General features: G+C 46.1%; 46 protein-coding genes and 2 pseudogenes (2 of these 48 cut by a window edge). 23 read left to right on the forward strand and 25 right to left on the reverse strand.

All coding sequences use genetic code 11. The annotated features are described in order from the left end of the window. From B5Z18_RS28950 to B5Z18_RS28960, 3 genes are all read left to right on the forward strand, one after another. On the forward strand, positions 1-305 hold the 3' end of the coding sequence (locus B5Z18_RS28950) for a type 1 glutamine amidotransferase domain-containing protein (protein ID WP_079473036.1). It extends 451 nt beyond the left edge of the window; the window shows 305 of its 756 coding nt (coding positions 452-756); the start codon falls outside the window, past its left edge; it ends in the stop codon at positions 303-305. A gap of 69 nt (positions 306-374) precedes the next feature. Beyond that, on the forward strand, positions 375-1,382 hold the full coding sequence (locus B5Z18_RS28955) for an LLM class flavin-dependent oxidoreductase (protein WP_079473037.1): 1,008 nt from the start codon (positions 375-377) through the stop codon (positions 1,380-1,382). A gap of 163 nt (positions 1,383-1,545) precedes the next feature. After that, positions 1,546-2,616: a 3-oxoacyl-ACP synthase III family protein gene (locus B5Z18_RS28960; RefSeq protein WP_079473038.1), complete on the forward strand. Its 1,071-nt coding sequence runs from the start codon at positions 1,546-1,548 to the stop codon at positions 2,614-2,616. Here B5Z18_RS28960 and B5Z18_RS28965 read toward each other — a convergent pair whose 3' ends face one another. Next, positions 2,617-4,563 carry a lectin-like domain-containing protein gene (locus tag B5Z18_RS28965; protein ID WP_079473039.1) on the reverse strand — a complete coding sequence of 649 codons (1,947 nt, stop codon included), beginning with the start codon at positions 4,561-4,563 and terminating at the stop codon, positions 2,617-2,619. A gap of 128 nt (positions 4,564-4,691) precedes the next feature. On the opposite strand from B5Z18_RS28965, the gene B5Z18_RS28970 reads away from it, so the two are divergent. From B5Z18_RS28970 to rluF, 4 genes are read left to right on the forward strand one after another with little or no spacing between them, the layout of a single operon-like run. Continuing rightward, positions 4,692-5,117 carry a hypothetical protein gene (locus B5Z18_RS28970; RefSeq protein ID WP_079473040.1) on the forward strand — a complete coding sequence of 142 codons (426 nt, stop codon included), beginning with the start codon at positions 4,692-4,694 and terminating at the stop codon, positions 5,115-5,117. Positions 5,118-5,161: 44 nt separating this feature from the next. Then, positions 5,162-10,195 (forward strand): DUF4132 domain-containing protein, encoded by a 5,034-nt coding sequence (locus tag B5Z18_RS28975; RefSeq protein WP_079473041.1) that lies wholly within the window; start codon positions 5,162-5,164, stop codon positions 10,193-10,195. 4 nt (positions 10,196-10,199) lie between these two features. Then, complete coding sequence (locus B5Z18_RS28980; RefSeq protein WP_079473042.1) at positions 10,200-11,111, forward strand: hypothetical protein; 912 nt, start codon at positions 10,200-10,202, stop codon at positions 11,109-11,111. A 13-nt stretch (positions 11,112-11,124) separates the two neighbouring features. After that, positions 11,125-11,865, forward strand: a complete 741-nt coding sequence (gene rluF, locus B5Z18_RS28985) for a 23S rRNA pseudouridine(2604) synthase RluF (protein WP_079473043.1) — start codon at positions 11,125-11,127, stop codon at positions 11,863-11,865. 71 nt (positions 11,866-11,936) lie between these two features. On the opposite strand, the gene B5Z18_RS28990 is transcribed toward rluF, so the two are convergent. The 17 genes and pseudogenes from B5Z18_RS28990 to B5Z18_RS29065 all read right to left on the reverse strand — a co-directional run bounded on the left by B5Z18_RS28990 (position 11,937) and on the right by B5Z18_RS29065 (position 28,965). Further along, positions 11,937-12,878, reverse strand: coding sequence for a helix-turn-helix domain-containing protein (locus B5Z18_RS28990; protein WP_079473044.1), 942 nt, complete (start codon positions 12,876-12,878; stop codon positions 11,937-11,939). A gap of 5 nt (positions 12,879-12,883) precedes the next feature. Then, a complete protein-coding gene (locus B5Z18_RS28995; RefSeq protein ID WP_079473045.1) occupies positions 12,884-13,747 on the reverse strand; it encodes an NmrA family NAD(P)-binding protein in 864 nt (287 codons plus the stop codon). A gap of 207 nt (positions 13,748-13,954) precedes the next feature. Beyond that, a complete protein-coding gene (locus B5Z18_RS29000) occupies positions 13,955-15,094 on the reverse strand; it encodes a TlpA disulfide reductase family protein (protein WP_079473046.1) in 1,140 nt (379 codons plus the stop codon). Positions 15,095-15,114: 20 nt separating this feature from the next. Further along, positions 15,115-16,743: a S41 family peptidase gene (locus B5Z18_RS29005; RefSeq protein ID WP_079473047.1), complete on the reverse strand. Its 1,629-nt coding sequence runs from the start codon at positions 16,741-16,743 to the stop codon at positions 15,115-15,117. A 3-nt stretch (positions 16,744-16,746) separates the two neighbouring features. Next, entirely contained in the window at positions 16,747-18,219 is a 1,473-nt protein-coding gene (locus tag B5Z18_RS29010) for a TlpA family protein disulfide reductase (RefSeq protein WP_079473048.1), read from the reverse strand. 10 nt (positions 18,220-18,229) lie between these two features. After that, positions 18,230-19,597, reverse strand: a complete 1,368-nt coding sequence (locus B5Z18_RS29015; RefSeq protein WP_159454465.1) for a RagB/SusD family nutrient uptake outer membrane protein — start codon at positions 19,595-19,597, stop codon at positions 18,230-18,232. Positions 19,598-19,616: 19 nt separating this feature from the next. Then, positions 19,617-23,189: a SusC/RagA family TonB-linked outer membrane protein gene (locus B5Z18_RS29020; RefSeq protein WP_079473050.1), complete on the reverse strand. Its 3,573-nt coding sequence runs from the start codon at positions 23,187-23,189 to the stop codon at positions 19,617-19,619. A gap of 4 nt (positions 23,190-23,193) precedes the next feature. Next, positions 23,194-24,231: a FecR family protein gene (locus B5Z18_RS29025; protein ID WP_079473051.1), complete on the reverse strand. Its 1,038-nt coding sequence runs from the start codon at positions 24,229-24,231 to the stop codon at positions 23,194-23,196. A gap of 124 nt (positions 24,232-24,355) precedes the next feature. After that, positions 24,356-24,946, reverse strand: coding sequence for an RNA polymerase sigma factor (locus tag B5Z18_RS29030; protein ID WP_079473052.1), 591 nt, complete (start codon positions 24,944-24,946; stop codon positions 24,356-24,358). Positions 24,947-25,120: 174 nt separating this feature from the next. Next, positions 25,121-25,552 carry an NAD(+)--rifampin ADP-ribosyltransferase gene (arr, locus tag B5Z18_RS29035; RefSeq protein ID WP_079473053.1) on the reverse strand — a complete coding sequence of 144 codons (432 nt, stop codon included), beginning with the start codon at positions 25,550-25,552 and terminating at the stop codon, positions 25,121-25,123. 4 nt (positions 25,553-25,556) lie between these two features. Next, the gene (locus B5Z18_RS29040; protein ID WP_079473054.1) at positions 25,557-26,018 is read right to left on the reverse strand and encodes a MarR family winged helix-turn-helix transcriptional regulator; all 462 of its coding nucleotides are present in this window, start codon (positions 26,016-26,018) and stop codon (positions 25,557-25,559) included. A gap of 49 nt (positions 26,019-26,067) precedes the next feature. Next, a complete protein-coding gene (locus B5Z18_RS29045; RefSeq protein ID WP_079473055.1) occupies positions 26,068-26,355 on the reverse strand; it encodes a hypothetical protein in 288 nt (95 codons plus the stop codon). 121 nt (positions 26,356-26,476) lie between these two features. Then, positions 26,477-27,673, reverse strand: a complete 1,197-nt coding sequence (locus tag B5Z18_RS29050) for an FAD-dependent monooxygenase (protein ID WP_079473056.1) — start codon at positions 27,671-27,673, stop codon at positions 26,477-26,479. Position 27,674: 1 nt separating this feature from the next. Continuing rightward, on the reverse strand, positions 27,675-28,184 hold the full coding sequence (locus B5Z18_RS29055; protein ID WP_235016060.1) for a MarR family winged helix-turn-helix transcriptional regulator: 510 nt from the start codon (positions 28,182-28,184) through the stop codon (positions 27,675-27,677). 29 nt (positions 28,185-28,213) lie between these two features. After that, positions 28,214-28,336, reverse strand: coding sequence for a hypothetical protein (locus B5Z18_RS32970; protein WP_262488123.1), 123 nt, complete (start codon positions 28,334-28,336; stop codon positions 28,214-28,216). Further along, a pseudogene (locus B5Z18_RS29060) lies at positions 28,333-28,710 on the reverse strand (SLAC1 family transporter); the annotation flags it as partial. The gene B5Z18_RS32970 and the pseudogene B5Z18_RS29060, both read right to left, overlap by 4 nt. 21 nt (positions 28,711-28,731) lie before the next feature. After that, positions 28,732-28,965 (reverse strand): SLAC1 family transporter, encoded by a 234-nt coding sequence (locus B5Z18_RS29065; protein WP_143313733.1) that lies wholly within the window; start codon positions 28,963-28,965, stop codon positions 28,732-28,734. 120 nt (positions 28,966-29,085) lie between these two features. Between B5Z18_RS29065 and B5Z18_RS29070 the strand changes: the two genes are divergently transcribed. The 3 genes from B5Z18_RS29070 to B5Z18_RS32640 all read left to right on the forward strand — a co-directional run bounded on the left by B5Z18_RS29070 (position 29,086) and on the right by B5Z18_RS32640 (position 30,844). Then, a complete protein-coding gene (locus B5Z18_RS29070; protein WP_079473060.1) occupies positions 29,086-29,775 on the forward strand; it encodes a hypothetical protein in 690 nt (229 codons plus the stop codon). Between the two features lie 519 nt (positions 29,776-30,294). Continuing rightward, the gene (locus B5Z18_RS29075; protein WP_079473061.1) at positions 30,295-30,654 is read left to right on the forward strand and encodes a nuclear transport factor 2 family protein; all 360 of its coding nucleotides are present in this window, start codon (positions 30,295-30,297) and stop codon (positions 30,652-30,654) included. Positions 30,655-30,694: 40 nt separating this feature from the next. Continuing rightward, positions 30,695-30,844 carry a hypothetical protein gene (locus tag B5Z18_RS32640; protein WP_159454467.1) on the forward strand — a complete coding sequence of 50 codons (150 nt, stop codon included), beginning with the start codon at positions 30,695-30,697 and terminating at the stop codon, positions 30,842-30,844. Positions 30,845-31,017: 173 nt separating this feature from the next. On the opposite strand, the gene B5Z18_RS29080 is transcribed toward B5Z18_RS32640, so the two are convergent. Together B5Z18_RS29080 and B5Z18_RS29085 are read right to left on the reverse strand one after the other, a co-directional pair. Next, positions 31,018-32,556 carry a glycoside hydrolase family 43 protein gene (locus tag B5Z18_RS29080; RefSeq protein WP_079473062.1) on the reverse strand — a complete coding sequence of 513 codons (1,539 nt, stop codon included), beginning with the start codon at positions 32,554-32,556 and terminating at the stop codon, positions 31,018-31,020. 210 nt (positions 32,557-32,766) lie between these two features. After that, positions 32,767-36,393, reverse strand: coding sequence for an HYR-like domain-containing protein (locus B5Z18_RS29085; RefSeq protein ID WP_143313734.1), 3,627 nt, complete (start codon positions 36,391-36,393; stop codon positions 32,767-32,769). Between the two features lie 631 nt (positions 36,394-37,024). On the opposite strand from B5Z18_RS29085, the gene B5Z18_RS29090 reads away from it, so the two are divergent. The 7 genes from B5Z18_RS29090 to B5Z18_RS29120 all read left to right on the forward strand — a co-directional run bounded on the left by B5Z18_RS29090 (position 37,025) and on the right by B5Z18_RS29120 (position 48,465). Beyond that, on the forward strand, positions 37,025-40,153 hold the full coding sequence (locus B5Z18_RS29090; RefSeq protein ID WP_079473064.1) for a SusC/RagA family TonB-linked outer membrane protein: 3,129 nt from the start codon (positions 37,025-37,027) through the stop codon (positions 40,151-40,153). A 31-nt stretch (positions 40,154-40,184) separates the two neighbouring features. Further along, positions 40,185-41,927 (forward strand): RagB/SusD family nutrient uptake outer membrane protein, encoded by a 1,743-nt coding sequence (locus B5Z18_RS29095; RefSeq protein WP_079473065.1) that lies wholly within the window; start codon positions 40,185-40,187, stop codon positions 41,925-41,927. Between the two features lie 204 nt (positions 41,928-42,131). Next, positions 42,132-44,342, forward strand: a complete 2,211-nt coding sequence (locus B5Z18_RS29100) for a hypothetical protein (protein WP_235016062.1) — start codon at positions 42,132-42,134, stop codon at positions 44,340-44,342. Between the two features lie 40 nt (positions 44,343-44,382). After that, complete coding sequence (locus B5Z18_RS29105; protein WP_079473067.1) at positions 44,383-45,264, forward strand: aldo/keto reductase; 882 nt, start codon at positions 44,383-44,385, stop codon at positions 45,262-45,264. An 11-nt stretch (positions 45,265-45,275) separates the two neighbouring features. After that, the gene (locus B5Z18_RS29110) at positions 45,276-46,448 is read left to right on the forward strand and encodes an enolase C-terminal domain-like protein (protein WP_079473068.1); all 1,173 of its coding nucleotides are present in this window, start codon (positions 45,276-45,278) and stop codon (positions 46,446-46,448) included. A gap of 16 nt (positions 46,449-46,464) precedes the next feature. Further along, a complete protein-coding gene (locus B5Z18_RS29115; protein ID WP_079473069.1) occupies positions 46,465-48,024 on the forward strand; it encodes an SLC5 family protein in 1,560 nt (519 codons plus the stop codon). Between the two features lie 6 nt (positions 48,025-48,030). Next, on the forward strand, positions 48,031-48,465 hold the full coding sequence (locus B5Z18_RS29120; RefSeq protein WP_079473070.1) for an L-rhamnose mutarotase: 435 nt from the start codon (positions 48,031-48,033) through the stop codon (positions 48,463-48,465). On the opposite strand, the gene B5Z18_RS29125 is transcribed toward B5Z18_RS29120, so the two are convergent. Beyond that, positions 48,466-49,359 (reverse strand): AraC family transcriptional regulator, encoded by an 894-nt coding sequence (locus B5Z18_RS29125; RefSeq protein ID WP_079473071.1) that lies wholly within the window; start codon positions 49,357-49,359, stop codon positions 48,466-48,468. Between the two features lie 189 nt (positions 49,360-49,548). Between B5Z18_RS29125 and B5Z18_RS29130 the strand changes: the two genes are divergently transcribed. The 5 genes and pseudogenes from B5Z18_RS29130 (at position 49,549) to B5Z18_RS29150 (ending at position 53,952) form a co-directional block, all read left to right on the forward strand. Continuing rightward, complete coding sequence (locus tag B5Z18_RS29130) at positions 49,549-51,861, forward strand: hypothetical protein (RefSeq protein WP_079473072.1); 2,313 nt, start codon at positions 49,549-49,551, stop codon at positions 51,859-51,861. 38 nt (positions 51,862-51,899) lie between these two features. Further along, a pseudogene (locus B5Z18_RS29135) lies at positions 51,900-52,163 on the forward strand (RHS repeat-associated core domain-containing protein); the annotation flags it as partial. A gap of 39 nt (positions 52,164-52,202) precedes the next feature. After that, complete coding sequence (locus B5Z18_RS29140; RefSeq protein WP_079473074.1) at positions 52,203-52,913, forward strand: zinc metalloprotease; 711 nt, start codon at positions 52,203-52,205, stop codon at positions 52,911-52,913. A gap of 20 nt (positions 52,914-52,933) precedes the next feature. After that, a complete protein-coding gene (locus tag B5Z18_RS29145) occupies positions 52,934-53,359 on the forward strand; it encodes a hypothetical protein (RefSeq protein WP_079473075.1) in 426 nt (141 codons plus the stop codon). A 173-nt stretch (positions 53,360-53,532) separates the two neighbouring features. Further along, positions 53,533-53,952, forward strand: coding sequence for a hypothetical protein (locus B5Z18_RS29150; RefSeq protein WP_079473076.1), 420 nt, complete (start codon positions 53,533-53,535; stop codon positions 53,950-53,952). A gap of 83 nt (positions 53,953-54,035) precedes the next feature. Here the strand turns inward: B5Z18_RS29150 and B5Z18_RS29155 are convergent, their stop codons facing one another. From B5Z18_RS29155 to B5Z18_RS29165, 3 genes are all read right to left on the reverse strand, one after another. Beyond that, complete coding sequence (locus B5Z18_RS29155) at positions 54,036-54,287, reverse strand: helix-turn-helix domain-containing protein (protein ID WP_262488124.1); 252 nt, start codon at positions 54,285-54,287, stop codon at positions 54,036-54,038. Positions 54,288-54,384: 97 nt separating this feature from the next. After that, on the reverse strand, positions 54,385-54,717 hold the full coding sequence (locus B5Z18_RS29160; RefSeq protein WP_079473077.1) for a YegP family protein: 333 nt from the start codon (positions 54,715-54,717) through the stop codon (positions 54,385-54,387). 79 nt (positions 54,718-54,796) lie between these two features. Then, on the reverse strand, positions 54,797-56,155 hold the full coding sequence (locus B5Z18_RS29165) for a glycoside hydrolase family 27 protein (protein WP_235016063.1): 1,359 nt from the start codon (positions 56,153-56,155) through the stop codon (positions 54,797-54,799). Between the two features lie 310 nt (positions 56,156-56,465). On the opposite strand from B5Z18_RS29165, the gene B5Z18_RS29170 reads away from it, so the two are divergent. Continuing rightward, positions 56,466-56,906 (forward strand): VOC family protein, encoded by a 441-nt coding sequence (locus tag B5Z18_RS29170; RefSeq protein ID WP_079473078.1) that lies wholly within the window; start codon positions 56,466-56,468, stop codon positions 56,904-56,906. Between the two features lie 12 nt (positions 56,907-56,918). Here B5Z18_RS29170 and B5Z18_RS29175 read toward each other — a convergent pair whose 3' ends face one another. Continuing rightward, positions 56,919-57,671 carry the 3' portion of a bestrophin family protein gene (locus tag B5Z18_RS29175; protein ID WP_079473079.1) on the reverse strand. Its footprint extends 165 nt past the window's final position, so only the last 753 of its 918 coding nucleotides appear in the window; the start codon falls outside the window, past its right edge — the gene reads right to left on this strand; its stop codon occupies positions 56,919-56,921.

Consider the following 57,671-nt stretch of genomic DNA (forward strand, 5'->3'; position numbering starts at 1 on the left):
CCGTTTTACATTCCTATAAAACCACTGCCTTGCTGGCCAGCCAGGAGCGCATGGCTTACCATCTTACCCGGTGGTGGTTAAAAGATTATTATCTCACGTATCCTGTTACCGTACAGGCCGAGGTGGCGGCGGCGCTGGGCGATCCTGCGCAGTTCCTTTCCGGGCCGCTGCCTTTGACCCGGGATGATGCCCAACATCCAGAGCGGGGATTTACGGTACGGGACCGGCACTATCTATCTGCCCGCTGGCCGGGCGATGCCTACCGTTTTTCCACGGAATTTATACATATGCTGGAGCATGCTTAACGGGGGTAAGTGCTTACCTAAAGTATATCACCCCGTTTCGGTGGGCCGCAATGACCTAAATTTGTAACCATGAGTAAGCATGGATTAAGACGGCCGCTGTCGGTTTTGGACCTGGCACCGGTAACAGAAGGAAGTACGCCTGCAGATGCATTCCGGAATAGCCTGCGGCTGGCACAACACGTAGAAAAGTTGGGATATAAGCGTTTCTGGATGGCTGAGCACCACAATATGGTGAGTGTGGCCAGTTCGGCTACAGCGGTATTACTGGGATATATAGCCGGTGGTACCAACACGATCCGGGTAGGTTCAGGCGGTATTATGCTGCCGAACCATGCGCCGCTGGTGGTGGCCGAGCAGTTTGGCACCCTTGCTTCACTGTATCCCGACCGGATTGACCTGGGCCTGGGAAGGGCGCCGGGTACCGACCAGGTAACTGCGCGGGCATTGCGCCGCGACCGGCTTGGGGCGGGGCATGATTTCCCGGAGCAGGTACAGGAATTACAACAATACTTATCGTACGATAACCATACCAGCGCTGTGAGGGCGATACCTGGTGAGGGCCTTGATATCCCGATATGGATACTGGGTTCCAGCACCGACAGCGCTTACCTGGCTGCGGCTATGGGTTTGCCCTATGCCTTTGCGAGTCATTTTGCACCCGCACAGTTGCATGCCGCGCTGAAAATATACCGGCAGCAATTCAAGCCTTCTGAATTTTTATCTGCTCCGTATACGATGGCCTGTGTAAACGTAATTGCGGCGGATACCGATGCAGAAGCCAACCGGTTGGCCACCTCGTTTTACCAGTTGTTCCTCGGTATCATCCGTGGTAATCTGCGGAGACTGGGCCCACCGATAGACAGTATGGAGGGAGTGTGGAATGAGTATGAGGCGGCGCATGCACAACAGATGCTGAGTTGTTCCTTTGTTGGCAGTTCCGCTACTGTGCAAACAGGCTTGCAGCGTTTCCTGGAAGAAACACAGGTAGATGAGCTGATGGCTACTGCGCACATTTACGACCAGGACACACGGCTTCGGTCGTACGAATTATTGAAAGGAATCGTTGATAATTTATAAGTTAAGTAAAGAACAATATTAATAATGGCGCTGTTTTTGACAGCGCCTTTTGTGTTTACGGGCTGGTGAAGGTTGGGAGGGTGTATACAGGGCAGCTTTTTATTGTATCTTTATGTAATGGGTTGTCAGGTGGCAGCTTAAAAAACGATCTATGGTTCAAACAATGCGAACAGTTATAACCGGTACTGGTAGCTTCATTCCTGCCAACAAAAAACTAAATAAAGATTTTTTGCAACAGGAATTCTACAGTGACCGGCAGGAAAGAATCCCATCTGAGGCGGCAGACATCATCCGCAAATTTGAGGAAGTAACGGGGATTTCTGAACGCAGGTATGCCGATATAGATATGAATGCCACGGAGATGGCAGTAGCGGCAGCAGTAGCAGCTATAAAAGATGCGGGAGTGGACCCGGAAACGCTGGATCAGATTATCCTGGCGCATAATTTCGGGAATGTATTAACTGATACGATTCAGTCGGACGCGGTACCATCGCTGGCTTCCAGGGTGAAGCAGGCATTGGGCATCCGCAATCCTTCCTGTATACCCTACGATATTTTGTTTGGCTGCCCGGGATGGATCCAGGGATTGATCCAGGCAGATGCGTTTTTTAAAGCAGGACTGGCGAAGAAATGCCTGGTGATAGGAACAGAAACCCTGAGCAGGGTGATTGACCGCTACGATCGTGACAGCATGATTTTCAGTGATGGCGCAGGCGCCGTGATTGTAGAGGCTTTCAAAGACACGGAAGGTACGGCAGGAATTATCAGTGCGAGCGCACAGTCGTACGCGATGGACGAGCTCAATTATATTTACATGGGTAAGTCGTATGCACCGGAAGCGGATAAGCGTGTACGTTATATCAAGATGCTGGGCCGCAAGGTATATGAGTTTGCACTGAAGCATGTGCCGGAGGCAATGAAGGCTTGTTTGGACGCAGGAGGTGTGAACATTGCAGATGTAAAAAAGATCTTTATACACCAGGCCAATGAGAAGATGGATATTGCCATCATCAAGGCTTTCTACTTATTATACGGTATTAAAGATATACCGGTGGATATTATGCCTATGAATATCCACGAGCTTGGCAACAGTTCTGTGGCCACGGTTCCTACTTTATTTGACATGGTACGCAAGGGGCATATTGCCAACCAGGAGGTGCATGCCGGCGAAGTGATCCTGTTTGCTTCTGTGGGAGCGGGCATGAACATCAATGCGATTTGCTACAGGATGTAATTATCGTATAAGCGTTACCGTACCTTTTTTGCTGAAGCGGCGCCCGGTGTAATCCACGCCCTGCACCATCCACACGTAGGTGGCGGCGGGAGCAGGGCGCCCCAGCCAGTTGCCGTCCCATCCGCCGGGGAGGTCGGCACTGCGGAATATTTCCTGGCCCCAGCGGTTCCAGATACAAAAGAAATCCAGTTTGGGTACGCCTGCGGCAATTACGCGGAAGATGTCGTTGCGCCCGTCGTTGTTGGGAGTGAATGCGTTTGGTACGTAGAATTCCGGTCCTTCATACACTTTTATGCTTACGTCATCGTGGTCCTCACATCCCTCCGGGGAGGTGAGGGTGAGGCGGTATGTCTGGTCCTTTTGCAGGATGGCGACGGGGTTGGGTATGTAGGGATCATTGAGACCGGTGGTGGGCGACCAGGCATAGCGGATCCGGGGATTGAGCCATTCCGCCTGGAGTTGCAGGGGCTGGCCGCTGGCAACGATAGTATCTTTCCCGGCCTGTGCGAATACGGAAGTAACCCTGACGGGAACTTCCACTTCGGGCGAGATGCAGCCGTCGCTGCTAACGGCGTATAGCCGTACGGGGTAGTAGCCGGTATCCGCGAAGCGGAAGGCGCCCTGTTGCTGCAAGAGCGTGTAGCCGTTGCCGAGGTCCCAGTGCCACCGGCTGATGGGCGTGGCCGGTGTAAGGTTGGTCCCTTCAAAGCCGGTAGGAACGCCCAGGCATACATCTTCCCCCCTGCCGCTTACCTGCGGGGTGTTGCTGACCAGGACAGATTTGGTGGCGTTGCTGCCACAGCCCTGCGCGGAGGTAACCGAGAGTTGTATTTGCCGGGTACCGGGTGTGGTGTAGGGCGCTGTTGGTTGCTGACCGGTAGCGGTAGTGCCATCGCCCCAGTTCCATTCCCATTTCTGAAGTGTTCCAACGGTGATGGTAGTACGATCTTCCATCTGCATTTTGGCATTGAGACAAAGTGGGTCGGGGCCAAAGTCCACTACCGGGTACGCACCTACGGTGAAAGGCGCTTTTAAGGTGTCGGACATGCAGCCGCTGTTATCTTCAATCACCAGTTTTACTTCATAATGACCGGCCGCAGGATATACGTGAGCGGGCGGCAGGGGAGCGGTGGAAAGGGTTCCATCTCCCAAATCCCACCACCAGCGGGTGATAGAGCCGAAAGAGCTGGAATTGTCCCTGAACTGGATGGGGGTACCATCGCAGAAAATCTGCTGGGGATTGAAATTAAATTCCGGGCGCAGGGCGGCGCAAAATTCCTGTTTGTTGGTGCTGCCACCTGTAGATCCGGCAAAGCCCCAGAACACGCTTGGATCCCCGCCGAAAATATCGTTTACAATGTCTTTATCGAGTGTGAGGCGCAGTTCATTATCCACGCTTATTTCCATATGCTTTGTTGCCGCGTCCCACCGGATGCGGAAGAGATGCCAGTTGCAATCTTCAATATTATCGCTGTTGGCCAGCACAGTTACCGGTGTGGTAAGATTGCCGGTGGGATCGTTGTGATCCGTAATGCCATTCATCTGTATGGCGATATGATCATAGGGAGGGTCATTTTCATCGCTGTTTTGCCAGGTATCGATAATGATACCGAGAGACGGTGAAATGCCTTTAAAACCGATGCCCTGACCGGTACCGCCGAGATTCGTGCCTTTGGTTTGCAGGATGAAACCAATACCATCTGCACCGGTTGCATCTTTACAACCCAGGTTTACATCAAACACATAATTAAACGACTGGTTGAGGTTGATCTTGTTTTTATTCCATACGGTGCCGCTGGTAAATTGCTGATCCGGTGTGAGCACATAGCAGTTGCACGTGCGCTGGGCAGCTGCGCCATTGAGTATGTATGGCAGGGCTGTCTGACCCGTGAGCGGGGAGCTTTTCAGCAGCAGTAGACCGGTGATCAGGCATAGTATTCTTTTCATGTCGGGGAGCCGGGCAGCGGGACAGATTGCCGGTAACAAGTTACATTCTTAGTGATTAAGATCAAAGCACAATTATTGGGCGACATAGGTTTTTCCGTTAGATTTGCCGGACCCAAAGAGACGGAGACATGCAAATTACGATCAGTGTAAAACAAGCCGGCCGGAAACATGCGATTATAGACAGGCAGGTACTGGAAATAGACGATATAACGGATCATCCGTCACTCCGCGAATTGCTGGTGGCGGTGGTGAAACAACAGGTAACTGCGTATAACAATAAGCTGCCGGAGAAAAACCTATTGCCCTTCCTTTCCCCGGAGCAAACGGACGACCTTGCCGCTACGGGTAAAGCCGGTTTTGGCAGTATTTACAACGAACATAAAGCTGATGCGGAAAAGGCGCAGACTACAGCCTTACAGGCGTTTGAAGACGGCCTGTTTGCAGTGTTTGTCAATGATAAAGAAATAGAGAATTTAACAACCATTTTTTCGTTAGATAGTCTCACAATTATTACCTTTATCAGGTTAACCTTTCTCGCCGGAAGCATCTGGTAAAGAAAAATTGTTTTAACCCGTCAACGTTTAGTAAAAGACCTTTTATGGATGCAAAAAAGTTCCTGGAGAGCCGGGAAATCCCTGACCATTTGAAGAAAATGGCAGAGGAGCTGGAAGCCATTAATGCCAACAAAATTACCCATCCTTTGTTAACGAAAGAGATGGCCGCACTGGGATTACTGTTTTTACTGGAATCGCCGGAAGAAGAGAAAGACCACTCTTTTGCTTACCGCAGAAATGTAACGTATAAGGATACTCGTTATAATCTTATCGCCTCGCTGCTCCCGGCAAATCACTGGAATGATCCTGCCGCATGGAATTTACTTGTTTATTTTTTTGGAGAAGAAAAAGCGGCCTATGTAAAATATGCGTGGGAGCGGATTCCTTACCAGATGTACCAGGTAAGTTCGGCCCGTCGTTCTTTCCGGGCGCCGCATGATCCGGAAGTGTATTTTGTAAACCAGTTGAACTTTATTATTCATGCTGTACCGCAGGCTTCACAAACTACCTATGCGCCGGTAGTGAAATTTAACTGTTTTGATTTGAGCGTAGTGGAGCAGGTGCGTTACGACCAGGAACTGCAAAGTCATCAGCTGTACCGGGTTTGGGCAGCAGCCATTGATCTTGGTAATGATGCGTTGCTGCAGGTGATGGAGGATATTATTTTTAATAAAGACAGCATTGGTAAAGTTACGCGGGCCATTATCAAAGCGTTGCTGAATAGTGAAAAACAGCCTGCATGGGTATTGGTAGAGAAGTTGTTACTGGCCGCACAACGGCAGGAAGGGCTGCGGCAAACCATCCTGGAATCGCTGGATGAAACAGGTATTGGTGCGCTGAAGTATATGATGAAAGTGTTGCTGGATAATAACATGACCCGTTTTTCTTCCGTGGTGCGTGCAGTGGATGTATGGGCCGGCCTCGGCTGGGAAGCGGAGAAAGAAGCCACCGTGAAGCAGTTCCTTGAAAAAGCGCATATATACCTCGAAACACCTGCGCTGATACCGGAAGCCGTGCAGAGCAAAAACAACATGGAGGTATACATGGCACTGTGGGCGCAGGGCGTACTGGATGTGCAGCTGACAAAACCTTACCTGGATGAGTTGTTTACCAATGGCACTACAGAGAAGCGTTGCCTTGCGCTGAAATTTGCGGGAGAAACAAAATATTATAACATAGACATGCCCCTGTTTTACCGGGCATTGGAAGATAAGGAAGAAGTGGTGCTGGGCATGGCGCTGACAGGTATTAATTTGCTGATCTATAACCGTGGAGAACATTACGATAAATATTTCCCGGAATTATTTGACCGGCTGCATGCTATTGTTCAGCGCAGCAGCGGCAAAGAAAAAACGTTTACCGGCCAGGTGTTTTCGTGGATGAATGTGCAGTTCGACCGCAATGCGGCATTGCAGGTGATGACGCACCTGGTGCTGGACCGGCAGGACCGGTTGGATACAATGTTGCTGTATTTTGATGAGATGAATGTTTCACTGCGGCAGCAGCTGACGCATCTTACCTTTCCTTATCATGCGGCCTGGGGCTGGAATGAGCAGACTGCGAAAGATGCCCCGGAACTGACGGCGTTTCAGCGGAACTTTGCGATACGCCTGTTGAAAGACCGGGCTGAACTTGTAGTAGATGTGGCTTTCCGGGCATTGGGGAAAGAGCAGTTTACCACAGAAGAGATGGCAGTGTTTATAGAGTTACTGAAAAGAAAGAGCGCCGGCGGCAGGAGCAAGGCCATTGCATTGATTTTACGGCAGCCGGCAGCGGTGATAGCGGCGGTTACCACGCAGTTGCTGGAAGGAGACACCGAGCAGCGTTTAGCCGGACTGGATATTGCTGTACAGCTGAAAAAGGCAAACTGTTTAACAAAAGAAATCAACGATTGGCAGGCATCTTTCAAGGAAAGAAAAAATATATCGCAGCGTGAAGAAGTGTTGTTGTCACAATTATCTGCGGAGAATGAGGCGCTGAATTTTACAGTGGAGAATGGTTACGGCTTATATGATCCGGCGCTGATATCGCCGGTGGTAGCGCCTGTAGTAAAGACTGATGATTATTATGCGCAGTGTTTGCAAACCGGGGAGTTTGGTTTTTCCAAACCTATAGCTGCTATACAACAGGCGTTGGAAGCGTTGTATACATTGATATTGTCGCATGGCGATTACGAATATGAAGTGGAGCAGTATGATGGGAGTCGTGCAAAGGTGTTGCTGGCGAATGAATTTAATAAAAACAAACCTTATAGTTACCGCTTTGAAACACCCGAAGCGGAGTATGCAGCTTACCCGTTGCCGGAGGTGTGGGAACAGTGGTACCAGGCCAACAACATACAGCCACGGGATTTGTTTTTGTTGAATACGCTGATGCTGGAGCAGCAGGAGCAGGTGGCAGCATGGCAGCATTTAACGGATGTTTTTTATCCTGCTGCAGAAGTGATGTTACCGGCTGCAGCGAGAAAGCAGCATCCTTATAAATGGTCGAATCCAGTGTTGCGCGCGCTTACGGCGTTGCAGCTGATCCATCCTTTTGAAGAACGGAATGCGTTTCTGCTTGGCGTTGCCAGCAGGCTGTTTGCGTCTTTTACACCGGAGGTGTTTGCTTACCGGTCGGATGGTGCAACCTATCCGTATGTACGTGGTGGGTGGCAATTGCTTGCCGTGTTGAATAAACCTTTGGAGTTGGTGAGTTCCCGCCTGGCGCCGGAGCTGATAAACGATTGCTGGCAGCTGTACCACTGGCGGCAATTTACAGGATTGCCGGATAGCGCGGGTGATCATTTACCACCGCTGGAGGTGTTCTGTTATGCTCACCAGTCGGGGCTTATCAGCGAGAGTGAAATGTACCGTGGGCTGATCAGCAAGGAAAATATCCGGTTGTTATCGCAGGGTAAGCCGCATAAAAATGCGTTTGATTATTTTGAACAGTTTTCTTTCCTGGAAGCGATGTTTGTACGTATGCGCGAACATTTCCTGGACATAGAATTGAAGCGGGGTGATACACCCACGGCAGTAACGCAGTTTGTGCCGCAGCTCAAGCAGGTGTATGGTATTAGCCGGTTTGCGGAAATATTAACGGGACTAGGGAAGACCTCTTTATACCGGGGTTACATTTATACCTGGGGCGATACCTTTACGCGGCAGCAGCAGTTTAGTACATTGCTGAAGAAGTGTTATCCATTGCCCGGAGATACGCAGGACCTTTTTAATGCCGCTATGCAGCAACTGACTGTAACGGAAGCACAGCTGATTGAAGCGGCGGTGTATGCCCCGCAGTGGCAAAAATTTGTGAGCAGGTACCTGAACTGGAAAGGACTGGATGCCGCCATCTGGTGGATGCATGCGCATACCAAATCGTCCGGTGCGGCGGAGCAGAATGCTGAGGCAGAGAGTGAGATAGCGCGTTACAGCGCGGTGGACCTGGCTGATTTTAAGATTGGGGCTGTTGACAAAGACTGGTTCCTGAAAGCATATAAAGAGATAGGGAAAGTGCGCTGGCAGGTAGTATATGATGCCGCCAAATACATCAGTGATGGTAATGAGCACCGGAGAGCGCGTTTATACGCTGACGTTATTACCGGGGATATTAAATTAAAAGAAGTTACCCAGAAGATAAAAGAGAAGCGCGACCAGGATTACCTGCGGATGTATGGCCTGATTCCGTTGAGTAAAACCAACGCCGGTAAAGATGTGCTGGGACGTTATGAGTACCTGCAGCAATTTAAGAAAGAGAGCCGGCAGTTTGGTGCGCAGAAGCAAACCAGTGAGGCGCTGGCCATTAGGGTAGCGCTGGAGAACCTGGCCCGCAATGCCGGTTACGCCGATCCACAGCGACTGACCTGGGCGATGGAAACCCGGCAGGTACAAGGGATTTTATTAAAAGAAACGCAGGTGAAGTATGATGATGTGACCATCGGGCTGGTGATTGATGACACCGGTGTGGCCGATGTGATAGCCTTCAAAGGAGATAAGGCCCTGAAGGCAGTTCCTCCGAAATATAAGAAAGACGCAAAAGTAGAAGAATTGCATGATTACCGGGAGATATTAAGGGAGCAGTTCAGCCGGTCGAAGAAATCGCTCGAAGATGCGATGGTACGGGGTGATGGATTTTTATATTCAGAACTGGCTAATTTATTTGATCACCCGGTAATTGCGCGACATTTAGAGAAGCTCGTGTATGTAGCCGGAGAGCGGCATGGGTTTTACCACAACGGTGTATTACATGCACCGGGAGGAAAGGAATTTGTTTTGGCAGAAGGAGATGAGATCCGTATTGCCCACAGCGCAGACCTGTACCGGTTGCGTGTATGGAGTGATTACCAGCGGTATCTTTTTGAGAAACAGTGGCAGCAGCCATTTAAACAGGTGTTCCGTGAGCTGTATATTCCATTGGCAGATGAGCTGGCGGAGAAATCTATCTCCCGCCGTTACGCGGGGCACCAGGTGCAGCCGGCTCAAACCGTAGCGTTGTTGAAGAACCGGCATTGGAAAGTGGACTATGAAGAAGGTTTGCAGAAAGTATTCCATAAAGAAGGTTTTGTAGCGAAGATATACGCGATGGCTGATTGGTTTTCGCCTGCAGATGTGGAGCCCCCTACACTGGAGACCATCATATTTCATGACCTGAAAACCGGGAAGCCGGTGGCCTTTGAGCAGATCTCTCCACTGATATTCAGTGAGGTGATGCGGGATATTGACCTGGTGGTGAGTGTGGCGCATGCCGGCGGGGTGGATCCGGAGGCGAGTCATTCGTCCATTGAAATGCGGAGTGTGTTGCTGGCGGAAACGCTGCGTTTGTTTAAGGTAGATAACGTGACCATCAGTGGCAGTCACGCGCGGATCAAAGGACATCACGGCGAATATAGCGTGCACCTGGGTAGCGCTGTGGCGCACCAGCTGCCGGGAAAATACCTGTCTGTTTTGCCGGTGCATTCGCAGCACCGCGGCCGGATATTTTTACCGTTTATAGATGATGACCCGAAATCGGCCGAGCTGATCTCCAAAGTACTGTTGCTGGCGAGAGATACTCAGATCCAGGACCCGACGATTTTGTCGCAGTTAAACATGAACTAACCAGATGAATATCATTACAGATTATAAAAACAGACAGCTGTTCCTTTCCAGCATTGATGAGAAGGGAGCAGCTCCGCTGTGGTACGACACGCCCAACGAACGGGTGCAATTGTGGAAGCAGTATCCCGGTTACAGCGTGGTAGCATGGCATCCCGGCAACCGCTGGCTGGTGCTGAATTCCCCGATGATCATAGGATCGCGTAAACTGGTGAGCAGGATGGTGGTGATGAACATCGACACACAGGAAGAACTGTACAGCACCAACCGGCACCTGTATTATAATGCCCTCTTTAATGCAGCAGGTACGCACATCCTGCTGGAGGCCTACAGCCAGAAACCCGTTTGGGTGGATATTGCCACCGGTGAAATTGTAGCAGTAGTACCTTCCGCAGTACGCCTGGGCGATGGCACTTACGATCCCTTTCAGGATGTTTTTTATTTCCCGATGGAGAAACAGAAGGCATATATCCGCGTGGACGGCGCCGACTTTACATGCACTAAAGTGAAAACACCTTACCCGGACCTGGTGAGCAAAATCACCTGGTGGAACGGGCAGTACCTGATTCTCACGCATGGCAACATCCTGTTTTGCTGCGATCAGCAGTTCCAGCCCCTGTGGCAGCGCAACTTCTCCGACCTGGGCGGCGACAGCGGCCAGGTGCATGGCACGGATATCCTGGTAACGGAAGACGATGCGCTGATATGCCTCAGCGCCGGCGCCACCGAATCCAACGGGTGGGGCGTGGAATATGTGCTGGACCGGAAAACCGGGGCTGTCCGTAACATCATCCAGTCCGAACAGGGCCGCGGACGTATTATCGGCGCCTATTTTCATCACTACGTACTTTTATATACCATGAAACTGCTGAACCTGGATACGGGAGCAGTGGAAGCATTTTTGCCCGGTTTTAAGTAATTTGCACCTGATTATGGATATAAGCGTTAACAAATACATCAGTGAAACCGGCTTTTGCAGTCGCCGCGAAGCTGATAAATATATTGAACAGGGCCGCGTAACGATCAATGACAACATCGCCTCCAAAGGGAATCGCGTTAAAGATGGCGACGTGGTAGAAGTAGACGGGGAGCCGCTCAAAAAGAAAAAAGCCACCGTGTATATTGCCCTGAACAAACCCAAAGGGATCACCTGTACCACAGACCTCAAGGATAAAACCAATATCATCGACTACGTGAACTTTCCCTCCCGCATATTCCCGATAGGCCGGCTGGATAAGCGTTCCGAAGGACTGATATTCCTCACCAACGATGGCGACATCGTAAATAAAATCCTGAGAGCCGGTAATCAGCATGAGAAAGAATATATTGTTACCGTCGACAAACCCATAGACATCGAGTTCCTCAAAAATATGCGCAACGGTGTGCGCATCCTCGGCGTAATGACGCAGAAATGCTTTGTACAGCAGGAAGGCGCCAACCGTTTCCGGATCATTTTAACGCAGGGACTCAACCGCCAGATACGCCGGATGTGCGAAGCACTGGGCTATGAGGTAGTGGCGCTGAAACGGACACGCATTATGAACATGACGCTGAAAGACCTGGCACAGGGAAGCTGGCGGTATTTTACAAAGGAGGAGGTGAGTAATTTGAATGCATTGGTGGCGAATAGTAAGAAGACCGCAGGGAATGATGCGGATGGGATGGATGAGTGATTGGGTTTTCTTTTTATCGCCTCCGGGCACGGGTTTTATATCCGTGGTGGCTCTCCACTGTTCTATCTCTTCTAATGAAGTTCAATAAACCTGCTGGACTTTCTGAATTCCAGCGGTGAGATATTTGTCTTAGTCCTGAACAATTTGGAAAAAGACTGCGGATATTCAAAACCCAGTTCAAAAGCTATTTCATTTACGGATAAATCTGTCATAGTGAGTTTTTCCTTCGCCTTTTCTATGATCTTCTCCTGTATGTGTTGTTGGGTACTATTGCCTGTTAGTGTTTTGAGCAAACCGCTCAGATAATTAGGCGAAATATTCAACTGGCCGGATATATCCTTTACCGTTGGTACCCCGTTCTCTTCCAGTGCTTCTTTGGAAAAAGCCTTTTCCAGCAATGCTTCCAGCTGGCTCACAATACCGTGGTGGGTAATGTTACGGGTAATAAACTGCCGCTGGTAAAAGCGCTCTGAATATTTCAGCAGGGTTTCAATGAGGGAAATAATAATCCCCTGGCTGAATTTATCAATGTTTGTACTGTATTCCTGTTCAATGTTCCTGAACAACCCGCTAATTGTCTGCTCTTCATAATCAGACAGGAACAGGGCTTCATTTACTGCGTAATCAAAGAATTCGTATTGCCTTATCTTCAACGCAAGGGGATGGTTCCAGAGAAAATCCGGATGGAGCAGCAGCAACCATCCGGACCGGTTTATTTCTTCCACCTGATCGGCAATAAAATTAAATACCTGTCCTGGTGCTATAAAATTCATCACGCCTTTATCAAAATCATACTCTTGTTGCCCATACTTCATTTTCAAACAATACTGCGTGTATTTGCTCATACCTATAAAATAGAAATTAGTGGTCGCCACTATATTTACATACTTAGGCAGCTGCTTTAGTTCGGCAATATTGACTACACTGATAAGCGGATGTCTTGTATCAGGCAAACCTTTCAGTTGCAATAGCTCATGGATGCTTTTTATTTTCAGAGGAAGGTTTCCTGCCATAATATTTAGTTTTGATGGTACCAGGTAGCGTACTCCCTGGCAAAATCCCGCAGTTTTCGTTTCCCTAAAACAGGTCTGTTAAGGTAGTAGTCCTGCTGCGCTTTTCCATTATGCATATTTGCCTGCATTTCTACCAGTAATCCGGCAACTTCAGGCGATACGCCGGTAGCTTCGAGTCCTTGTTTCACCTGTTCTCCGGGAATTGCTTTCCATTGCAGGTCTGGTATTCCAATCGCTTCTCCTATAATTTGTGCCGCCTGGTTACACGTAAGTTCCTCGCTGGCTACATAGGTCACCTTCGTACCTGCCACCGCCGGGGTATTGATCTCTTCCACGATAGCAGCAGCAATATCTTCAGGAGCTACAAAAGCCACCATATCTTCGTCGCCATAATTGGATACAATCATACGCTGTTGGCGGATCATATCCTTAAGGTGGTAGAAATTGCTGTAAAAAGGTCCCGGTCGCACAAAGGTAATAGACACATCCTGAAGTGCCTCAAACTTTTTCTCCGGCCGGACGGAATTCAGCAGGTGTGCTATCCATCCCGACAGCACAATCACACGCTTTACCCCGGTTTGCCTGATAGCCCGGATATAATTATCCAAGTTGCTATCCCAGGCATCCAGGTCCCGCATCGTGAAGTTCAGCGGGTTCATACAATAAACAATATCAGCTCCTGTAAAGGTTTTAATGAGGAAAGGGAGATCCTGAATGCTGCCAATAGCGGGTTGGGCGCCCATAGCCTGTATCCGGGCCTGTTTATTGGGATCTGTACTGATGAGTGTGATCTGATGTCCTGCCTTCACCAATATTTCAGTGAGTGGTTTACTGATATTCCCGAGGGAACCTGTAAGTACGATTTTCATTTTCAGTAGTTTAATGTACTCAAAGGTCCACCGGGATACCGGAGGAAAAGTGTTCAAATCTCAGAAGATTGTATGAAAATGTAATTTGACTACGAAGCGCCTATAATGGCAACGCGCACCAGGATACAATCCCGGTACGCGTATAGTCATTTCCATCAGCTGGAGGAAACAACAAACCATTATCTAATGATTGGAATAAAAACGTATTTACGGCATTACTTTCTTCAACGCATCCTCTAAAGCTTCGCCACGGAGATATTTACCGATGATTTTTCCGTTTGGATCGATGAGGAAATTCATTGGAATAGCGTTTACTTCGTACAGCTTGGCTGCTTCATTATCCCATGCTTTCAGATCAGTTACCTGTGTCCACTGTAAACCATCTTTTTCAATGGCTGCCAGCCATTTTTCCCTGTCATCCGGCTTATCCAGCGATACACCCAGTACAGTAAAGCCTTTGTCTTTAAAATTATTGTAGGCTTTTACCACATTTGGATTCTCTCTTCTGCAGGGACCACACCAGGAGGCCCAGAAGTCGAGCAGTACATATTTACCTCTGAAGTCAGAAAGTTTCACCGGCTTACCGCTGGCATCCAGTTGTGTGAAGTCGGGAGCCGCAGCGCCTTCCTGTGTTTTCTTCACTTTTGCAATGCGCGTTCCCAGCTCCTTACCCAGATCCGACTGGCGCAATAATTCATCAAACTGGTTAAATTCCTTTTCTGCTGCAATCGCATCAAATTCAGGCGGCAGGGTAGAGTTGAAAGCCATCAGTGCCATGTACTTGTTGTGATTGGCTTTTACATACTTCATCTTGGCGGCGAAGATCTCATCTTTGATGATATTAGCTCTTCTGTCGAGACTGTTCAGGTAAGCGGTATCCTTTTGCTGTTCGAGTGGCTTCGACTTAAACTCCTCATTCAGTTTTTCGTACTGATCATAGATGGGCTTCAGCATGGCATTCACTTTTGTGTTGTCGTCGTTGGTCACGCTGCCGGTAATAACTGCATTTTTGATCGAGTCCTTTGCTGCGATGGTGATGGTTTTGTCTTCAATCAGGAAGGCAAGAATATCTTCTACCGGACGGGTGGTCGGGTCGGGAGGAAGATTGTTGTGTTTCACCACCAGGTGAGCTTCTTTAGGTGCATGTACACTGCCTTTGAAAGTGAATCTGCCACCTTTCATGATGGTGGAGTCCATGAGGCGTTCACCATCTACTTTATAGGTCAGAAACACTTTTACGGGTTCCTTGATATTACTCACGCTACCTTTAATGGTATAAGATTGTTGTGCTACTGTTGCCAGTGGAGTGCACATACCCGCTACCATTATCAACTTATTCAGATTCATGTTATGATTTTTGAAGATGATTACTTTTTCTTTGCTTTCCGTGTTTCCTTTACTTTCTCTTTTGCTACCGGGGCGGGTTTCAGCAAATTGTTCATCAGCGCGGGCTGTTCCAGCAGGCGCATTGCTTCTTTAAAGCTGCCGTTGTCGGTGTTTAATACCTGCAGGTAGTAGTCGTTGCCGGCGAACAGCTGCGCGGCCAGCTGTCCTTTTATTTCGAGAGAAAGCAGGGGGAGGATCCTGTCTTTACTGCCCGGTAGCAATGGAAGTCCTGCTGCTTGCGCGGAGCCAACTACTTCCTGTACCAGGTAATCCGGAACGTTATATTGCTGATTGAATGCCTTGAAATCCTTGTAGTCGGCCAGCAGCTTTGCGCGGTTGGTATCGAGATAATCGAAAGTGATTTTGCCTGTGAGCTGATGATCTGCTACATCCTGCAGCCAGCCGTTGTATTCAACGGTATCCAGCGGGATGAAACGGTCCGGCATAATACCGCCACCGCCGTAAACAGTTCGTTTACCCGTCAGCGTAGTGAATTTTAAAGAGTCCGGGAAGTGAATCACCTTTTCATTGGTGAGTTCACCGCTGGCCAGCCGGGTGTATACGTTGTCGCTATAGGAGGAGCCGTGGTAGGGCTTTTGAATAGACCTGCCGGAAGGGGTATAGTACCGGGCGCCGGTCAGTTCCAGCACGGAGCCGTCGAATACGGGCACCGGACGCTGCATCAGTCCTTTACCAAAACTTCTTCTGCCAACAATGGCGGCGCGATCCCAATCCTGCAGGGCGCCGGTGAGTATTTCACTGGCGGAGGCAGTATACTGGTCGATCAGCACTACCAACCGGCCTTCCATGAATCTGCCGAAGCCACCGGTATAATAATAGTCCTTGCCTTTGTCCCTGCCAACGCTGTAAAATACCAGTTTGTCTTTAGGAAGAAATTCATCTGCCACGCCGATTGCTGCTTCTACATATCCGCCGCCGTTCCCCTGAAGATCCAGGATCAGGTTTTTCATCCCTTTTGCCTGCAAATCGGTGATGGCCTTATCTATTTCATTACGGGTGGTTTCACTGAAGATGCGCAGGGAAATGTATCCGATACTGTCGTTGACCATATAGGCGGCTCTTACAGACCTGTCGGCTACCACGTCACGGACGATCTCTTTGGTAATATCTGCCGGGTTGTTTCTACGGCGTACTACCAGTGTCAGTGGTTTACCTTTTTCTCCCCGTATTTTTTTCATCACCTCAAAGTTGGTAGTGCCGGTAACGGGTATGTTATCTATAGAGATGATCCTGTCGCCGGCCTGTAGTCCTGCTTTTTCAGCCGGACCACCGCTAATAACCTGGGTGATATAAGCGGTGTCTTTCTCCACCAGGAATTGGATTCCTATGCCCGCAAATTTACCTTTCATCGCTTCCTGCATCTGTGCAGATTCAACGCCGGAGAAATAGCGGGAGTGGGGATCCAGCTCACGCATCATACCGGCAATGGCTGCATTCACCAACGTTTCATCTGTGAGGGAATCCACGTAGTTGCCCTGGATAGTTTTTAATGTCTGCCAGAGTTTTTCTTTCGGATTTACCTGTGCTTTCAAACTGAGTGAAAGTCCCACCAAACCCATCGTAATCAGGGAATATCTTTTTAGCAACATAAATTATTTTTCTGCTTTTAAAAGTTCGATCGCATAGGTCAGTTCATCTACCAGTTTACTCGGACTACCGGAATAGCCTTCTGCGGTATAGCGCATGACCCCATCTTTCAGGATTACTTTTCTCGGGATACCGGAAGAGTTGAAGAAGGGTACAAAAGTTCTGAAAACAGCATCCTGGTGACCGGTTGCTTTGTCGATGTTATCATGCAGCAAATGGAAACGGAAGCCTTGTTGTTTGATATACCCCTCTGATTTTTCTTTGTAGTTATCGTACTGCATAGTGCCTACCATGTAAATAGCTACCTGTGGATCGTTGCTGTATTTATCTACCAGCATCTGCATGCCGGGAAACGCGCTGATACAGGGTTTGCACCAGGTTGCCCAAAAGTCCAGGACCACAATTCTGTTGCCCCATTCGCTGGATCTTACCGTTTTCCCTTCCGGGTCCTGCATGGCAAAAGGCACATATTCTTTATTGGTCATGCCGGCTTTTACTTCGGCGATGAGTGCTTCCTGATCGTTTACTGATTTCAGGCTTTCGAGGTATTGATCGTATTTGCCATCTTTGTTTTTGGCAGTATATATTTCCTTCAGCTTGTCGAACATGGGGGCTGTCATGGCATTTGCCCTTACGCAGTTTTCAAGGAATGGCTGAATGGCTTGCTGATCGCCGGTTTGCTGCAGGATGTCCAGGTGGAGCGCATTCAGTTCAGCCTTGCCATAGGCTCCCTTTGCAGAAAGATGCGGGAAGTATTTTTTTGCTTCCGCATATTTTTTCATGCTATGCAACAGGGTAATATGGTTGGTGAGTTCATTATCGAGTTGTTCGGCAGCATTGGCGGCGGCGGTTTCTTTATTGAAAACACCTTGCTCCTCATAAGACCCGTCGTTCACTTTCTTCACCAGTTCATTGATCATCCGGGTGGAGATGTTGAAGAGGGTATCAGGGCCCACGATTTTGAAAACAGTGGCCCGCATCACATTCCAGCGATACAGCTCATTTTCTGTTTTGAAGTTCAGGGGAGATGATAACTCCAGGAATTTATCAAACTGTTTGGTATCGAAATAAGAACTGCCTAATGTACGATAAGTGGTATAGTAAATAAACTCTTGTCCAATTGGCTCTTTGTGCCACTCGTCATATGGAAATGCTTTCAGAAAATCTTCGGATTGCGCGATTAAGGCTTCCATTGTTTTCGCACTGGAAGCTTTATGAAAGGCCGCAAGGCGGGCGGTGGCTCCTTTGGGATATTTCTGAAGCAGCAGTTCCTGTAGTTCCTGTCCTCTTTTTGTGTCTTTCAGCTCAAACTGGAAATAACGCTGAATAGTACTCAGCTGTTGCTCGTTGAGCGCCGTTTGTTTGATGAGGTCTTTGGGGGCTGCATCCCTGTATTGCTCCTTGTTAATCTGCTGGGCAAATACGGTGGCAGTACCGAGTAAAAGACCACATCCGATTAAACCTATTGTTCTTCTCATATCCTTAATTTTATCTTGGGTTCTGCAATAATTCAGGATTCAATTCAATATTTTTTGGAGGGATAGGATACACGTAACGGTCGCCGGCAGTGAGTGTATAAGTGGTGCCTTTGAAATCGCGTGTAACGGTTTCCGCCAAAGCTGGTTCCCTGCTTAACCGGCGCTGATCAAACCAGCGAAGACCGGTACCAAACAGTTCCCTTCTTCTTTCATCGAGGACTATACGTAATGCGGCGGGCGCATCGGCAGCGGTGAGTGCGGTGTAATCTGCGGCTTTGAAGCGATGCTGACGCAGGGAATTTACCAGGGTCATGGCATCGTTTGTGTTACCTGCTCTTGCTAAGCCCTCTGCCTGTGTGAGCATCATTTCCGGCACCGATACGCCAACGGCGATGTTATCGTACTGGAATACCATATCACGGTAAGAACCGCGTCCGGTGAAGGCTGGCTGGAAGGTGCTGCCATTACGGGTAAACAGGGAGTACCGTACATCGCGGGTATCAAACAGGTTCACCAGCTTGCTGCTGAGCGGCAGATTAAGATAGCCGGGCCTGGTAGCCTCTTTCGACATGAGTACTTCGGGATTCTCGAGTCTTCTCGGGTATGCTTTGGTGCCATCTGCATAGTCGCCCAGGTTGAGCAGGGTTGACTGGTAGGAGAGCGACTTCGCTGCATTTTCTGCTGCTTCCGGATAGCGTTGCATGTAGAGATACGTTCTTGCGAGTACTGCGTAACCGGCCGCTTTATTGGGATGCAGGTTATTAGTGGTTACGTCCGGCAGCACAGGAATGGCGGCGGTCAGGTCTTTGATGATCTGATCATACACGGCCTGTACGGATGGGCGTTGTAGGCTTACAAAAAGATCAGGCGACAACAACAGCGGTACTCCCATGTCAGAAGCGGCGCTGCTGCTGTTATACACGCGGGAGTAGATGTTCACCAGCGTGAGATAGGTGGTGGCACGTTGTACCTGTGCTTCTGCATAAATACGCTGCTTTTGCAACGTGGTACCGTTTTCACTTTCCATGACGAAAGAAGTGACCTGGTTGCATACATACACCAGATTGTAGAGTGCATCCCAGCCGGCGTCGCTTTGATCGGAAGTATAATAAGTGTCGGCCCAGGTATACATGTTTCCTAACTCGTTGGTCAGGAGGTTCTGCATGCTGGTATTGCTTTCGAGGTTAATGTCGTCGCTGGAAAGAATCGGCATGCTGGCCGATTTTTCCATTACATCCACATTGTTCAGCAGTTTTTCAAAATCTGCCGTGTATTTAAACTGGCGTTGGTTGGGTTGTTCTACTTCCACATATTTGCGGCAGGAAACAGCACCCATTGAAAAAGCCAGCAGCGATATATAAACAAATTTCATTTTCATCTTGGTCATTTTTTCTGTGTTAGAAAGAAGCGTTCAAACTCATGAAATAACTGGGTGATGGAGGAAGGTTGGAATAGTTGTTCCTCATCACATAGCTGGGATCCAGTCCTGATTTGTTTTCACGCCAGATGATACCCAGGTTTCTAACCGAGAAGTTGACCCCTACCGATTTTACCATCAGGCGGGAGAGTGCTGCTGATGGCACCTGGTAACCGATATTGATTTGTTGCAGGCGGATATGGCTGGCGCTTTCTACCAGCAGATCAGACATTTTGTAACGGTTACTGCTGTTGGTAGTTACATTGGGAAGACCCGGAACATTGGTAAACTGTTCGTCGCCGGGTTTACGCCAGCGCAGTGCAAGGTCCTTCTGGGTGCCTATCACGCCGTAGTAATTGTTGGTGGCGTAGTCCGGATAATTCTCGATAGAAAGACGGCGGAATACGTGGCCCATTTCATAGGTAATACGCACACCGAAAGTGAATGACTTATAGTTGAAATCATTGAAGAAGCCGCCAAAGTAAGGAGGTGTGGTACGGCCCATGTACACCAGGTCTTCCTGGGTGATGGTGTTGTTGCCCGCATCTGCTGAAATGATCTTTCCATTTTTATCATATAGTTGGGAGCGGCCTTTGTTGTCCAGTCCGGCCCAACGGTAAGCATATACATAATCATTCGGCATGTCCACAATAGGGGTACCGCCATTTACTGCCAGGCTGCTGGTAGGTTTGGTGAAGCGGGAATCAGTTACCTTGTTGGTATTATAAGAGAAGTTAAAGGTAGATGCCCATCCGAATTTATGTCCGCGGATGATTTCTCCCCGGATGCCTACGTCAAAACCGTGACCGGTCATGCTGGCGGCATTATAGGCGAGTGAGGACCAGCCATAGGTACTGTTGATCGGGAATGTCCAGAGCAGATCAGTAGTGCGCTTGCGGTAAGCATCCAGGCTCACGTTCAGGCGGCTGTTTAATACGCTGAAGTCAAGCCCCAGGTTGGTGGTACGGGTAAGCTCCCAGCTGATCTGGTTATTGGCGGGGGATATTACACTGCCAAAAGGTTCGCGGGTGATGGGATCCAGGCCGTTTAATGAAAGGATGGCCGCATTGCTGGCACTGGTGGGAACAGATCCGCCTGTTCCGTAAGTAAGACGAAGTCCGAGTTTGTTGATCCAGTTTACATCTTTCATAAAGTCTTCTGATGTAATATCCCATTTCACACCGGCAGACCATAGCGGTTTGGCGCGCTGACTGCGGGAGGCGCCGGCAAGGGTGTAATCATCAAATCTTACGCTTCCCGATACCACATAGCGGTTGTTGAGGATGGATAAGGCGCCGTTACCGTAGTACGACAAAAACCTGTTGATAGACCGGAGAATGGTACCATCACTGTATCCCAGGCTGGTGCTCCAGCCCATCACTGTCATATAGGAAGTGGTTGGATTCCAGGAAGCGGAAGAGTAGGTGTCTTCATCAAATCCAAACCTGGTTTGCTGGTAGCTGGTAGCCTGGTTTTCCCGGATTTCAGTACCTGCCAGTGCATTAAGACTGAAAAGAGTGCCCCAGGATTTATTTACGTTTACCTGTCCGCGTAATCCATAGCTGGTTTCCGTACGGTTATGACTGATCATTTTACCGCCGTATGGTACGCCATATATCAGGCGGCCATTGGCGTCAACAGTAGTACCTGTGTTTACAAGCGTTCTTGTTTCGTAGCTGTTCAGGTTAGAGAGATATACATCTTCCCCGTTGTTACGTTGCAGGGAGCCGGCCACACTTACATTCACCCAGTCGGTAATTTTTGTATTGATATCTGCATTCAGGCGGATACGGTTTTCCTTGTCGGTAGTATTGCCGTAGTTCAGTTCCTGCAGGGGGCTGTAGGTCCAGGGCAGGTAGCCTTTGTTGAGGAAGTCGGCGGCCACTTCATCGCGGAAATCGATAGACCGGGCAATAGGGTTGCCGGCGGCATCCGCGAGCATTTCGTAAGGGCGGAGACCCTGGCGGCCCTCACCGATTGCATTCAGCGCAGCGGTGTTGGACAGGCCGTTGGTATAGTTATAATTGATACCGGTGTTTACTGTTACACGGTCATTAAACAGTTCGTTACTCATGTTGGCTGTAACAAAGTAGTTTTCACCTTTATTACCTTTAAATACCGGCAGGTCGCGGGTATAGTTGGTAGACACGTAGTAGGTGCTGTTTTGTCCGCCACCGGAGAAGGAGAGATTGTATTGTTGTGAAACCGCGCGTTGCAGCAGCAGGTCGCGGATCTGGCCGCGGTTATCCATATTGCCGAGCGCGGTGAGGGCTGAATCGCGTTGCGCAGCGGTAGCGGTGCCGCGGTCTACCTTGAACATCCATTCCAGGGCTTCACTTACCGGTCTGTTCTGGTTGAAAGTCATCCAGCTGTTATCCCATTGGGCAGGATCGCTGAAGAAACCCAGGCCTTTCATTTCTTTTTCCAGGTCAATATATTCTGCACTGCTCATGCGGTTCAGATTTTTCATATTGGCGGGGTTGGAAACGCTCAGGTTTGTGCTGAAGTTCAGGGAAGAGGAATTCTTTTTTCCTTTTTTAGTGGTGATCACAATCACACCGTTAGCTGCTTTGGCGCCCCAGATAGAGGTGGCGGCAGCATCTTTCAGTACGGTAATGGATTCAATATCTTCCGGGTTATACCTGCTCAGTATGGCGCCGCCGCTGGCGTTATTATTGAGCCGGTTGGACAGCTCCTGGTCAAGCGCAGGGAATCCATCTACCACGATCAGCGGGCTTCCGCTACCATTAAGGGTGTTGACGCCGCGTATGGTAATCTGGTTGTTTCTTACGTCGAAGCGTACGCCGGGTGTTACCCCTTCCAGGCGTTCCATCAGGTTAACGGCAGGTACGCTTCTGATTTCTTTCGCGGTAATCTGGCTGAAGGAGCCGGTAGCGCGTTCTTTAGGTATAGATTGGTAACCGGTAGACACCACACTTACTTCCTGGAGTTGACGTACATCTGTTTCCAGTCTGGCGTTGATCACGGTTTTGCCGTCCACGTCTACTTTCAACGGGTTCATGCCCACGAAGGTGAAGATAATGGCGTTTGTTTTCTCTTTCAAACGAAGGGTATAGCTGCCATCACTGCTGGTGATGGAACCGAACCGGATGGCAAAGCCTTCCGGGATCACGGTGACACCTACCAGCGGGTGACCATCTTTATCCGTAACTACGCCGGTGATTGTTTGTACATAATCATCGGACGCAGTGGCAGGTGCAACGCTGCCTGTTGCTTCCCGCGCCTCTTCTCCTTTATCGGGCCGGGTATCCCTGATGATGGTGTAGTAGTTTTCCTGTACGTAAAGGAAGATGAATCCTTTTTTGTAGAGTAAATCTTTCAGGACACTTTCTACCGGTTCTTTCTTCGTCAGCGGACTTTTAAAATTGACATAGATGTTGTCCAGCAGATGAGCTTCATATGAAAATTTAGTACCGTAAACGGCCTTTACTTCTTCTAAAGCAGCTTTTAATTTCACTTGTTGCTGGGCAAATAAACTTCCTGGCAGTGTTCCCAGCAGGAAACACATGACAAATAATATTCGTTTATTCATTCTCCTAATTTTGGCTGATAATTAAATGATTTGCTTTTTGATCGATTTTAAGATTAAACACCTTTCTGATAACAAAAAGGATGTCGTCGGCATTGGCAGCGGGCACAGTTCCCGAAAGCTTTTTCTGTGCCAGTTCCGGCGCTTGTAAGCTGATTTCATAGCCATAGGTATCTTCCAGCACATTCAGTATTTCAGAAAGTGTGTAACCATCCAGGTCCATTTCGTTGTTGGTCCATGCCTTGTTGGCCTGTGGATTCCTGTTCATGGCGGTCAATACCTGTTTGCTGCTGTCGTACATGAAGGCGTCTCCCGGTTTGAGCATTTTGACAAAGGCTCCGGTGCCGTTTTTTTCAATTCGCAGACTACCTTCCAGCAGGGAGATTTCAGTGATGCTGCGACGGTTGCGGACATTAAATTTTGTACCTAATACTTTTAATTCCAGGTTGCTCACATGTACCAGGAAAGAGTCTGATTGTTGCAGGCGGTTCTTCAAGGCTACATGTTTTACCTCGAAGAATGCTTCCCCCTGCATCCATATCTCTCTTGGCTTTTCTGATTTCCAGGTGCGTGCATAATGGATGGCTGAGTTGCCGTTTAAGGTAACAACCGTTTCATCCGGTAATACTACCTGTTCCCGTTTACCAAAAGTGGTACTGAATTTCTTTTCTCCCAATGAGGACCATTCCCGTAAGGCGACTAATAGTATCAGGGCTGCTGCAGCAGCGCCTATCCACCTGGAAGCAATTTTCAGCGGCCGGTACACCCGTTGCTGCCTTTGTTCATCAGCTGCTATCTGGTTGGCAATTTTGTCCCAAAGCTGCAACTTGCCGGTGGCTGGTTGATACGGCTTTTGTTTGTTGATGAGCAGTATCCAGGCACGGGCTTCTTCCATTGCAGCCCTTTTGTCCGGGTATTCACCGGAAATACGCTCCCAATAAGCCACAGACAGATCATCCGCTTTCAACACATGCTGAATGAACTGCTCATCTTTAAAAAAAGATGTAGTGGTGTAATGATTGTAATCGCTGTGCTGATGTTCCATGCCTGATTATATATACACGACCCTTTAAGATTTTATCCCTTCCTGTATTAAATAAATAATAATTTTATTTAAAGGGCGATAAAATGAATAATTTCTAATTACGACTTTAAAAAACAGGGCGATCTTAGATTTTTTTCAAGGATATAACAGCAGTCAAAATAAGGAGATCAGTTTTGGACAGATAAGTACGTAGTACATCTATTGCTTTATATACCAATTTATAGGTACTGGAAACGGAAATCTGCATCAGGGCAGCAATTTCTTCATATTCCATTTCCTCGTAATACCGGAGGTGGATAATTTCTCTTTGTCGCGGTGTCATTTTCTCCAATGCACGACCCAGGTTGGTGCGTATGGTCTCCAGCCTTTCGCGGCTGATCATTGTTTGGTCGTAAGCCAGCTCCTGATCCGCGTCCATCCACTGGTCCAGGACCAGGAAACTGTATTTGCGCTGCTGTACATCCAGCATGCGCAACAATACTCTACGAAACGACTTATATAGATAGTTTTTAACTGATTCGGTGGCATTAATGGATTCCCGTTGTTTCCAGAGCTTAACGAATAAGTCCTGCAAGGCATCTTCTATGATGTGGTCATCCTGCGTAAACTTGTGACCATAGTTGAATAACGGGGTATAATATCTGTCAAAGATAATTTGCAGGGAAGATTCATCTCCTGAACGAAAACCATCCCATATATCTTTGTCATCGGTCATAAATCCTGCACGATTCAGTTTGGCTTATGTGCGAAGGTGCTAAAAATGTTTTACATTTCAAACCGTTGGGAGAGTGTTAATTCAAAATCTCATATAAGTCTTTGATACCCACCAGCAGGAAGTCCGGCGGGATTACCATATCATTTAAAAGCGCTGGCGCGCTTCTCCGGTTATTTACTCCTCTATCACCATAATCCCTTGCTGTTTCAGCATTTCCAGTCCATCTTTCATCGCTTTGATTTGCTCCGGTGAATGTTTTTGCCATACCGTAACCTCACCAACTACCTTAAATGGGTGTGTGGAGCGGTAGGACATTGTAGGATTGCCCGGGAATTTTTTATCGGTTACGTTGGGGTCATCTTCCAGCGGGCCTGTTGCTTCTACCAGGTATATTCTTTCCCGTCCGTCTCCCGCGGCCAGTTCAGCTCCCCAGGTAGCCGCATTCAGGGTGGCGGAGAGGTAAATGTGTTTTAATTGCCGGTCCACAAAATTTGAGTTAAAACCGGTTTCTATAAGATCCCCGATTTTTAAATCCGCTTTGGTGCCATGAAAGAAGGTCTGAGAAAAAGGATTCAGAATAGGTGCCTGGGTGTCGGTTGTACTCATTGCGTTATTGTTTTTGATTTATCGTTTGTATTTTACGGTCCATTATTTCCATTGCTTCCGAGAAATACTTCTCCAAAACTTTTAATTCTCCTGATGAAAATGTACCAAACAGTTTTTCGGTGTTGCTTTGAAAATCTCCATAAAGGGGTTTGAACAGCGCCGTTATCTTTTCTGTATCCGGTACGATGATAACTTTTCTGCGGTCTGCTTTATCAGCTTGTCGTTTTACCAGTTTTTGCTTCTCAAAACGGTCTATTAAGCTCGTAACCGCGCCGGTGGTCAGGCCCGTTATATTAGAAAACTCCCCGGCTGTCATTTGCCCCTGCTGCAGTAAAAACCCTAAATATTTATGGTCTGTGCCGGACATGCCTGCTTTTCTGCCAATGGCTTCGTGCATTTTGATGGAAGTATAGGCAAATTGCTGACTTAGCTTCCTTAGTTTCCTGATTTCTTCTTTAGCGGGCATGTATCTTGATTATTAATTATCTTAATTGTAAAGATAAATAATAAATACTTTAATCGTCAAAATAAAACTGAAATTTTATCTGGCCAGGATTTGCACCGGTTTCTAAGCCTTTTATTTCCGTCACTTTTAAAAGTGAGTAAAGCCCATTTGTGTCTGCTGATTTGAGCAGTACAGACAGTAAATGCCCGATATACCAATAAGAATTTTTTAATGTGGCCTTTGTTAGTAATGGCTGGTCATTTGCGGCAATCATATTAAATTGGGGGAATGACATCACAGGCAGGAATAAGCCGCTAAAACTGCCGGTAGACTTTAGAAAAGATCTCCTGTTTAACATAGATACAAGATTTTGTCTTGTTATACAAGTTACGGTGATACTTTCTAAAAATGCACATACTTACCTGATGGAAAGTGACGGGGAAATCACGTAAAAAGAAAACCCGCGGCTTATTTTTTTGTTACCATTCTATTTTATAATCAAATAACCAGTGATTGCTTTTTTCGGCAAATGCGTTTACAAATATTCTAATCATAAGTTCCCTGATTTTTTGCTGAAATGCACTTACAATTACTTTGTCGCTTCCTCTTTTTCTTCCTTCCAGCACAATTTTTTCAACGCGTGGTCTGCGCATTTTTTCAAAGGTTGAGAAGGCAGTATCCAACTCCTTCTCATCACGGATGAGTTTTGCTAAAAGCATGGCGTCCTCTAAAGCCATTGAAGCTCCTTGTCCTGAATTTGGGCTCACGGCATGTGCCGCGTCCCCAATGAGTATACAATTTTTCTTAAACCACCTGGGTAAAAATTGAATATCAAAAACATTGAGCCGGATAAAATCCGAAGAATTATTTATGATGTCGGTAATCGGGGAACTGTAAGCGGCGTATTGATTCAGCAAACTTTTTCTTTCGGCTTCTTTGTTAAAATTTATTTGCTCTTCCCTGGTGTATGGATTAGCTACCATGATGTTTGTCCACCACATTAACTCATTTTTATTCACCCCTGTGTAGCCAATGAATCCATTTTTACCATAAATAAAATTTATATTGTTGCTATCTGACGGCGTTAAGTTTTGAATTTTATTTTTATCTACAAAGCCACCGCCGCCAACAACACCTGTAAAACCGGGCTTCATAGGCGTGTCTAATACATAATTTCTAACAATACTTCTTACGCCATCCGCTCCAATAAGAATCCTTCCTGTAGCTTGAGTTCCATCTTCAAATGTTGCTGTTACTTCATTTTCGGTTTGTGAAATACTTTGTAGTTTTTTGCTGAAATAAACCGGTATGTTTTGTTTCACCAGCTCATCGTGCATCATATCAGCGAGTGTTGCTCTTTTAATATTCACACTTGGATATTTATACTTTGCTGCATTGGAAAAACCTACTTTTGCCAGTTTCTTTCCTTTAGCGTTTTTAAATATTCCATCTACCGCAATACTCCCGCTTTCAATCGCTTTGGCAGCTAAGCCTAATTCGGCTAATACAGATACTCCATTGGGTGCAAGGTTTAATCCTGCACCGTTTGAAAATGTTGTTTCGTTGGCTTCAAAAATTGCGGACGCTATTCCTATCTTTTTAAGAAATAAAGCCATTGATGAACCGGCAATGCCACCGCCTATTATTATTACTTTATTATTTGATAGTAATTCCATTTTATATAGGGTTGTTTAATTTGTGAGTTATTTCCTGCATGATTTTAATGGCTGACTGCATATAATTTTCAATCAGTGCCAGTTCTTTTTTATTGAAGGAGTTAAAAAGGGCGGTCATTTTGGTTTCTATTTCGTTAAATATGCCACCCAGTTCTTTCATAATTACCGGTATATTGGGAACGATAATAACTTTACGCCTATCTGTTTTGTCAAACTCCCTGGATACAAATTTTTTCTTTTCAAATCTGTCTATCAGCCCTGTAACTGTGCCTGTGGTCAGGCCCGTATATTTTGCCAGTTCACCTGCTGTCATTGAGCCATGTTGAACAAGGAACCCCAAATACTTGTGGTCAGTGGCTGAAAGTCCCGCCTTTCGCGCAATAGCTTCGTGCATAAAAATGGAAGCGTCGGAATACAGCCGGCTTGTAGCTCCGAACTTGTTAGGCAGGTCGTCTGGTTGTTTTTTACTCATGTGCCAAGTATCTTTGGTGCAAAGATAAATGGTTTGCAAGTAATATTCCAAATGTTTTTGCGTTTTTTTTAGAACTCACTGAGTGTTTGGTGTGTATGCGCATACATAACAAGTCGGGAGCCGGCCAGTGTAATGATGGCCACCGCACCCATATTGATCCAGTAGGGTGGTGTAAGGGTTTCTGCTTTCATACTGAAAACAGCCAACGATAAAGAATTAGCCCGATAAGCACAAAGTAAAACATACCACCTATCATATAGGTACATAGTGAAATAAATGCAATGAGCCAATGAAGCGCGCTGCTGTTGGCAATGATGGCGCCCAAAACAGCCACCGACTCTGTAGATACAACAATCAACAGCCAGGCGCCATTGATACTCTGCTCCAGGGAAGGTTTGGGCTCCTTCATAATATTTACAAGGAAGAAAGTATACAACAACAGTATCCAGCGTACAAACCCCACTATCCATAATATCAGCGCAATATCCATGCGGCCGGTGATAAGCGCCACCTGGCTGCCCAGCACATTGTTACCCGCCACCAGCGTGAGGAAGGTAACGCCCCTGGCCGAATGATGAAGATCGTTCTAAACCACTACCGGGAATTTTATAATCCGGAGAATAAGGATGATCCATAACAGGAGGTAAAAAAATACATTTAAACCGAGGAAAATGCCGGCCATCCGGGTATAAGACCAGAGGAACATTCCTATGGAAACAATACCAGTAGCCATTATCAGCGCAAAATAACCAGGGAAGAAATTTTCCAGTGAAGTGGTGTTAACCGGTTGACCAGGATGTGCGAGTCCGGCTTTAAGCATGATCAGGGTTTTATGTAATTTAAGATTTACTGCGCAGAATAATCTTTTCACCTGACTATTTTATTTTTTGAATATAAGGAGAGAAAGAACTAAATTTTTCCCTGTTTCTCAATTGTTAACATGACAGATCATAAAACCATACTTAAAAATTTTGTAAGCTCATTCAAAAAATGGCTGTTGGAAAACTATTCTCCGCAAGAGATCCATGATCTGCAAATTGATGATGCCAGTTACCCGGAGTGGAAACGGATAGAAGAATATTTTTCAACCCTGCTTGCTGCCAAACAAATCAATCAGCTGGATGATGAAGACCTTGCTCATCTGCTTTATCTTATTGCCCGGCATTGGGATATCGGGAGAATGATTGCGTGGTTATCCCATGCGCCGGCACTGTCAAACATCGGTGATCTGTCGGCCGGTGATTTTATGATTCTTGCCAGGGCGGTGTCCAAACTATCCCAAGCTGAGTATAATGATGCAAAGTATCAGTTTGCAGCCTGTTTCGAAAAGAAATTCGATACCCTGGCACCCGAAATAGAGCACATACTTTTAGACCTTTACCATAGCAATGATGAATATACCCGCCGGATATCCTTGCTGGCGCTGGCAAAACTGGGTTATCCGGCTATAAGGGTGTTATTGAAGCAATCGTGGGAAACAGTTGAGGAGCAATATCATAAAATTGGATGCCTGCAGGCCATTGACGAATATGTAAAAGACCCGGCACTGCTTGATGAATACCTGATATTGGCCGAAGCTGAAACTGGTGATGAGTTGAAAAAATACGTAGTCGGGCTCAGTAATAAATAAAATGAGGGCATCGCCGGATCTTGTTGGACCTTCAAAAGGTGCTATAATAGATATTGGATACTTCTCAGTTACTTCTCAGTTACTTAGGACTCGTGTATGTGTCGTATTCCCTATACAGTCTCCATACAGTCCCTATACACTCTCCATACACTCTCCATACACTCCCCATACACTCACCATACACTCACAATACACTTCCCATACACTCCCCATACACTTAGGATTCCAAATTATTGGTTGGGTCCTGGAAAAATCTTGTCTCTTTCTAAAGATATTTTGAATGTCGTCGATGTAAAATATCACTCTTTTGGGGATATTTTATCGACATAATCCGGCAAAAAGCGGCAAAAGCGGCGGATTTGTTTTTCCGTAGTTCCGCCAGGGAGTAATTTCGTGTCGTATATCGAAGTGCAATCCTGTATGATCAGATGGAGAAACTTAACAGGCATAGCCATAGAAATATTTTAGTTATGCATAAACAAGATGTATTTTTATTTTCATCAACAAAAACCTTATTTCATGACAGTAGAACAAATTGCGGCACGTTTGGCCGGGCTTTGCCGGGAAGAAAAATTTGATGTGGCACAAAAGGAACTGTATGCGGATGATGCAGTCAGCATAGAGCCATATGCTATCCCGGGCTTTGAAAAAGAAACCAGGGGGTTGGAGGCTTTAATAGAGAAAGATAAGAAGTTCAGCGCTATGGTGGAAGCCAGGTATGGTACTGTTGTTTCGCCGCCACTGATCGCGGGAAATGTTATTGCTTTCACACTCACAATGGATATAAAACTGATTGGCAGGGATCGTACAAAGATGAATGAGCTTTGCGTATATCACGTGAAAGATGGTAAAATTATTTCAGAACAGTTCTTCATGTAACAGATCAGAGGTTAACCAGCCAGGTTAAGTTTTGCCGTCATTGTCAGAACTGGAAATGCATATTGCCGGTAATAAACATCTGCCTGATATACCAACCAAAGCTGAAATTATTAAGAATGGTTTAGATGCAGGGGAGATGCAACAAAAGCAAATGAGGGAAATTGAGGAAACTAACATTGTACCTGATTGATCAGAATAAGAAACTGGAGAAGCAACAGCAACTGATATTGAATCAGGAGCGATTGCTATCAGCGCTCAGTGACCGGCTAAGAGAATTGGAAGAAAAACGATCTAAGTAAAATACAGATACCAAAAAGAGAAGACCTGCATTATGCAGGTCTTCTCTTTTTATACTATCCTAAGTTACCGCCGGAACCAATTAATATCTACATGGCCACCTGCAGAGGCGCCGGTATTGAAATTAAATAATGTAAACCGGTTGGCTGTCCAGTCCAGCCCCAGACCCATTTTCAACTCGTTTCCAATAGGAAGAAAATCTTTGCCGTTTGTACTATAGGAAAAAGTTGCAGTAAAGTCCTTCTCCCTTACACTGGTTTTAAACCAGATTTTATTACGCTTTAAATTAACAACTGCTACAACGCTGTCATTTTTAGCCATTATAATTTCCTTTCTGCCACCGGTTTGCCGGACTGCCACATACGCATACGGAACCTGGAATATGCCCAAACCTGCTATATCATTATCTTTCATTCCACTGATATCTATTTCTGCAGTGCCTTCTGAAAACGGACCTTCTACCCGCTGACTCAAAGTATTGATGGCATGAAATAGTGTGGAAGCATTACCTGCCTTTAAACGGAGATACCCCGGCCGTTCACGCAACGACCATTTGCTGTTATCGGGATTATGGTTCCATTGCCATTGCAATGCGAGTTCCGGGGAGTTGAATTCATCAGAGCTGGCAGGAACGGTTATTGGGGAGGTTACTCCAGTCACAGGTTTAGGGAACGTATCCACGCCTATCCCGTTTTTACCCAGTATGGGCCAGCCATCAATCCAGGTAACAGGTTCGAGATTAGGCACACGGCCTATAGGGCCGCGGTCCTGCATAATAATAAACCACCACGAGCCATCTTTCAACTGTACCATACCGCCCTGATGCAAGCCATTGCCGGGATAGGTATGATCATCCTGCATCACTACTTTCGATTCATAAGGACCATAGATACTATCTGAACGCAAACAAACCTCGCGGCCCCGTGTGCCGCCGGTAGAGCCGAGTATATAGTATTTATTACTGATTTTGTAAAGATGTGATCCTTCAAGATAAGGAAAGCCGGGATTGTCGTAAATCTTCTTCCGGGGAACTTTTACAGACTTCGCATCGCTGTTTAATTCGGTGATATAAAGCGTTTGCTGTCCATGCGCAACATATACTTTGCCGTTATCATCAAAAAAGAGTCCCGGATCATATAGGTACTCATTGAATATTGTTCTTGTCCACGGGCCATTTATATTTTTGGCGGTACAAATGGAAAAATGTCCTTCTTTTGATTCCATCCGGGGTGTGCAGAATCCCACATAAAAGGTGCTGTCGTGATAGCGGATGGTGGCGGCCCAGGAACCGCTCAGATACATATCTCCCCCTTTCATATCATAACGGGGATCTTCCTCATACCTTGAAACTGCATAACCTGCCATCTCCCAATTTACCAGGTCGCGGGAAACAGCAATAGGACAGCCCGGTACATAATGCATGCTGGTGGAAATAAAATAGAATTTATCGTCTACCCGGATAATGTCCGGATCTGGCCAGTCGCCCCACATGAGGGGATTTTTAAAATATCCGTTGCCCAAATCGGGTGTCCAGCTTTTGGTAGTTTGTGAGAAAATAGTGGTGACGCTCAACAGGAGCGTAAATAATGCTAACGTTCTTTTCATTGATCACTGTATTTCGTTTTTTCAAATAATATGTCGTCTTTCTGCTGACAGCTGTAGGCGGATACCGGCAAGATAATAGATTTCACAACAATATTACAGGATGCGATTCAGACAATCCGGGGCTATCATCATTTTGGCTGAAAATAAAGAAGACCCGGATATTAATCCGGGCCCTCTTGTTCTCAACAGATCAAACAACAACAAGCAAAATTATTTTACAGGTACAATTTTTCCGCTGGCGGAAGATTGCCCTACTATTAATTTATAGATGAGTAATATTCTGGAATTATCTGCTACATGATATTCTATCTGCTGTGTGCTACCCTTACTAACTACTCCTCTGTAGATAACATCTACCTGGTGTCCCTGTATATCATAAAGGATCAGTTGCGCTTTACCTGTTTCAGGTGCTACATAGCGGAACGTGATCACCTCTGAATACGGATTCGGGAATACGGTAACTGTTAACTTCTGCGGAGCCGGTTCCTTGCTAAGGATTGCCTGGTCAGCATTGCTGTATGATATATTGGTAACATTGCTGACAGGTGCCACAGATTTACCCCATCCTATCAATACAGCGCATTTATCAAATCCATTGTTGATGGCATTTATTGCCGCATTTACATCGGAAATACTCACTCCGCTGACAGTTTGACCTCCCAGGTATTTGTTGGCAAGCGTAAATAATCCCTGAACAGTAGACTGCCCGGTAGACGACAGGTAGTTTACTACGCTGGAAGGCAACCTGAATGTATCAATTTTGGATACAGGGGTGCTGCTGCCACAGGTGGTGAGTTGGGCGGTGAACAGGGTGTCGCCGTCAATAGTGAGTCCTGGCAATGTAGGTGTAACGCCCATATTGAAGAACAGGGCCATTGTTTGTGCCAGGAGAACATTGTTGATTTTACCCAATGTTGTCTTTGCGGTGGATATCGGAACATTTGGCCAGGTAGCTGTTTTGCTGTAGGTAGCATATCCTTTCAATGCAACAGGGGTACCGCCGCCGGGCAGCATATTGAATATGCTGCTGTTGGTAATATCGCCCAGGAAAAGCGTGAAGAACTTACCGGTCGATTTCAGTCCGAAGATGGCAGAGTCGCCTGGCTGTGCATCTGTTACATTTGCCATCATTTGTTGCGCGGTAAATGATCTTCCTCCCGGAGTGCATCCCAGGCCGCCTTTATTGCCATAGAATCCCTGGGTATAAGTGCAATAGCTCACGCAGCAGCTTACGGTAACACCCTGCTCTACATAGGTGGAGTTACCACAGGTGTCGGTGGCAGTCCAGCGTCTGATATATTTGAACGGACAACTGGTTCCTTCTCTTCTGTCGCTGGTAGTTACACTGAATGTATTGCCACAGTTGTCAGTAAATGTTGGCGTGTCAAAAGTGATGGCAGCGCCGCAATTTACCAGTTTATCATTCCCTTTGGATATCACCACAGGAGCAATGTTGTCATTTACTACAATGGTTTGTTTAAGGGTATCTGATGTATTACCACAGGCGTCTGCTGCCCACCATTTACGTACCAGTGTAAATTTGTTTACACAGGTGCTGTCTGTTATTACAGCAGAGGAGTATACCGTTGCATGGCTGCAGTTATCACTGGCTGTTATTGATTGCGGACCAGGTATATCTTTGGCGCAACTTAACTGAAGGTCGGTAACGGTGCCGGAAAGAACCGGTGCTGTGTTGTCTTTAATATGGATGGTTTGTTTAACGGAATCGCTGTTGCCGCAAACATCTGCAAATATCCAGGTGCGGATAATCGTAGAGTCGCAGGCGGTACCACTGCCGGTTTCACTATATACCGGTGTAAGCGCAATGTCGCAGTTATCTGTAGCAGTCGGTGAAGGCAATGCAGGGATGTCTTTTAAGCATTCCAGGTTTACCTCTTTATAAAAATCTGCACTGATTACCGGTTTAACGTTATCATTTACAGTAATGGTTTGCTTAATGGTGTCGGAGGTATTACCACAGGCATCTGCAGCCCACCATTTGCGTACTACTGTAAATTTGTTTACACACGTGCTGTCGGTTGTTTCCTGGCTCATCTGTACTTTCACGTCGGCGAGGCAATTATCGGAAGCCGTGATTGCGGGTGCCGCCGGAAGGTCTTTTGAGCAGGTGATGGAGGCATCGGGGGCGGTGCCGGAAAGAACCGGTGCAATCGTATCTTTTACATACAAGATCCGCTCACAGGTATTTGTTACCTTACCATCAGGCGTAGTGGTAATGAGTTGCAGCTTATAGGAGCCACAGGTGCTTCCTGCCAGTACGGTTACGGTATCTTTATTGACGGCGCCTGTGATGCTGCCATCGCCGGTAATACTCCAGCTATAGGAGCCCACCTCGGAGGGCAACGGACCTTTGTAAACATTGATTGAACCCGGACAAACGGGATCAGGGCCGTCAATTACACAGGGCGATACAGGGTGTTGGATCACCGTAATCACTACCGTATCTTTTCCGAGGCAGCCGTTGTTGTCAGTAGCTGTTACAACAAACTGGAATGTTCCCGTGCCTGTTGGGATGAATTCAGGATTATAAATATTTGGATCTGAAAGTCCTGTAACAGGGCTCCAGCTGAATGTATAAGGTGCAGTACCTCCACTGGCGGATGCGCTGAGGTAAGCAGTATCAAGATGGGTGATAGACTGGTCGGCTCCTGCGTTGGCCATTACTTTTGTGATGGTGATCGTCTGCCCCGGGTTAATATGAGAACCAAGGTAGCAGGTATCCGAAAGTCCGTCGCGGGTAACAATCAGTTGAAGGTTGAACGTGCCTGCTGTAAATGCAGCACCAACCGGCACTACCTGTATATTGGCAAGGGTATTATTTACAATCTTTGCATTGGCCGTATTACTACCAATGATACTCCACAGATAGGTAAGCCCTGTAGCATCATCTACGGTTGAGGTGTAGCTTAATGAAGACGTTTCTATACAACCTGTAGCAGGGCCGCTAACCGTGCATTTGGGAGGAATAAAAACAGCATCTGTTTTCAGGGATCTGTCCTGGTTACCAATGCTGACTACATTACCATCGATGATCCAGTTTTTTAGCCGCATATGATAGGGAGATCCGTTGATAGAAGAAGCCGAGTTGGTTTCTCCGGTAACGGGATCTTTTCCCCAATCGATAATACTGGCTATATGTCCGCCCCAGGCGAGTACCACTGTTTCTTTTAACGCCTTAAAGGTGATGTTGATTACTGTTTCTGACTGGGAGGCAGTAAGACTACCCTCGGACGCATACACCACACTGGTCAGGTCTGCGTTGTAGCTGGTCATTACCCGCTCAGCGGCAGGTAACGCATTGAAGCTGGTGGCGGGCTGCCCGGAAACAGGCGATCCGGCGCTGGACGGAGCCGGAATGGGTTCAACATCTGTAGATGTAAAATAGCTTACCGGGAAACCGGTAATGTTTAATATTGGATTCACCGTTTCCGTTGTATGGAGGAATACGCCATGTGGTTCCAGCCGCTGAAATTGCGTAATATAATCCAGTGCATGTTTACCTCCGTTCATGATATCTAATCCAACCACGAGGGTATATGTCTTATTCACAACAAGGTTCGTTAGTATGGCCCTGTATGGAACAGAATATCCCTCCAGAAAATGTGCCTGGTTGCTGTTCAGGTTACCATTAATCCAGTCAACCGGAGAAGTGGGCGCCGTGGCTTTACCATTGGCACCCTGGTCTAAGTTGGCTGATTGCGCCATGCCGCGAAATCCCGCCATGATAAGGAGAATGAGGGTAAGAAGAAGCGTGGGTGATTTGAAATAAAAGGATCGTGTACATTGGAAGTTTGAGGGTAAATCTACTACTTTCATAAACACAAATTTTAGCGTTGGACAAAAAGAAGTTGATTGCGTGTAGTGAGGTACACGTAGTTACAGGGGGTAGGTTAAACAGCGGGAACAGGTATGCTATTGCTGCACACGCATATTATCTGCCTGATACATTGATTGTTGGGAGATCCAGGAATATAGTTAAAAGAGGAAGATCAGGGATACCGCTAAAATAAAACTGAAAGAAGAAAATTTGAAGACTTGTCTGAATTATTCTCTGAACAAAACACTATTTGCAAAGCCAGTTGGTTGATATATTTAATTGCTGATACAAAGGTTAATTATTTTTAAAGAATAAAAAAATATTTTACGTACTTCCTATGTCTTTTTAGGTATAAGGGGCAACACCATAGTGGTATCAATTTCTGTAACCCCACCTTTTTTAACCCCTGGTATAATTATAAGATCCTGAAAGATAAATGATTATTCTTGTTTGTTACACTGGCGGGGTACTGTCTGCGTGAATATCGTCCCTGCAAAAATAGCATTTGTAATGGTCAAATTAAGCGTTGTACACGGGGCAGGATTGTAAGATCTTTAGGTAGACCAGAGATGTCATCAACCGAACAATGAATTACTATTCCACAAATTTGCCACCTGTACAATTTTTTTTATGAACCAAACTAAGTCGTTATTATGGGCGATTGCGTTATTGTGCATATTGCTGCAATCTACGCGTATTTATTCCCAAAGCAAGATTAGCGTTAAAGGTATTGTCACCGATTCTACGGGAGCGCCATTGCCTGGCGCAACTGTCAGCCAGGAAGGGAATCTGAAAAACGGAACGGTATCCGGTCCGGAGGGCCGCTTTGAATTAAACATGCCTCCCGGCAGCCGTCTGAGAATTACGATGACCGGCTTTCGTACCGCGTTTGCTGTTTCCGGTACTTCACAGTTGAACATTACCTTACACCCCGTTGCCACAGAACTGACAGATGTAGTGGTAGTAGGGTATGGTACACAGAAACGTACCAAAATGACTTCTGCTGTTTCCTCTATTAATGCAAAGGACATACAGCTTATTCCTGCTACCAATTTATCAAATGTACTGGCAGGACGCATGTCGGGCACTTTTATCAGTTCACCTACGGGTACACCCGGTATTGGCTCTAAGGTTAAAGTACGGTCTACTTCTTCCTTCAGTAACAGTGCTGTGGAACCGCTGTATGTAATTGATGGTATCGTACGGGATAAAACCAGTTTCGATGCACTGGATCCCAATGAAGTGGCGGATATCACCATTTTAAAAGATGCTTCCTCCGCAGCTATTTATGGTTCCCGCTCTTCTAACGGTGCCATCCTGGTAACAACAAAAACAGGTAAGAGTGGTACGGCAGTTATCAATTTTAACGCCACCTACAATACGCAACGTGTAGGTAAACTGCCGGAATATATGCCTGTTAAAGATGGATTGAATTTAAGCAAAGCAGTGAACGGAGGATTAAGCGATGAAGAAATTAACTGGGTGCTTAAAAATAATCCTGGCGGCGACAATTATTACAAAGCCGCTTACACCAATCCTTCCAGCCAACGTTACGCATTAAGCGTTTCAGGAGGTAATGAAAAGATAAGAGCTTATATAGGAGGTTCTTATATTAAAGAAGATGGATTCCTGCCACAGGTATCTTATAAGAAATATAACCTGCGTGGAAATGTGCAGGCCAACCTGGTGAAAAATCTTACACTCGGCTTAAACCTCGGAACAAGTTATGGTACCCGCAGCCGTTTCAACTTTACCTATGATTATGGTTCCGATGACCTGAATAATCTTTGGGGTAAGTTACTGTACTGGGATGTATTTGCCAGCCCGTATATAGATGGCAAACCGAACAACCCCGGCTGGTTGGGAAATCCAATAGAGATGATGAAAAACGGCGGATACTGGCGTAACAACAACCAACAGATAGATGCGTTGGTTACTGCCGAGTACAAAATACCTGCGGTGGAAGGATTGAGTATAAAAGGTACTTACAGCAAAAACTTCGACAATAGCTATATAAAAACCTTTGCCAAAAAACAACAGCTGTATAATTTTAAGAAAACAGGCCCCAATGGTTTGATCTATACTGATACGTTGGTAGGTAGTGTTTTAAGCGGGGATCCCGGCACCCAGTATTTAGGTAATGAATACAACAAATCCAATACTTACCAGTTAAACGCACAGATCAACTACGACCGTACATTTGGAAAACATACGGTTGGCGCCCTGGCTGTTTATGAGCAGTATGAGGGATACACGAATTTTTTCAGCATGTACCGGTATAATTTCCCGCTCGTTGCCACCGACCAGTTTTTATATACCAGCGCCAATAACGCTGACTGGTCAACAAATGGTAACGAAGGCCAGATCGGAAGGTTGTCTTATATCGGAAGGATCAACTATGACTATGATGCCAAATATCTATTTAGTGCATCTGTCAGGAGAGACGGTTCTACCAACTTCGCACCGGATAAGCGTTGGGGTTGGTTCCCGTCAGTGTCCGGAGGTTGGGTGATTTCAAGGGAAGGTTTTTTCCAGTCGTCGGCAATTGGTCATGCTGTTGATTTCTTAAAGTTAAGAGCATCCTATGCTACCACCGGTAATGATATCCTGGATAAAGACGATCCTAACAGCAGATGGAGATGGATGGAGCAGTATATTATCCAGGGAGGTACTTATTTTCTTGGCGCTTCCGGCACCCCGGCATCACGCCTTGCATATGGCGGATTGCCAAACAGCAATTTAACCTGGGAGAAGTCAAATTCCGCTGGTGTTGGTGTGGATGCAACGGTCTTTAAAAATGTACGTCTCAGCTTCGACTACTGGAAACGTCAGTCCTATGATATATTAGGTAGCCGCATCCTGGCTATTCCCAACGAGTTTGGAGCATCCTTACCACCTGAAAACTACGGGAAAGTTAGTTCCAATGGTATTGAAATAGAGCTTGGCTATAACAATACTATCGGCAAAAACTTCAGCTACAATGTAAAAGGTGTATTCACCTATGCTACCAATAAAGCTATCAGGAAAGATGTTGCCGCCAATACCCAGGACTATGCAAACCCAATCGGGAAAACGCTGGCATATGGATATGGCTACCAGGCGCTGGGCGTAATACGCACACAGGAAGATTTAAATAAGTTGCCGGCCGGTTATACTATCAATGGAGTAGCACCTGCGCTGGGAGATATGCTGCTGGCGGATTTGAGTGGCCCTGACGGTAAGCCCGATAATAAAGTAGACAGTTACGACCAAACCGTGCTGGGCAAATATTTTGGAGCAGATAATGCCCCTATGGCATACGGATTAAACATCTCCTTATCGTATAAAGGATTTACGGTAGATGCATTATTTTCAGGGCTCACGGGATATAAAATAAGCTACAACGATGCCTGGGGCCGGAATTTTGGCGGCGGCGGAAAAGTTCCCCAATACCATGCTGATTCCTGGAGTACAGAAAACCCTAATGGTTCTACTCCCAAAATATACCCGTGGGGAGATCCGCACTCAGCAGGCTATACATGGACTTCTACCTTCAACGTATACAACGGCGGTTTTTTACGGATGAAATACCTGAACATCAATTATAAACTGCCTGATATCGTATTAAATAAACTGGCGATTAAAGATACCAGGATTTTCCTGGCAGGATCAAACCTGTTTAATATCACCAAATTTAAGTTGTATGATCCTGAAGTGTCTCAATTCATGAGTTATCCAACCATGAGAACTTTTACCGCAGGAATTGACATAAGGTTGTAGAAAAGCGTGTTTAAATTAAAAAAACAAGAAAATGAAGAATAAGTTAAATATAGCAACACTCATCTTTTTCGTTCCTTTTTTGCTGATGAGCTGCAATAAAGTACTTGATAAAACGAACCTTTCCGCCGTAGGCCCGGACCAGGTATGGTCGGATGTAAATATCGCCACTGCCTATTTAAACCAGATCTATTCATCGCTGATGCCGGGCAATACATCCGGGGGCGGCAACAATACAGACGAAGGCGTGCCCTATCAGAAACAAACCAATGAATGGTTCAGGGGTACAGCCACGTTCGACTCACAAAACAACTTTGGCACGTATAACAATATACGAACCATTAATATCCTGTTAGGGAATATCGACAAAGCGACCTTCAGCCAGGCGGACAAAGATAAAATTAAGGGACAGGCATTGTTCTGGAGAGCCTGGGCTTATCATAATCTTGTGAGTAATTATGGCGGTGTGCCGCTTATCCTGGAAGCACAGCAGCCTACTACAGATTTAACAACGCTGCAGAAGCCCCGCAATAAAACATCAGAATGTGTAACGCAGATCTTAAAAGATATAGATGATGCCACCAAATTATTGCCCGACGCTTTTACGGACGATGATATGGGCAGGGTGGATAAAGGCGTGGCGATGGCTTTTAAAGGAAGGGTGTTATTGTTTTATGCCAGCCCGTTGTTTAATGGTTTGGGAGGCATTGCCACCTGGCAAAAAGCCTACGATGCCACTAAGGCCGCCAAAGAGTTCCTGGATGCGCGTGGTAAAGGATTGTACAGCCCTTACAGCAAAATCTGGGATGATGAGCTGAATAAAGAAGTAGTAATGGTTCGCCGGTATAACTATCCACAGGCGGTTTATTTCCAGGGAGGTTTAATTCCTTTGGACTGGTCTAAAGATGACGTAGGCTATGACCGGCCCTCACTGGAACTGGTGAATACTTTCCCTATGAAAGATGGCTCCAGCTGGGAATCGCAATCAAGAAGCTACGATACGCTGTTTTTTAACAGGGACGACCGGTTCTATGCTAATATCTATTATAACGGTTCACCCAATCAATACCTGAAAGGGATGCGTGATAGCAAAACTTACCTGTGGACCTATTTTACCTCGATAACAAATTATAACGGTAGCACCGGACTGGAAGGCGTGCATAATTCCATCACACTGGATCCTTTATGGTCTAACTCAAGTTTTTACCGCATAAAAGCAATCGATAAAACCATTGATAAAGGAGGCGTTTACAATGCGGGTGTTGACTGGGTTGAAATCCGCTATGCTGAAGTATTGATGAATTACGGAGAGTGCGCCAATGAAACAGGTAACACGGCAGCAGCGTTGGATGTATTAAAACAAATCAGGGCCCGTGCAGGTGTTCAGCCAGGTGTTGCCGGTAACTATGGTATTACGGCGGTGTTGCAGCCCGATATACGCAAGGCGTATCAGAAAGAACGTTTTGTTGAATTTTGTTTTGAAGGAAAACGTATGAGTGATCTGCGCCGCTGGAAAATGTTTGGTTACCTGAGAGGGCTTACCCAACGTCATGGAATAGCTGTATTGCTGAAGGCTGGTCAGCCGGATGTAAGTCCGATGTCAGATATCAATACTGTATGGAACAGGTTTACCACTACCGTTATTCCAACAGATGCCGTTGATATAGCAATTAAAGATCAGTACTACATTTATGGCATTCCTAAAGCAGTTTTGGACAGAAACCCCTTGTTAAAGCAAAATAATAACTGGGGCGGCGACTTTGACCCCCTGCAATAAATTTTCAGGTAAATGATTTGACCGGTAACCAGGGAAAGGGAGGCTTTACAGGCCTCCCCATTTTCCCCGGGCAAAAAAACCATCGGCCACTGCAAAATTAGCGGATGTTTATATGTATTGATTTATAGTAATTTTGCTTTACTATCGTACAACCTAACGCGCTTGTTTCAGCGCAGTCTTCAAGGCTCAATCAATAGCAACACAATGAGAAAAAATAAGCGTAACGGGAAGTGTTTAACCGCCGGGATAATAATTGGTACACTGTTGACTTTTAGCATGCATGCAGGTGCTCAGCACATGGCGTTTACAACAAAGTATTCAGCTGTTGGTATCAATGGAAAAGGGTTTATTACCAGTATCAGGGATAAACAAACAAATACGGAATATAATCCCAAAGGACTAAGCTCTCCATTGCTGACGCTGGAAAAGGAAGGGAAAAATATATACCCGGCAAAAGCGAAGCTACAGGGCAAACAGTTAAAGCTGACTTACCCCAACGGCTCGGTTGCTACGTTAACGGTGGAGCAGAAAAACGATTATCTGCGCTTTGAATTGCTGTCGCTGTTTCCGCGGAATGGTGTTGACAACGTTATATGGGGACCATACAAAACCAATATCTCTAAAACCATCGGCGAAATATTATCGGTAGTAAGAAGTGATAATTTTGCCATTGGCATACTGGCACTTAACGACAATACTACCAGCGGCCCGCCCTGTAATGGCGATATGTACCAGGCATGCTATATTATCCATTCGCCCGATCCGGTGAAGTACCCGCTGCCGGCTCATCTCAAAGAAGGTCAACGCTTCCGTATCGGTGGAGATGGTATAAATGATGTGGCCTTTTATTCGCATCCGGAGGAATATTACCGGTACATGAATGGCAACGGCGCCAGCCTGGAGCCGGACTACGGTTCTTCTATCGTATTGCATTCGCGCGACAGGAAGAAACCATACACTATTTTTTATCCGCATTTTAATGATTTTCCCGGTGTTAAATCGCCCCGTCATATGGAGCTGACGCCGGTTGATGTGGACTACATCGGCTCTGCCATCGCCTTTTATGCCTGCCCCGATTCGCTGGGCCTGCGGACAATTGAACAGGTTGTGAAAAATGAAGGCTTGCCCTATATTACCCGGAATGGGAAATGGGTAAAGGATCCATCTAATTATCAAACGGATATAGCCTGGTCAGGGCCGCACGACAGCCTGGTATCATACGCCGGCCAGTTAGGTCTGAAAGCTGTTCAGGATGAAGGTTTGGGAGAATATTATACCAATCCGGCCAACCGGTGGGGAGATAAAAAAGTGACGCTCAATCAGCAGAAACGCCCCATCAGTGACTTAACAGCCTTAACCAATAAAGAAGGAATTGCCTATGGCCTGCATACGTTAACCGAATTTATTCAGCCATTCAGCAGCGACGTACACCCGGTACCCAATGATGGTTTATGTACCGTGTTAAAAACCCGTATCACTAAAGCTATTGGTGCAAATGATACTTTGATACAGGTGGCAGACACCAGCTATCTGAACGAATTTGGCGGGTGGGACGACAATAAGGTGAATGTATTAAAGATCGGGAAAGAGCTGATCAGGTATAAAGGGGTAACCACCACAAAACCCTATACACTTACAGGTGTGGAGCGTGGCGCCCTCAAAACCAATGCTGCCGCACATAATGCCGGTGATCAACTGGCGAAACTCCAGGTAAATTGTTATGGTGGCTTTATCCCCGATATTACGCTGCAGGATGATTATGCTGAATATTACGCCAAACTGCTGCACGACGGTGGTATGAACTATATCGACTTTGACGGCTTCGAAAGCTTTACCTACCAGGGACATGGACAATACTCTTTCAAACGCTTTCTGAAAGGCATGTTTGGCCATCTTGAAAAAATGGGGGTACCTTACCTGAGAGTAATGGGCTCCTGCGTTTTTGAAGGAAACTGGCACTATATGAGCGTATGTAATGTGGGAGGCGGTAACCATATGTTTGATCCGGTAAATAATAAGTGGGGTATTGAAGGGAAAGACATACGTTATTCTTTCAACGGAAGCTATTTTCCATCTACTTTTGGGATACAAAATCTGCAGCGCGACTGGACCGTACAGGTGATAGAGAATCTCCAGTGCAAATCCATTGCCTGGGATGCTACCTACATGCTGGGGTTGAGCCAGGATGCCGTGGAAAAAAGAACCGACAAGCAGGCTATCTTCAAAGCTTTCCGGACCTGGGAAAACGCAAAAAATGCCGGCGCATTTGGAGATGCGTTGAAAAAAGAAATGCAGGAAGAAAAGAACAGGTATCACCTGGAGCAACTGAATGATGACAGCTGGAAGCTTTATAAAGTAGCATCAGACGGAGCTTTGGGGAGCCCGCAAACACTGACACGCAGCAAAGCAGGTTGATAATATTTTACTTTTGTTTGGTACTACTACACATTTGTTTATGGTCAACGAACGTTTGGTACTTGGTACCGCCGGGTTAGGCGGTGTTTGGGGGAAGGTTGATCCGCATCAATCTGTATTGACAATTTTATCCGCACTGGAATCGGGTATAGCTGCCATAGATACTGCGCCGGCTTACGGAGATGCTGAAAGCTACCTGGGACAGGCATTACAGCAATGGCGTGGAGGCGTGCCCGTTATCAGCTCCAAAGCAGGGCGACTGAAATCTTACGCTGCCGATGAAGCTTATTACGATTTTACCGACAGGGCGATGGCAGAAAGCCTGGAGAACAGTCTCCGCACCATTGGTATTCCTTCTCTCGATATCCTTTTTTTACACGATCCTCATGCCATCCCGGAAACGGAAGCAGAGCGGATCATTTGCAGGTTAATAAAGTTCAGGGAGCAAGGATTGACGAAACGCCTGGGCGTGGGAGGGAACTGGCCTTCCTGGTTGAAAGTATACCTGGATGCCGGCGTTTTTGATGTGGTGATGGAGTTTAACCGTCTTAATGCCTCAAATGTAACGGCCCTGCAGGATTCGTTGCCTTACTGCCTGTCCCGTAACATACAATATTACGCGGCGAGTCCTTTAAATATGGGGCTGCTGGGAAGAAGCATCGGATCGTTTAAACAGATGCGCCCGGAATGGCTGCCCGCGGATGCATTGGAGATAGCCGTACGCCTGGAGCAGATAGCGGTAAAACACCGGCTCACTTTACCGGCTATGGCGCACCGGTTCCTACTGTCTTTACCCTATGATTTTAATATTGTACTGGGGCCATCCAATATATCGGAGCTGACGGCCAGCATTGAAAATTTTAATCAGGGTAAACTACCGGAAATCATCCAGGCAGAAATCCTGAATTGCAGTAACGGGTAAAAGAAGTTAAGATGTGTAATATCGACAACGAGATCTTTAATATTCGGAGTATACAAATAAGGGAATTAGCGCCGGTGCAGGTGGTTACGCCGTTTCAGGACGCCACTATGGGACCATTCCCTGCTTTTGGGCTGTCCATGATCACCATTGAAGATGAAAATAACAATATTGGTGAAGCACCGGTGTACAGTAGTTATACCAATATCCTGGAAGCATGCCTGTTGCCGCATTTGCTGTATTCCCAAAACCTTTCCTATAGTCAGTTATATTCCAGGTTGTACTGGTCTATCCGCAACGAGGGCTTCAGAGGCCCTGCATCTGCGCTGTTGGGACAGGTAGATATGGCATTGCACGACCTGGCTACCCGCCGGCTCGGCGTTCCGTTGCATAAATATATGGGCGCTGACCGGAACGAGGTAAAAGTTTATGGCAGCGGAGGTGGTACAAACTATACTTATGAAGAACTGGAAAAAGAGATCGCTTATTTTACCGCAGCGGGTGTGGATTGTTATAAGATGAAGGTGGGAAAGGATTTTGGGATGAACATGACAGAAGATATAAAGCGTGTAAAGTTTGTACGTAGTCTCCTGGGAAAAAATATCAGGCTTGCCGTAGATGCCAACCAGATCTGGAGCTGTAAACAGGCGCTCCGGTTTATTGATAAGACAGCAGGTGAAAACCTGGCCTGGCTGGAAGAACCTACTCATTCGGCATCTTTTGATCAGATCGAAGCGCTGTGCAAACAAACACCATTGAAAATTGCTTTCGGAGAATCGGAACGTACTGCGAGGGTGTTTCCTACGCTGGTAAACATAGGCGTAGCCCATTTGCAGCCGGTGCCAGGGCATTTGGCCGGTGTGAAAGAATGGATGGCTGTAAGGGACCTGGCAGCGAAACACCAGGTAGATTTTTCATCCGGCGGATATTCATTGTTCACGGCTTCCCTGATGACGACCGCATCTGAACAATGTGAGGTGGAGTACCTGTATTCAATTATGTCGGGACTGGAAACCTATTTCAATGTAAAACCGGCATGGGGCAACGGGAAATTTACGCTGCCGGAATTGCCCGGTTTTCCTGTCAGGATAAATTGGAATCATTGTGAAGATACCGGTCAACTAGTCAAAACACGGGTATGGAATAAAAAGAATGTCAGGGAATACAAGCCGGTTGTATCTTTGTGATTCTTAAGCTTTTTCCGTGAAGATAACTTTAGCTGGTATTGATTATCTGGTCCTCGTTGTATATGTAATTGCGCTATTCACTTTTGGTTTCTATCTTAAATCTTCCGGGGTACAATCGGGAGGAGATATTTTTCTGGGCAGGCGTTCTTTGAAATGGTGGCAGATAGGCTTTTCCATGTTCAGTGCCAATGTGGGTCCAATGATGTTGATAGGCTTATCCAGCCTGGGTTTTTCGCAGGGTGTGGTAGGAGGTAATTTCGAGTGGCTGGCCTGGATATTCCTGATGTTGTTGTCTGCATTTTTTATTCCACGTTATCTTTCAGCAGGGATCAGCACTATTCCGCAGTTTCTGCTTTTGCGTTATGGCCGCAGGTCTTATAATTTCCTGGTTGTTTACAGCCTGATGTCTATATTATTTGTGTGGCTTGGCAGTGCATTGTATGCAGGCGGACTGGTTATTTCAGAGATATTCCAATGTTCGTTAATAGAAGCGGTAGTGCTGATAACCCTCATTTCCACCAGTTATACTGCTATCGGCGGTTTAAAGGCAGTGGTGAGAACCGGCGTTTTCCAGTCGCTGATCATTATTACTTCTTCCCTGATACTAACGGTACTGGCTATAGGAAAAATTGGTCATGTGGCAGATGCGGCTAAAGGAATTCCTCCCGACTATTGGAAGCTGTTTCACGCCAGGTCTGACCCTGAATACTCATGGCTCGCTATTGTGGCGGGTTATCCCGTGGTAGCTGTTTATTACTGGTGCGCAGATCAAACGATTGTACAAAAGGTGTTGGCTGCAAAAACTGTCAAAGAAGGACAACGGGGTATTCTTTTCCTGGCAGCGCTCAAAGTGATCACGCCTTTTATTTTTGTGTTGCCTGGTATTATCTGTTTTCTTTTATACAGAGATAGTACCACGCCGGATAAATCTTACATTACGCTCGTCAAAAACCTGATGCCCGACGGGCTTCGCGGGCTCTGCATAGCGGCGCTTGTCGCCTCGCTGATCGATACCGTATCTTCGGGTCTGAACTCTTTCAGCACTGTTTTTACATTGGATGTAGTGACGCAGTTTGTATCTTTGGAAACAAAGGATAAAACAAAGGTTGGGAGATGGATGACTGCTGTAGGCGCTTTCCTGGGAGGAGGTATCGCCGTATTGTTTTCTTACTCAGATAAAAGCCTGTTTGAATTAACGCAGGGGCTTGTGTCTATCCTGGCGCCGCCATTATCGGTGGTATTTTTAGGCGGCATATTCTGGAAACGCACGCACCGGATAGCGGCAGAAACAGTGTTGTTTGGCGGCGGCTTTCTTTGCCTGGTGATGGGGGTTTGTTATGTATTGAACTATCCGTATAAAGGATTCTGGCCACACTTTTTATTTCTTTCTATCTATATTTTTATTTCCCTGGTAATTTTAATGGTGCTGATAACCCTGGTTTTTAAAGTGCCCGAAAAAGACCGGGTATCATTTACTTTTCCGGACAAGGCCGGATCGGGCATGGATAAGTGGTTATGGGCAGGCTGGGGCGCGCTGGCTTTGATAATGGCAGCGATCTATATAGTATTAAATTAACGAATCATGAATAAAATATTGTCCGCTATGTGCAGGATATTACTGCCGGCTGTTGTTATTATATTGACTGCATGTAATGCGTCCCAAAAAGAAGAAAAGCTACAGGAGCATGTTTTTGTGGTGAACATTGTACATGATCCGCAGAAGCTGAAAGAATATCTCGATTATCATCAGCATATATGGCCGGAAGTGGAAGCCGGTTTTAAGAAAGCGGGTTACCGGAAAATAACGCTTTACCGGTATGAATACCTGTTGGTAATGGCCATCACCGTACCAGCCGGAGCGGATCTGGGGCAAATGGGAAAAACGGCTGAATCTTATGATAAGCGTTGCGCGGAGTGGAACCGTTTAATGGATGGCTATCAAACCGGTGTTCCCGGCGCGGGGCAGCAGGAAAAATGGGTGGAGGCAACACCTTTTTACCGCTTTATAAAAGAGTGATTACAGGCTTTGCGTGCTCACGCCCTTTTTCTCTTTGTCTTCGTATTGCCTGATGAAATCCCTGGGAGATAATCCTTTAATTTCTTTGAAGTGTTTATTAAAGTTCGAGATATTATTATAGCCACTGTTATAACAGGCTTCTGCTACGTTGTGATGTCCTTCCAGTAAAAGTTTGGCGGAATGCCCGATGCGTACTTCTTTTACAAAATCGATCAATGTACGGTTGGTATTGCGTTTGAAAAAGCGGCAGAAGGCTGCGGACGACATGGGAATAAGATCTGCTACGTCCTGTAGCAGGATATCGTCTCTGAAATGCTGAAAGATGTAATCAAATACTTTGTTGAGTTTTTTTGCTTCTCCGGAGTTTTCAACGGTATTGTAATAGGGAGATGATAATACGCTTGATGATTCAGATTGTGCGAGGACATCCAGCAGCCGGATCATCAGCGCCACCCTGCTTAAGCCCGACACATAAAGCATCTGGTGCATAATCATTTTGGCGTCCTGGAGTGTGTTGCCGGTAAACAGCACCCCTTTTGCCGCTTTGGCGAAAAGCACATTCAATTGTTTGGCCTCTGGTTTTTCGAGCAGTTCCTTTCCGAGGAAATCGGGAAAGAAATGAATGACCACCGCCTGGGTCGGGATAAGCGGATCTGCGGCTTTGTAATACTGCCAGCAATGCGGCAGGTAACTGCCCAGCAACACCAGCTCCGGTCCGTCGAAATCCTCGATATGATCGCCGATAAATCTTTTACCGCTACAGTTTTCCAGCAACGCGATCTCAAAATTGACATGCGATTTTAAGGCAGTATATTTTTTTATTTCAAGAATCTCTGATCTTACCGTAAATGACTGGTCCGCCGGAAATGTAAAATTCTCGTATATGTATTGCATCGGATTGTAAGTCTGGTTGTGTGTTACAGGCGATTCAAAGATAATAAAATACGCGGGAAGTTTAATGCGGCAAAAATAGTATCCATAATGGTCAAATTAAGGGTTGCGTTCCTTTTAAGGGAATCAGAACTTTATACCCTGCGGCAAATATCCCTTCCGGATTTAGTGCAGCCGTATTAAACAACAGGTATGTATCGCATTAAAACGAAGTATTTCTTATTATTCCTGGTAGCTGTCGCCACGTCAAATACATCTTTCTCCCAACTCCCTGATCTGCAGTTGAACAGGATGCTGCAGCAGGTAAGCGGATCCGTTACTTTTTTGCAAAGACAATATAAGGGCACCGACCTGGTGGCGGAAAATGTTTTTCGCTCCGGCGAATTGCCAGGCAACTGGAAGCTGGTGATGAAAGCTAATCCGGTGAAAGGGCACAGCGATGCGATAGATGTGGAGGCTACTTTCAGGCTGGCAGCAGGACAGGCAACTTCCACCACCGTGGCAGTGAAGTTTGATTTTAGTAACTGGAGTGCTGCCAATTATGTGCTGGTGCCGGCATCGCTTTATAACGGCAACCGCTATCGCTCCATAGGAGACGGTTATAATCCCGGTTATCCGCGTGATATGTATTACAATCCGCAGGTTCCGCTAACGATTTCAAATAACCCCCGTTTGTCGGTAGAACAGGATAAGGCTTCCCTGGTAGCGTTACAAACAGGGAATATGGCTACTCCCGCGGTTTGCTTTTTTTCTCCGGCAACACAAACGGGCTTTATCCTGTTAACAGAACAACAAACAAAATGGGGAAACAACGGGGTTACCATTACGGAGAATGCCCATAAAGATCAGTTATCTTTTGACATTTCAGCACCCGCCATCCGTAAACTGGCTGCGGGCTTCGGCGACTTCCATCTGAGCGGGGACAAGGCGCCGGATTGGAAGGCCGGCGATGAAGTATCACTACGCTTCCGGCTGTATGTATTTAAGGCAACGGATATCCCGGCTTTGCTCACAAAATTTTTTAAAGTACGGAAAGATATTTCCGGTCCTTCTATTCCCCGGAACCTGGTACCTATGAGCAAGTTGCTGGAGCTGGGCACGGGCATATGCAGCAGTAATTTTACACAACAGCAGATTGGCAATTATTATAAACCGGAAAACAACAACGACTTCCAGCTGGGATGGGTAAGCGGTATGATTAACACTTACCCGATGTTGTCGCTGAACGATGAAAAGGAACGCAAAAGTGTAGGCGAGGAACTTGATTTTGTAGTGCGCAGATTGCAGGGTAAAAGCGGCTATTTTTATGGAGGCATAAAATCAACCGGGGAAATTATCGGGGAGAAGATGTCGCCCGATTTCCCGGAAATCCAGGCAATGGTGAGAAAGAACGGAGACGCTTTGTTTTGGTTGATGAAGCACTTGTTGTTGTTCAGGGCAAGCGGGCATGCTGATATGATTAACAAAGATTGGGAAGATGCAGCTATAAAACTGGCTGCTGCTTTTGTAAAAACCTGGGAGAAGGATGGTCAGTTTGGCCAGTATATAGCGCCGGAAACGGGCAGGATTGCGGTATTCAACTCTACTGCAGGCGCCATTGCCCCGGCGGGGCTGGCCCTGGCAGCGCACTATTTTAACAGGGCCGGCTGGTTGAAAACAGCAGCAGCCGCAGCGGATTATTACTACCGGCGCGACGTGGCCGGGCAGGGGTTTACCGGCGGCGATTGCGGGGATATTTCGCAGGATGCCAATTCAGAATCAGCTTTTGGATTCCTGGAGTCTTTAATGGCATTATATGATTATACAGGCGATCGCAGGTGGTTGTCGATGGCCGAAGTACAGGCCGCTCTTTGCGGTACCTGGACACTGTCTTATGCACCGGTTTTTCCTCCGTCGAGCACCATCGGGAAATTGCAATGCAATATGACGGGAGCCGTTTGGGCCAGCATACAAAACAAACATGCAGCACCTGGTATCTGTACTTCTTCCGGCGACTATCTTTTCAAGTTGTTCAGGGCTACCGGAAATTCATTGTATGCTGATTTGATCAGGGACATCCAGCATGCGCACACAGAGGCCGTTAACATGCCAGGGCATATTACCAGCAATTATCTCATAGGCTCCTCTATGGAGCGTATTCAGCCAAGCGATGCAGAAGGGAAGGAGAGCATTGGAAATTTTATACATACCCGTAACTCCTGGACAGAAACCAACGGCATGCTGATGGCACTTGAACTGCCAGGTATTTATGTGATCAGCGACAAATCCAAATGCTATGTTTTTGACCACGTGGAGGCAACAATCATTAAGAAAGATAATAAGGAACTGGTGATAGAGGTATACAATCCAACGGTGTATGATGCCAGCGTGGCCGTTATGGCGGAAACCAGTGCGGAGGCTAAGCATCCTTTGGGGTATACTGCTTTTCTCCGTTGGCCGAAAGTACCGGTGAAGGCGGGCGGGAAAACCAGGGTGCGTATTTCGGGGAGGGAGGTTAGATGGTGAGTTTGCTGCTGGAACCTTAAGCATACCCGTTTGGCTTAACGATGGCTGGTATCAGTTCAAATGCATTAAAGGGAACTAATTATGTAGAGAACCGTTTAAAGTATAATGGGAAGCGACTGGAAGACAAGGAGCTAGGCGATGGATCAGGATTGAGCTGGTATGATTATGGAGCTAGAAGATATGATCCGCAGATTGGCAGATGGCATGCGTTGGATGCCTTAAGTGAAAAATACTATGCTGGTAGTCCATATACCTATGTAGGTAATAATCCTGCTATGATGACAGATCCTGATGGCCGTTAGTGGAGTATATCGGTGACCAAAGATAAGAATGGAAATACGATGATCAATATTCTTTTTACCGGTGTTATTTATAATTCAACCGGAAGGAAATATGATGTGATTGGTTTTCAGAATACAATTAAGAGTCAAATTGAGCGTGTTTTTAATGCGCGGGCTATTGATGATGATGGAACTACAATTTCCTCCAGAATAAATGTTAATTTAAAGACAGTAAGTTCACCTGATGAAATCTCGGAAACTGATCATATCATTGAATTAGTAAATGCAGATAATGCGGTTTGGGATGGTAATGGTAACATTGCTACGGGCCGTGCGCCAATGGGAGGATTGAGGGTTTATGTGAATTTTAACAATATTGGGAAGATTATGGCTTCAAGCGGTGGCGATAATAATACGGTACCACATGAATTAGGTCACACGCTGGGATTAATTCATCCGGAAGAGTACGATAAGCGAGGATGGAATGCTGGACAGCAACGATTAGACATGAGTAATCAAGATAATACATATAATTTTATGTTGATGTTTAGTGCCCAGCAATTTAAGCACACTAAGGGTAGCGCAGTTAATGTAAGTTCAGCTCAGCTGCATTTAATAGAGTCAAATTATTATGATGGTAAGTTGAATCAGCAAATTAACTTCGGTGGTATTTATTCTCGGGGAACAAAATTCATGACACTCCCCGGGACTGTAATTCCAATCCCTACATTTTATAAGTCCGGAAGAAAGTTATTGTATCCACACGAATAATATATTAAATATAAGCATCTATGAATAAAGCCATTTTATCTTTTTTGATAGCACCTTTATTCTTGTACGCGGGATGTAGTTTTTATTGTTCCGGAACCAAACTTTTTGTTGGTGTAGCAATTGCGATGCCAGGAGACACATTGAGTATCTATGCTGACAATAAGTTAATTGCAACTAAGTCAGTGAATGAAATTATAGTTACTTCTCTCCGGGATAAGAGGAACAGGGTGGCAGAAATTTGTGCCACAAAAGACTCGATACTTATTCGTATTTTTTACAATTTTAAAGATAGCTCACAACATATTCCCTCAAAGGATACCTCTTTTTATATTCATGTAAAGGACATAAATGGTCTTTCAATTGCATTAAGCGATACTCATGAAATGAATATAATATTAGATAAAGTAAAAGGCGGATTTGGCATATATGAGCCAGATAGCAGGTAGTTCATTTTATTAAAATATAACAGACGGTTGTTTGGGAGAAATTTATTCTGCTATAGGGAAACCATAAATATGCCGCGACAACCCAATAGAGAAAAGTTATGTAACTATAGGATGCGTCCCGGTTATTAAAACCAGGTAATGTATCCTTGCAGAAAACTTAAAACCGTAATGTTGTGGGAAATAAGAAATTCAAGCCGTCTACACTACTGGCAATATTTAGGAGAAAAGGTGGAGAGGGGGCAATGACTAAAATTATCAGTGATGATAATAAGTCAGATTTCCTTCATCAGGTATCATTCCTCCGGGAAGGAGAGCAACCCTTAGTATGCTTTAAGCAAGATGAGTTAAATTGGCTGTTGATAACAAGTGACCGGATTATAGAAATGGGACAAGGTGTAAGCTTGTTCATACCTTATTCTGAATTAGTTGAAGTGAGAATCGCCCTGCATGAGGAGTTTAAAGATAGCGTGATGAGTAAGACAGATTTTACACGCCTCCTTTTGAAGGATAATAGTGGTAGAAATTATGTTATAGAATCTGAAAAAGGTGAACCTTACAAAGGGATTTACCAAATGTTACATTTTATAGCTTAGGCTGTTAGGGAATGTAAATTCATTTCCGTGGGTAATTGTAGCCGAGGGGAGCACGGTGCATGCTACGGAAAACAACCCTTCCCCTAATTCAACGACCTATACTCATTCGGAGTAGTACCCACACGCTGCTTAAACAACCGCGTAAAATGCTGCGGATACCTGAACCCAAGTTCATAAGCAACCTGGCTAATAGATTTACTATTATCAAAAATCCGTTCCTTAGCGATGTCTATCACTTTTGCCTGTATGTAGTCCTGCGCAGATGTGCCAGTTTCTTTTTTGATCAGGTCACCGGCCGTAATGAAACCGGGAATACGATGTGGTTCCGCCGCCATGATGGGTATGGGGATAAGGGGAAAGCGGGGAACTGCTGTGCTTAAAAAGGCTGGCCAGATCATATACCGGCCAGCCCTCTCTTACATGTAAATACTATTAAGCAGCAGGTTCTTCCACCGTTGCAGTTGGAGCATTGTTCTTAACGGAAGCAATGCCACCATCGCGGCCGGAAGTACTCTCGTACATTTCACTGGTACCAATAATTTGTCCGTTTGCGGCCTTGAGATTAAAATAATGTTTTCCATTAGTGGAAGTCTTTTTGTCGAACCGTTCATCGATCTGGGAATTGGTTCTCACAGACTCGATGCCGTTGTCGCAACCTGCTCTGGCGGCATAACCTTCGCTGGCAAGGATTACTTCACCATTACCTGCTTTTAATTTAAAACGGAATTCACCGTTGCTGCTTTTGGAGACAACAAATTTACTCATAGGAGATTATTTTAGTGTACCGGAAGTTACTTAATAAATCCCAAAATGAACGATCCCGCATTTTAAGAAATGGCTAACGTTATTTACGCTTTTCTTCAATTTTATATAACCCTGCACCGTGACTGGCAATAACCGGTGAAAAAGTGCCAGAGAAGCTGCCAGCGGGTTTTCCCGACCAGAGGTCTATGATTTTGCAGGAGCGGGTAATTCCTAAAGTGCCCAGGTCAATTGGAATAGTCGCGTTGGGTGTTGACGGCTGATCCGCGGTATTAAATACGGCCAGGTATTTGGCGCCGGTCGCGGGATCTTCTGCCATCCAGGCGGCTTTATCATCTTCCGTAAAAATCGGGCGGTTGCCGGTGCTGGTGTTTAATACTTTCAGTACGTTTTTATTGGTGAGTAAGGAAAGTGTGAAAGGATCGTTGTCGGGCAGGTTGCCGCCAAACATCAGGGGCGACTTAAAAATGGACCATAATGTTATCAGGGTGTATTGCTCATCTTTTGTGAACCCGCTCATACGGGGATGTCCTCTTTCCGCACGTATCCCGATACGGCCGAGTGGCAGCATATCCCCATCAGGGTAGGCGCCGGGCGCTCTCCATTTATTCCAGCGCTCAAATACCTGGAAGTGTTCCTTTAACTGTTTCCAGTTATCCCAGAAATCGCCTACAGTCCGCCACATATTGGCATACTGCTGAACATGAGCTGCATGGTCAATGGGCGTTTCGCCGGGAGAGGTGCTTAAAACTATTTTTCGCCCGGTGCGGTCTATTGCTTTCCTGATCATTTCTATTTCGCCTGCAAAATAGATAGGAGAGGAAAGGTCATCTACTTTTACAAAGTCGAGGCCCCATCCGGCATACATCTCAAAAAGGGAATTGTAATATGCCTGGGCGCCTTCTTTTTCAGGAACGATGGTGTACATATCATGCAGCCAAAGACACTGGCCTTCCTTTGAATGAATGTCAACCGCCTTTACAGCAGTACCTTTCACCGGCATATTTTCCACTACTGCCTTAACGGGGATACCCCTCATAATATGAATGCCGAACTTTAGTCCTTTGCTGTGGATATAATCAGCCAATGGCTTAAAGCCCTGGCCGTTTTTGGCAGATGGAAAACGGTTTACCGCCGGCACAAATCTCCCGTATTGATCGATGTTATATTCAGGATCTGTTTCATTATAGCCATGTGATTTATCGTTGCTCACATACCACCTGATGTCCACCACTATATACTCCCAACCGAAGGGCTTTAAGTATTTAGCCATATAGTCGGTATTGGCCTTTACTTCCGCTTCCGTTACCGTGGGACCATAACAATCCCAGCTGTTCCAGCCCATTGGGGGGCCGGGCGCCCATTTATGAAAGTCCTGGCCTTGTACGTGTTGTCCGAATAATATTGTGGTAAGGATGATAAGCGCAGTTAATCGCATCATGGTAATAAATCTCTATGTTGTTATGAATAAAGTGGAATCTGACTATTGAGAGCTGAAAATAATCAATTTTGAATAATAATTGTCAATTTAACACTTTATTTTAAAAGAACCGGGAGATCCCTTTCAGGGAGATTTATTTGTCCGGGGATGAGATGATGGTAAAATAACAGAAGCCAGGTGAGCCGGAATGGAAAATGCGGTGTGGAAAAAACGGTGTGAAAGCGTATATATTCTTTACTTTTACAGTAATCTATCTCCCCGGATTGCCGAAGGCGAAATATTATTTACATAAAATAATAAAACCAAAACAATGGCAACAACAAACATCTATCTCACCTTTAATGGTAATTGCGAAGAAGCATTCAATTTTTACAAATCCGTATTTGGCGGAGAGTTTAGCCACGTTGCGCGGTTTGGTGAAATGCCGCCGGACGAAAGCTGTCAGGTTTCGGAAGCAGAGAAGAATAAGATAATGCACATATCGCTACCCATAGGAAGTTCGGTGCTAATGGGCAGTGACACAGGAGAACAATGGGCTACCTCTTTTGCGCAGGGTAATAATTTTTCGGTGTCCGTTTCGGCAGATAGTAAAGCAGAGGCAGAAAAACTGTTTGGCGGACTGGCGAAATACGGGCAAATAACCATGCCGCTGGCCGATACCTTCTGGGGTTCTTATTTTGGAATGATTGTAGACCAGTTTGCTATTAACTGGATGGTAGGTTTTGATGATCCATCTAAAGAAAAAAAATAAAGGGAAACCAGCCTAGTCTATCACGTAGGCACTGGCTGGTTTACTTTCCTGCAGCTCCTGCGGAATTTGTGCCTGTTCAAAGATGGAGTATTCAATGTTCCTGCAGATAGTATTTAACGGCAGGTCATTTTCTTCTTCTCCAAACGGTTCCCCTATTTCGTAAATGATAGCATCCAACGCTATAAACGTATAGCTGATCAGCAACACAATGACAGGCATCATCCAGCCTAAACTATCCACCAAACCAAAAGGTAACCAGAAGCAATAAAAGTAGACCGTACGATGTAATAACACACTATATGCAAATGGCAACGGCGTATTGGAAATCCTTTCACATCCGCCAATTACCTGCGACAACTGGCTAAGGTGATTGTCCATAGCAGCCAGCATAATAGTATCAATATGTTTCTGTTTGTTTTGTTCGCTGATCCATTGTCCGATGAAATCAAGGATAATAACAGGAGGATGTTTTTTGTCTTTCAGATAATTTACCTGTTCGGCAGATAGTAAGCGGGAAAGATGTTCTGCGCCGGACTTGTTTCTCAACTGGTAATTAAGCGACCAGCAGAAGGCTGCCAGCATCTTGGTGAAAGCTATTTTACTCTCATCAGGCGCGTTAACCAATGTGGATGCCTGGCGTGTTAAAGATCTGCATTCTATCAGTAATGTCCCCCACAGCTTGCGCCCTTCCCAGTACCGGTCGTAGCTGGCGGTGTTACAAAATCCCATGAAAATGGCTAAGGCCAGGCCAATCAATGTAAAGAT

The organism is Chitinophaga ginsengisegetis, from assembly GCF_900168065.1.
In the GTDB taxonomy this organism is placed as follows: Bacteria; Bacteroidota; Bacteroidia; order Chitinophagales; family Chitinophagaceae; genus Chitinophaga; species Chitinophaga ginsengisegetis.

Bases quoted from the DNA above. Each gene is read 5' to 3' on its own strand.
- B5Z18_RS29040 (WP_079473054.1), bottom strand. From the start codon at position 26,018: ATGCCCGCTAAAGAAGAAATCAGGAAACTAAGGAAGCTAAGTCAGCAA.
- B5Z18_RS29165 (WP_235016063.1), bottom strand. From the start codon at position 56,155: ATGATGCGATTAACTGCGCTTATCATCCTTACCACAATATTATTCGGA.
- B5Z18_RS29075 (WP_079473061.1), top strand. From the start codon at position 30,295: ATGACAGTAGAACAAATTGCGGCACGTTTGGCCGGGCTTTGCCGGGAA.
- B5Z18_RS29160 (WP_079473077.1), bottom strand. From the start codon at position 54,717: ATGAGTAAATTTGTTGTCTCCAAAAGCAGCAACGGTGAATTCCGTTTT.
- B5Z18_RS28990 (WP_079473044.1), bottom strand. From the start codon at position 12,878: ATGGCAGGAAACCTTCCTCTGAAAATAAAAAGCATCCATGAGCTATTG.
- B5Z18_RS28970 (WP_079473040.1), top strand. From the start codon at position 4,692: ATGCAAATTACGATCAGTGTAAAACAAGCCGGCCGGAAACATGCGATT.
- B5Z18_RS29010 (WP_079473048.1), bottom strand. From the start codon at position 18,219: ATGAGAAGAACAATAGGTTTAATCGGATGTGGTCTTTTACTCGGTACT.
- B5Z18_RS29170 (WP_079473078.1), top strand. From the start codon at position 56,466: ATGGCAACAACAAACATCTATCTCACCTTTAATGGTAATTGCGAAGAA.
- B5Z18_RS28955 (WP_079473037.1), top strand. From the start codon at position 375: ATGAGTAAGCATGGATTAAGACGGCCGCTGTCGGTTTTGGACCTGGCA.
- B5Z18_RS29020 (WP_079473050.1), bottom strand. From the start codon at position 23,189: ATGAATAAACGAATATTATTTGTCATGTGTTTCCTGCTGGGAACACTG.
- B5Z18_RS29125 (WP_079473071.1), bottom strand. From the start codon at position 49,359: ATGCAATACATATACGAGAATTTTACATTTCCGGCGGACCAGTCATTT.
- B5Z18_RS28980 (WP_079473042.1), top strand. From the start codon at position 10,200: ATGAATATCATTACAGATTATAAAAACAGACAGCTGTTCCTTTCCAGC.
- arr (WP_079473053.1), bottom strand. From the start codon at position 25,552: ATGAGTACAACCGACACCCAGGCACCTATTCTGAATCCTTTTTCTCAG.
- B5Z18_RS29030 (WP_079473052.1), bottom strand. From the start codon at position 24,946: ATGACCGATGACAAAGATATATGGGATGGTTTTCGTTCAGGAGATGAA.
- B5Z18_RS28995 (WP_079473045.1), bottom strand. From the start codon at position 13,747: ATGAAAATCGTACTTACAGGTTCCCTCGGGAATATCAGTAAACCACTC.
- B5Z18_RS29080 (WP_079473062.1), bottom strand. From the start codon at position 32,556: ATGAAAAGAACGTTAGCATTATTTACGCTCCTGTTGAGCGTCACCACT.
- B5Z18_RS29100 (WP_235016062.1), top strand. From the start codon at position 42,132: ATGAGAAAAAATAAGCGTAACGGGAAGTGTTTAACCGCCGGGATAATA.
- B5Z18_RS29005 (WP_079473047.1), bottom strand. From the start codon at position 16,743: ATGTTGCTAAAAAGATATTCCCTGATTACGATGGGTTTGGTGGGACTT.
- B5Z18_RS29110 (WP_079473068.1), top strand. From the start codon at position 45,276: ATGTGTAATATCGACAACGAGATCTTTAATATTCGGAGTATACAAATA.
- B5Z18_RS28960 (WP_079473038.1), top strand. From the start codon at position 1,546: ATGCGAACAGTTATAACCGGTACTGGTAGCTTCATTCCTGCCAACAAA.
- B5Z18_RS29025 (WP_079473051.1), bottom strand. From the start codon at position 24,231: ATGGAACATCAGCACAGCGATTACAATCATTACACCACTACATCTTTT.
- B5Z18_RS29000 (WP_079473046.1), bottom strand. From the start codon at position 15,094: ATGAATCTGAATAAGTTGATAATGGTAGCGGGTATGTGCACTCCACTG.
- B5Z18_RS29095 (WP_079473065.1), top strand. From the start codon at position 40,185: ATGAAGAATAAGTTAAATATAGCAACACTCATCTTTTTCGTTCCTTTT.
- B5Z18_RS29050 (WP_079473056.1), bottom strand. From the start codon at position 27,673: ATGGAATTACTATCAAATAATAAAGTAATAATAATAGGCGGTGGCATT.
- rluF (WP_079473043.1), top strand. From the start codon at position 11,125: ATGGATATAAGCGTTAACAAATACATCAGTGAAACCGGCTTTTGCAGT.
- B5Z18_RS29105 (WP_079473067.1), top strand. From the start codon at position 44,383: ATGGTCAACGAACGTTTGGTACTTGGTACCGCCGGGTTAGGCGGTGTT.
- B5Z18_RS29140 (WP_079473074.1), top strand. From the start codon at position 52,203: ATGATCAATATTCTTTTTACCGGTGTTATTTATAATTCAACCGGAAGG.
- B5Z18_RS29155 (WP_262488124.1), bottom strand. From the start codon at position 54,287: ATGGCGGCGGAACCACATCGTATTCCCGGTTTCATTACGGCCGGTGAC.
- B5Z18_RS28975 (WP_079473041.1), top strand. From the start codon at position 5,162: ATGGATGCAAAAAAGTTCCTGGAGAGCCGGGAAATCCCTGACCATTTG.
- B5Z18_RS29130 (WP_079473072.1), top strand. From the start codon at position 49,549: ATGTATCGCATTAAAACGAAGTATTTCTTATTATTCCTGGTAGCTGTC.
- B5Z18_RS29015 (WP_159454465.1), bottom strand. From the start codon at position 19,597: ATGAAAATGAAATTTGTTTATATATCGCTGCTGGCTTTTTCAATGGGT.
- B5Z18_RS29045 (WP_079473055.1), bottom strand. From the start codon at position 26,355: ATGTTAAACAGGAGATCTTTTCTAAAGTCTACCGGCAGTTTTAGCGGC.
- B5Z18_RS29065 (WP_143313733.1), bottom strand. From the start codon at position 28,965: ATGCTTAAAGCCGGACTCGCACATCCTGGTCAACCGGTTAACACCACT.
- B5Z18_RS29120 (WP_079473070.1), top strand. From the start codon at position 48,031: ATGAATAAAATATTGTCCGCTATGTGCAGGATATTACTGCCGGCTGTT.
- B5Z18_RS29070 (WP_079473060.1), top strand. From the start codon at position 29,086: ATGACAGATCATAAAACCATACTTAAAAATTTTGTAAGCTCATTCAAA.
- B5Z18_RS29085 (WP_143313734.1), bottom strand. From the start codon at position 36,393: ATGAAAGTAGTAGATTTACCCTCAAACTTCCAATGTACACGATCCTTT.
- B5Z18_RS28965 (WP_079473039.1), bottom strand. From the start codon at position 4,563: ATGAAAAGAATACTATGCCTGATCACCGGTCTACTGCTGCTGAAAAGC.
- B5Z18_RS32970 (WP_262488123.1), bottom strand. From the start codon at position 28,336: ATGAAAGCAGAAACCCTTACACCACCCTACTGGATCAATATGGGTGCG.
- B5Z18_RS29145 (WP_079473075.1), top strand. From the start codon at position 52,934: ATGAATAAAGCCATTTTATCTTTTTTGATAGCACCTTTATTCTTGTAC.
- B5Z18_RS29090 (WP_079473064.1), top strand. From the start codon at position 37,025: ATGAACCAAACTAAGTCGTTATTATGGGCGATTGCGTTATTGTGCATA.